57 protein-coding genes (1 of these 57 only partly in view) are annotated in these 57,671 nt (G+C 52.6%); 51 read left to right on the forward strand and 6 right to left on the reverse strand.

Annotated elements, in window-relative coordinates; translation table 11 throughout:
* The first annotated feature begins 44 nt into the window (after positions 1–44).
* Positions 45–1,043 (forward strand): flagellar assembly peptidoglycan hydrolase FlgJ, encoded by a 999-nt coding sequence (gene flgJ, locus ACYP03_RS00580; protein ID WP_459778059.1) that lies wholly within the window; start codon positions 45–47, stop codon positions 1,041–1,043.
* Between the two features lie 48 nt (positions 1,044–1,091).
* Here flgJ and ACYP03_RS00585 read toward each other — a convergent pair whose 3' ends face one another.
* Positions 1,092–1,499, reverse strand: a complete 408-nt coding sequence (locus ACYP03_RS00585; protein WP_459778061.1) for a hypothetical protein — start codon at positions 1,497–1,499, stop codon at positions 1,092–1,094.
* Between the two features lie 214 nt (positions 1,500–1,713).
* Between ACYP03_RS00585 and flgK the strand changes: the two genes are divergently transcribed.
* The 38 genes from flgK (at position 1,714) to ACYP03_RS00775 (ending at position 40,929) form a co-directional block, all read left to right on the forward strand.
* A complete protein-coding gene (gene flgK, locus ACYP03_RS00590) occupies positions 1,714–3,597 on the forward strand; it encodes a flagellar hook-associated protein FlgK (protein ID WP_459778063.1) in 1,884 nt (627 codons plus the stop codon).
* A 14-nt stretch (positions 3,598–3,611) separates the two neighbouring features.
* Positions 3,612–4,802 (forward strand): flagellar hook-associated protein FlgL, encoded by a 1,191-nt coding sequence (gene flgL / locus ACYP03_RS00595; protein ID WP_248143594.1) that lies wholly within the window; start codon positions 3,612–3,614, stop codon positions 4,800–4,802.
* A gap of 318 nt (positions 4,803–5,120) precedes the next feature.
* Positions 5,121–6,269, forward strand: coding sequence for a flagellin (locus ACYP03_RS00600; RefSeq protein WP_248143595.1), 1,149 nt, complete (start codon positions 5,121–5,123; stop codon positions 6,267–6,269).
* A 343-nt stretch (positions 6,270–6,612) separates the two neighbouring features.
* Positions 6,613–7,764, forward strand: coding sequence for a flagellin (locus ACYP03_RS00605; RefSeq protein WP_248143596.1), 1,152 nt, complete (start codon positions 6,613–6,615; stop codon positions 7,762–7,764).
* 63 nt (positions 7,765–7,827) lie between these two features.
* Entirely contained in the window at positions 7,828–8,274 is a 447-nt protein-coding gene (locus tag ACYP03_RS00610) for a flagellar protein FlaG (RefSeq protein ID WP_248143597.1), read from the forward strand.
* A gap of 22 nt (positions 8,275–8,296) precedes the next feature.
* Positions 8,297–9,670: a flagellar filament capping protein FliD gene (fliD, locus tag ACYP03_RS00615; RefSeq protein ID WP_248143599.1), complete on the forward strand. Its 1,374-nt coding sequence runs from the start codon at positions 8,297–8,299 to the stop codon at positions 9,668–9,670.
* A gap of 24 nt (positions 9,671–9,694) precedes the next feature.
* Complete coding sequence (locus ACYP03_RS00620; protein ID WP_248143600.1) at positions 9,695–9,994, forward strand: flagellar rod protein FlaI; 300 nt, start codon at positions 9,695–9,697, stop codon at positions 9,992–9,994.
* 15 nt (positions 9,995–10,009) lie between these two features.
* Entirely contained in the window at positions 10,010–10,414 is a 405-nt protein-coding gene (gene fliS / locus ACYP03_RS00625; RefSeq protein ID WP_248143602.1) for a flagellar export chaperone FliS, read from the forward strand.
* A gap of 229 nt (positions 10,415–10,643) precedes the next feature.
* Positions 10,644–12,107 (forward strand): sigma-54 dependent transcriptional regulator, encoded by a 1,464-nt coding sequence (locus ACYP03_RS00630; RefSeq protein WP_330960773.1) that lies wholly within the window; start codon positions 10,644–10,646, stop codon positions 12,105–12,107.
* A 176-nt stretch (positions 12,108–12,283) separates the two neighbouring features.
* Complete coding sequence (locus ACYP03_RS00635) at positions 12,284–13,345, forward strand: sensor histidine kinase (RefSeq protein ID WP_330960772.1); 1,062 nt, start codon at positions 12,284–12,286, stop codon at positions 13,343–13,345.
* Entirely contained in the window at positions 13,342–14,739 is a 1,398-nt protein-coding gene (locus tag ACYP03_RS00640; protein WP_248143606.1) for a sigma-54-dependent transcriptional regulator, read from the forward strand. The genes ACYP03_RS00635 and ACYP03_RS00640 overlap by 4 nt, the downstream gene beginning before the upstream one ends.
* Positions 14,740–14,857: 118 nt before the next feature.
* Complete coding sequence (fliE, locus tag ACYP03_RS00645; RefSeq protein ID WP_248143607.1) at positions 14,858–15,169, forward strand: flagellar hook-basal body complex protein FliE; 312 nt, start codon at positions 14,858–14,860, stop codon at positions 15,167–15,169.
* Between the two features lie 16 nt (positions 15,170–15,185).
* Positions 15,186–16,922, forward strand: a complete 1,737-nt coding sequence (gene fliF, locus ACYP03_RS00650; RefSeq protein ID WP_330960770.1) for a flagellar basal-body MS-ring/collar protein FliF — start codon at positions 15,186–15,188, stop codon at positions 16,920–16,922.
* Positions 16,912–17,955 (forward strand): flagellar motor switch protein FliG, encoded by a 1,044-nt coding sequence (fliG, locus tag ACYP03_RS00655; protein ID WP_248143609.1) that lies wholly within the window; start codon positions 16,912–16,914, stop codon positions 17,953–17,955. Before fliF ends, fliG begins: the two co-directional genes overlap by 11 nt.
* A gap of 18 nt (positions 17,956–17,973) precedes the next feature.
* Entirely contained in the window at positions 17,974–18,789 is an 816-nt protein-coding gene (fliH, locus tag ACYP03_RS00660; RefSeq protein WP_459778079.1) for a flagellar assembly protein FliH, read from the forward strand.
* Positions 18,786–20,102 carry a flagellar protein export ATPase FliI gene (gene fliI, locus ACYP03_RS00665; protein ID WP_330960767.1) on the forward strand — a complete coding sequence of 439 codons (1,317 nt, stop codon included), beginning with the start codon at positions 18,786–18,788 and terminating at the stop codon, positions 20,100–20,102. The genes fliH and fliI overlap by 4 nt, the downstream gene beginning before the upstream one ends.
* A gap of 39 nt (positions 20,103–20,141) precedes the next feature.
* Positions 20,142–20,582, forward strand: coding sequence for a flagellar export protein FliJ (gene fliJ, locus ACYP03_RS00670; RefSeq protein ID WP_248143613.1), 441 nt, complete (start codon positions 20,142–20,144; stop codon positions 20,580–20,582).
* Positions 20,583–20,670: 88 nt separating this feature from the next.
* On the forward strand, positions 20,671–22,125 hold the full coding sequence (locus ACYP03_RS00675; protein WP_459778083.1) for a flagellar hook-length control protein FliK: 1,455 nt from the start codon (positions 20,671–20,673) through the stop codon (positions 22,123–22,125).
* Between the two features lie 59 nt (positions 22,126–22,184).
* A complete protein-coding gene (fliL, locus tag ACYP03_RS00680) occupies positions 22,185–22,676 on the forward strand; it encodes a flagellar basal body-associated protein FliL (RefSeq protein ID WP_330960764.1) in 492 nt (163 codons plus the stop codon).
* Positions 22,677–22,683: 7 nt separating this feature from the next.
* On the forward strand, positions 22,684–23,730 hold the full coding sequence (gene fliM, locus ACYP03_RS00685) for a flagellar motor switch protein FliM (RefSeq protein ID WP_248143618.1): 1,047 nt from the start codon (positions 22,684–22,686) through the stop codon (positions 23,728–23,730).
* A gap of 12 nt (positions 23,731–23,742) precedes the next feature.
* On the forward strand, positions 23,743–24,135 hold the full coding sequence (gene fliN, locus ACYP03_RS00690; protein WP_248143620.1) for a flagellar motor switch protein FliN: 393 nt from the start codon (positions 23,743–23,745) through the stop codon (positions 24,133–24,135).
* Between the two features lie 6 nt (positions 24,136–24,141).
* Positions 24,142–24,531: a flagellar biosynthetic protein FliO gene (fliO, locus tag ACYP03_RS00695; RefSeq protein ID WP_330960762.1), complete on the forward strand. Its 390-nt coding sequence runs from the start codon at positions 24,142–24,144 to the stop codon at positions 24,529–24,531.
* Positions 24,531–25,382, forward strand: a complete 852-nt coding sequence (gene fliP / locus ACYP03_RS00700) for a flagellar type III secretion system pore protein FliP (protein ID WP_248143839.1) — start codon at positions 24,531–24,533, stop codon at positions 25,380–25,382. Before fliO ends, fliP begins: the two co-directional genes overlap by 1 nt.
* Before the next feature lie 22 nt (positions 25,383–25,404).
* Positions 25,405–25,674 carry a flagellar biosynthesis protein FliQ gene (gene fliQ / locus ACYP03_RS00705; protein WP_248143624.1) on the forward strand — a complete coding sequence of 90 codons (270 nt, stop codon included), beginning with the start codon at positions 25,405–25,407 and terminating at the stop codon, positions 25,672–25,674.
* A gap of 7 nt (positions 25,675–25,681) precedes the next feature.
* Positions 25,682–26,464 carry a flagellar biosynthetic protein FliR gene (gene fliR, locus ACYP03_RS00710; RefSeq protein ID WP_248143626.1) on the forward strand — a complete coding sequence of 261 codons (783 nt, stop codon included), beginning with the start codon at positions 25,682–25,684 and terminating at the stop codon, positions 26,462–26,464.
* Between the two features lie 20 nt (positions 26,465–26,484).
* Entirely contained in the window at positions 26,485–27,615 is a 1,131-nt protein-coding gene (gene flhB / locus ACYP03_RS00715; RefSeq protein WP_248143627.1) for a flagellar biosynthesis protein FlhB, read from the forward strand.
* A gap of 131 nt (positions 27,616–27,746) precedes the next feature.
* On the forward strand, positions 27,747–29,843 hold the full coding sequence (gene flhA / locus ACYP03_RS00720) for a flagellar biosynthesis protein FlhA (protein ID WP_248143629.1): 2,097 nt from the start codon (positions 27,747–27,749) through the stop codon (positions 29,841–29,843).
* Positions 29,844–29,909: 66 nt separating this feature from the next.
* Entirely contained in the window at positions 29,910–31,487 is a 1,578-nt protein-coding gene (gene flhF / locus ACYP03_RS00725; protein ID WP_459778089.1) for a flagellar biosynthesis protein FlhF, read from the forward strand.
* Positions 31,480–32,367 carry a MinD/ParA family protein gene (locus ACYP03_RS00730; RefSeq protein WP_248143633.1) on the forward strand — a complete coding sequence of 296 codons (888 nt, stop codon included), beginning with the start codon at positions 31,480–31,482 and terminating at the stop codon, positions 32,365–32,367. The genes flhF and ACYP03_RS00730 overlap by 8 nt, the downstream gene beginning before the upstream one ends.
* Positions 32,360–33,085, forward strand: a complete 726-nt coding sequence (locus tag ACYP03_RS00735; protein WP_248143635.1) for an RNA polymerase sigma factor FliA — start codon at positions 32,360–32,362, stop codon at positions 33,083–33,085. Before ACYP03_RS00730 ends, ACYP03_RS00735 begins: the two co-directional genes overlap by 8 nt.
* A 57-nt stretch (positions 33,086–33,142) precedes the next feature.
* Positions 33,143–33,514, forward strand: a complete 372-nt coding sequence (cheY, locus tag ACYP03_RS00740; RefSeq protein ID WP_211649870.1) for a chemotaxis response regulator CheY — start codon at positions 33,143–33,145, stop codon at positions 33,512–33,514.
* A 35-nt stretch (positions 33,515–33,549) separates the two neighbouring features.
* Complete coding sequence (locus ACYP03_RS00745) at positions 33,550–34,272, forward strand: protein phosphatase CheZ (protein ID WP_459778093.1); 723 nt, start codon at positions 33,550–33,552, stop codon at positions 34,270–34,272.
* Between the two features lie 9 nt (positions 34,273–34,281).
* Entirely contained in the window at positions 34,282–36,438 is a 2,157-nt protein-coding gene (locus ACYP03_RS00750) for a chemotaxis protein CheA (protein WP_248143639.1), read from the forward strand.
* A gap of 65 nt (positions 36,439–36,503) precedes the next feature.
* Entirely contained in the window at positions 36,504–37,640 is a 1,137-nt protein-coding gene (locus ACYP03_RS00755; RefSeq protein WP_330960757.1) for a protein-glutamate methylesterase/protein-glutamine glutaminase, read from the forward strand.
* A 9-nt stretch (positions 37,641–37,649) separates the two neighbouring features.
* Positions 37,650–38,429, forward strand: coding sequence for a ParA family protein (locus ACYP03_RS00760; RefSeq protein ID WP_248143641.1), 780 nt, complete (start codon positions 37,650–37,652; stop codon positions 38,427–38,429).
* Positions 38,419–39,981 (forward strand): chemotaxis protein CheW, encoded by a 1,563-nt coding sequence (locus tag ACYP03_RS00765; RefSeq protein WP_459778097.1) that lies wholly within the window; start codon positions 38,419–38,421, stop codon positions 39,979–39,981. The genes ACYP03_RS00760 and ACYP03_RS00765 overlap by 11 nt, the downstream gene beginning before the upstream one ends.
* A gap of 22 nt (positions 39,982–40,003) precedes the next feature.
* Positions 40,004–40,498: a chemotaxis protein CheW gene (locus tag ACYP03_RS00770; RefSeq protein WP_248143642.1), complete on the forward strand. Its 495-nt coding sequence runs from the start codon at positions 40,004–40,006 to the stop codon at positions 40,496–40,498.
* On the forward strand, positions 40,498–40,929 hold the full coding sequence (locus ACYP03_RS00775) for a DUF2802 domain-containing protein (RefSeq protein ID WP_248143643.1): 432 nt from the start codon (positions 40,498–40,500) through the stop codon (positions 40,927–40,929). The genes ACYP03_RS00770 and ACYP03_RS00775 overlap by 1 nt, the downstream gene beginning before the upstream one ends.
* Before the next feature lie 33 nt (positions 40,930–40,962).
* Here the strand turns inward: ACYP03_RS00775 and ACYP03_RS00780 are convergent, their stop codons facing one another.
* Complete coding sequence (locus ACYP03_RS00780; RefSeq protein WP_248143644.1) at positions 40,963–41,262, reverse strand: EscU/YscU/HrcU family type III secretion system export apparatus switch protein; 300 nt, start codon at positions 41,260–41,262, stop codon at positions 40,963–40,965.
* A complete protein-coding gene (locus tag ACYP03_RS00785; protein WP_459778100.1) occupies positions 41,259–42,110 on the reverse strand; it encodes a hypothetical protein in 852 nt (283 codons plus the stop codon). The genes ACYP03_RS00780 and ACYP03_RS00785 overlap by 4 nt, the downstream gene beginning before the upstream one ends.
* 108 nt (positions 42,111–42,218) lie before the next feature.
* On the opposite strand from ACYP03_RS00785, the gene ccmA reads away from it, so the two are divergent.
* From ccmA to ACYP03_RS00840, 11 genes are all read left to right on the forward strand, one after another.
* Positions 42,219–42,875: a cytochrome c biogenesis heme-transporting ATPase CcmA gene (gene ccmA, locus ACYP03_RS00790; protein WP_459778101.1), complete on the forward strand. Its 657-nt coding sequence runs from the start codon at positions 42,219–42,221 to the stop codon at positions 42,873–42,875.
* A gap of 1 nt (position 42,876) precedes the next feature.
* Positions 42,877–43,545: a heme exporter protein CcmB gene (ccmB, locus tag ACYP03_RS00795; RefSeq protein WP_459778103.1), complete on the forward strand. Its 669-nt coding sequence runs from the start codon at positions 42,877–42,879 to the stop codon at positions 43,543–43,545.
* A gap of 49 nt (positions 43,546–43,594) precedes the next feature.
* The gene (locus tag ACYP03_RS00800) at positions 43,595–44,326 is read left to right on the forward strand and encodes a heme ABC transporter permease (protein WP_248143649.1); all 732 of its coding nucleotides are present in this window, start codon (positions 43,595–43,597) and stop codon (positions 44,324–44,326) included.
* A 7-nt stretch (positions 44,327–44,333) separates the two neighbouring features.
* Positions 44,334–44,540 carry a heme exporter protein CcmD gene (gene ccmD / locus ACYP03_RS00805; protein WP_248143650.1) on the forward strand — a complete coding sequence of 69 codons (207 nt, stop codon included), beginning with the start codon at positions 44,334–44,336 and terminating at the stop codon, positions 44,538–44,540.
* Complete coding sequence (ccmE, locus tag ACYP03_RS00810) at positions 44,537–45,022, forward strand: cytochrome c maturation protein CcmE (protein ID WP_248143651.1); 486 nt, start codon at positions 44,537–44,539, stop codon at positions 45,020–45,022. The genes ccmD and ccmE overlap by 4 nt, the downstream gene beginning before the upstream one ends.
* Positions 45,019–47,016 carry a heme lyase CcmF/NrfE family subunit gene (locus ACYP03_RS00815; RefSeq protein ID WP_459778107.1) on the forward strand — a complete coding sequence of 666 codons (1,998 nt, stop codon included), beginning with the start codon at positions 45,019–45,021 and terminating at the stop codon, positions 47,014–47,016. Before ccmE ends, ACYP03_RS00815 begins: the two co-directional genes overlap by 4 nt.
* Positions 47,013–47,567, forward strand: coding sequence for a DsbE family thiol:disulfide interchange protein (locus ACYP03_RS00820; protein ID WP_248143653.1), 555 nt, complete (start codon positions 47,013–47,015; stop codon positions 47,565–47,567). The genes ACYP03_RS00815 and ACYP03_RS00820 overlap by 4 nt, the downstream gene beginning before the upstream one ends.
* Complete coding sequence (locus ACYP03_RS00825) at positions 47,564–48,079, forward strand: cytochrome c-type biogenesis protein (RefSeq protein ID WP_459778110.1); 516 nt, start codon at positions 47,564–47,566, stop codon at positions 48,077–48,079. The genes ACYP03_RS00820 and ACYP03_RS00825 overlap by 4 nt, the downstream gene beginning before the upstream one ends.
* Positions 48,076–49,287, forward strand: a complete 1,212-nt coding sequence (gene ccmI / locus ACYP03_RS00830) for a c-type cytochrome biogenesis protein CcmI (protein ID WP_248143656.1) — start codon at positions 48,076–48,078, stop codon at positions 49,285–49,287. The genes ACYP03_RS00825 and ccmI overlap by 4 nt, the downstream gene beginning before the upstream one ends.
* An 85-nt stretch (positions 49,288–49,372) precedes the next feature.
* Positions 49,373–50,224: an MlaA family lipoprotein gene (locus tag ACYP03_RS00835; RefSeq protein WP_459778113.1), complete on the forward strand. Its 852-nt coding sequence runs from the start codon at positions 49,373–49,375 to the stop codon at positions 50,222–50,224.
* A gap of 425 nt (positions 50,225–50,649) precedes the next feature.
* Positions 50,650–53,151, forward strand: coding sequence for a glycosyl hydrolase family 18 protein (locus tag ACYP03_RS00840; protein WP_459778116.1), 2,502 nt, complete (start codon positions 50,650–50,652; stop codon positions 53,149–53,151).
* 104 nt (positions 53,152–53,255) lie between these two features.
* Here ACYP03_RS00840 and ACYP03_RS00845 read toward each other — a convergent pair whose 3' ends face one another.
* From ACYP03_RS00845 to ACYP03_RS00855, 3 genes are all read right to left on the reverse strand, one after another.
* The gene (locus ACYP03_RS00845) at positions 53,256–54,518 is read right to left on the reverse strand and encodes an outer membrane protein transport protein (RefSeq protein WP_248143661.1); all 1,263 of its coding nucleotides are present in this window, start codon (positions 54,516–54,518) and stop codon (positions 53,256–53,258) included.
* Between the two features lie 204 nt (positions 54,519–54,722).
* Complete coding sequence (locus ACYP03_RS00850) at positions 54,723–55,436, reverse strand: DUF3379 domain-containing protein (protein WP_248143663.1); 714 nt, start codon at positions 55,434–55,436, stop codon at positions 54,723–54,725.
* A complete protein-coding gene (locus tag ACYP03_RS00855) occupies positions 55,423–55,998 on the reverse strand; it encodes a sigma-70 family RNA polymerase sigma factor (RefSeq protein WP_248143665.1) in 576 nt (191 codons plus the stop codon). Before ACYP03_RS00855 ends, ACYP03_RS00850 begins: the two co-directional genes overlap by 14 nt.
* Before the next feature lie 461 nt (positions 55,999–56,459).
* Between ACYP03_RS00855 and fadI the strand changes: the two genes are divergently transcribed.
* Positions 56,460–57,671 carry the 5' portion of an acetyl-CoA C-acyltransferase FadI gene (gene fadI, locus ACYP03_RS00860; RefSeq protein ID WP_248143666.1) on the forward strand. Its footprint extends 99 nt past the window's final position, so only the first 1,212 of its 1,311 coding nucleotides appear in the window; it begins with the start codon at positions 56,460–56,462; its stop codon lies beyond the right edge, outside the window.

Consider the following 57,671-nt stretch of genomic DNA (forward strand, 5'->3'; position numbering starts at 1 on the left):
GGGCTGCGCTCAACACAGACTCAAGACGAAACAGATAACTGACGATGAAATCGACGGATCCTGGCTTTATCAATGACCTTGCGAATCTTGACCGCCTGCGGGCCGGAATCAGAGGCAAAGGTGACAAGGAAAATCTGAGAGCGGCTGCGCAGCAGTTCGAAGCCCTGTTTACCCAGATGCTGTTTAAGTCGATGCGTCAGGCGAATGAAGTGTTTGAGTCGGATCTTATGAGCAGCTCCAACACCAAATTTTTCGAAGAGATGCGCGATCAGCAAATGTCCAGTGAGCTCAGTACCCGGGGTTCGCTCGGACTGGCGGATCTGATTGTTGAACAGCTGGCTGCTCTGGATAAGCCACCGGCGACGCCGGAAGAGCAGGCAAAAGCTGAGGAAGAAAAATCCGCCAATTTTGAGGCCATGCAAAAGTCCCGTCAGGTTTCTGCAAATGATGTACTGGCGAAAGTGTTTGCGCAGCAGGAAACGGAGCAGCCTTCGAAAGACAAAGCTTCCCTTGCCGCTTCAGCAACAGCTGAGAACAGTGCGCTGCGTCCGCCTCTGCGCCAGCCCCAGGATAAACCGTTCGCTTCTCCGCAGGATTTTGTCACCCGCATGCGTCCGTTTGCTGAAAAAGCAGCAGGTCTGCTGGGCACGGATCCGGCTGTCCTGATTGCACAGGCGGCACTGGAAACCGGCTGGGGTAAGAAAGTGGTTCGCAATGCGGCAGGTGACAGTAATAACCTGTTCAATATTAAAGCGGATCAGCGCTGGGCTGGGAACAAAGTTGCCACCCAGACTCTGGAGTATCACGACGGTATTCCGGTCCAGGAGCGGGCCGCTTTCCGTTCCTATAACAGTTATGAAGATAGCTTCAACGATTACGTCCGCTTCCTCAATGACAACCCGCGTTATGCCAATGCACTGGCTTCGCCGGAAGATCCGCGCAGCTTTATCCGTAATCTGCATAAGGCTGGTTACGCGACCGATCCAAAGTATGCCGATAAAATCATTAATGTGATGGATACGGTTCGGAAACTCATGAAATAACAGGATTGCCGCTGCATACCGACAGCGGCAATTTTTATCCTGCTTCCTTTACCCAGCTTCAGAGAACCCATTTGTTATTTGCGGTTTTTTCAGCTGTTCAACCGGTACTTCCTCATACTTGTTGGTTGTGATTCTTCGCATGATGCATTCCGGTCCCGGCAGGTTGGTGATACTGAAATCAGGCACTTCATACGGATTGGCAAAAAGCAGTGTCTGTGAACATTCCCTCATGATGGGGTTGCCTGCATCATCCAACGTTTCGAACCTACCCGTATCGATGTAGCGATGACCATCCGGCCCATGCATGATTTTGGTTTCCGGATCCTGATAGAGCAGGAAGGTATCAACAAAGATTGGATTGCCCTCCGGATCATACGCATTGGGCGTATTTTCGGCCTGGGCCAGGCCGGACAGAAATATCAGTGTCGTCATAATGATCCGTTTGTTTTTCTGCATGTGTCATCCCCATAAGTGCGCGCATTGATTCATATTGGTTCAGGCTGTGCCATTCGTCAAACGCGTTGTTTTCCGGATGTTTTTCCGGCAAGAGTTTGCCTTAAGTTCGGCCGGAGGAAACAAAAACTCTTGTAAAACAAAGTGCTAAATGTTGGAACGATTTTTGCAAAATAACCGTTAGTGAAGTAACTCCCTGAGGTTTTCTGGAGGCGCAATGGCGTTCGACTTGCTCAGTTTGGGCTCTCAAGGTGTGTTAACAGCGCAACGGCAGCTGAATACCACCAGCCATAACATCAATAACGTCAACACGGAAGGTTATAGCCGCCAGTCTGTGGTGCAGGAGACGAACGATCCGTTCTGGTCTGCCGGCAATCACTACGGAACGGGCGTGCATGCGGCAGAAGTTCGCCGTGGTTATGATCAGTTTGCCACCAACGAGCTGAACCTCACCACCACGAACCACAGCTATGCGACTGAGCGTGACGGCCAGCTGGAGCGGCTGGACAAGCTGCTGTCCAACAGTGCCAGTCAGGTGCCTCAGGACATGAACCAGTGGTATGACGCTGTGAAAGCCATGGCGGACAGCCCGAGCGATCTCGGTGCCCGGAAAGTGGTGCTGGAAAAGGCGAAGATGGTTGCGACTGGCCTGAACGATACACACCGGGTGCTGGCTGAGCAGAAAGATGTCACCAACGACGTGCTGGCCAAGACACTGAACCGGGTGAATGACATCGGTCGCGAGCTGGTGGAAATTCATGAGGCACTGCTGAAGACTCCGAATAGTGGTGCGAACAACGACCTGATGGACAGACATCAGAGCCTGATCAATGAACTGTCGACCTATACCAAGGTGACGGTCACCCGCAAGAATACGGAAACCTTTAACGTCCTGATCGGCACCGGTCACACGCTGGTCTCCGGGACTCATGCCAGTGAACTGAAGATGATCGACGGTGATCCGGATCCGCAGCAGACCCGTCTGGCGGTCGTGGCAGGTAAGTCGCTGAAAGCCATCAGCTCCGATGATATCGGCGGCAAACTGGCGTCACTATTCGAGTACCGTGACAAGACTTTACCGAAGGTGATGGACGAGCTCGGCAAAATGGCGATCGGCTTTACCGATTCCGTCAATCAGCTGCAGTCACAGGGGCTGGATCTGAACGGTCGGGTTGGTGAAACCATGTTTACCGACGTGAACGCGCCGGAAGTGGCGGCTTCGCGTGCCTTGATCCCGCGTGGCTCCAATGCTCAGGTCAGTGTTTACATTGAGGATCTGAGCAAGCTGAAGGGCGGTGAGTATGAGCTGGGCTTCAATGGCAGTCAGCATACCCTGAAGCTGCCGGATGGCTCGACGCAGACGGTGATTCCCAGCGGTACTCCGCCAAGTTTCAGTGTGGATGGCGTGCGGATAGAAATTGCCGCTCCGATTGCCAGTGGTGACAAGATTCTGCTGCGCCCGACACGGGATGCGGGCAGAGATGTTCAGGCAGTCATGACGGATCCGGCAAAAATTGCCGCCCAGAGTTACAACAGCTCTTCGACCCAAACCCAGGGCAAAGCGGCTTTTGCAATTACTTCTGCAGGTCCGTTGCGTGAATTCCAGGTAGCGGTATCTCCGGATGCTTCACAGTTTGCCGTGCTTGATATGCAGGGCAATGTGCTGCAGCCGCCGCTGCCGTATCCACCTAATGGCCCGGTGGCTGTGGGGGGTACCAGCTTTACCCTGAGTCACGGCGCGGTCGGTGGCGATGTCTTTGCGGTGAACCTCAATGCGGCAACCGGTGACAACGGCAACCTGATCAAAATGCAGGATCTTCAGAATATGAAGGTCATGAATCAGGGCCGTTCCAGTGTGATTGATGTCTACGAAGGGCTGAATACCGAGATGGGTGTCCAGCGCGCTTCGGCGGCACGGCTGAAAGAAGTCGGACGGCAGGAAAAAGAAGCGGCGCAAAGCCGTGTCGCTGAAATTTCCGGCGTAAACCTGGATGAAGAGGCCGCGAACATGATGAAGTTCCAGCAGGCTTATATGGCGTCGTCGCGCATTATGACGGTGGCCAATGAAACCTTTAATACATTGCTGAATGCCGCGCGATAAGGAGTTAAAACAGTATGATTAGCCGAATTGCCAGCTTTCATAACTATCAGTCCGTGGCGAACGATATGACCCGCCAGCAGGTGAAAGTGGCGCACAATCAGGAACAACTGGCGTCCGGGAAGCAGTTGCTGACCGCGGGTGATGATCCGGTTGCCTCGATTTATGTGCAGAATTTTTCTCAGCAGAATACTGAAATTGATCAGTCACTGCGTTCCATTAACCTGGCACGCAATCGCCTGAGCAGCGAAGAAGTGGCGATTTCTGATGCAGAAACGCTGCTGGACGATGCCAAGCGTAAGGCGATGTCTATGGTGAACGGTTCCTTGTCAGATGACGACCGGATCGCACATATGCAGGATCTGCGCGGTCTGTTCGACTCGTTCATGCATCTGGTCAATACCCAGGATGAATCCGGCAATTTCGTGTTTGCCGGTAACCAGTATGACAAGCAGCCTTTCTTCCGGGACGGCAGCGGCACGGTCAGCTACGTCGGCGACAGCTATCAGCGGATGTCCAAGGTGTCTTCCAATGTTGAAGTACCGGTAAACGATCCGGGCGATAAGCTGTTTATGGAAATTGATAACCCCTACGGTGATTATCAGCCGGATTATGCACTGCAGTCCGGATCGCTGTTACTGCTGTCTCATGCCCGGAATGACAACCACAGCGACAATGCCAGCTATACCATTGACTTTACTGATACAGGCACCGGCGCGGTGTACGATCTGTATCAGGATGGTCTGCTGGTCGACAGTCAGCCGTTTGATCCGAAACGCGGGATTGAATGGGGTACGCTGTCGGTTCAGCTGGAAGGCGAAGTGACGGATGGGGATCAGATCACCCTGAAGCCGCAGGAAAAGTTCAACCTGTTTGACTCTTTCAAACGCGGGATTGAAGTGTCTGCATTCGCGCCGTCAGATGCGTCGGCAACCGCTGAGCTGCATCAGGTCGCGGAAGAGTTTTCCCAGGCGTTCAAGCACATCAACCGGGCGCGTTCAGAAGTGGGTACCCGCTTGCAGACACTGGATCGTCAGGAAGACATGCATCAGGACTTTAAACTGGTGATCAATAAAGCCCGCGGCACCATGGAAGATCTGGATTACGGCAAAGCCGTGATCGAGCTGAATGAAAACATGCTGGCACTGCAGGCATCGCAACAGGCCTTTGCCAAGGCAAAAGATCTGACCCTGTTCAACTATATCTGATCCGGAAAGGATCCGGCTCTGCCTCTGGTTGCCATCAAGCCGGGGGCAGGGTGCTGAAAAAGTTTTTGCCGGGCGGCAACCCTTGTTTGCCACGGCTTCAGTAAGAAAGGCATAGCTTTGCCGCTTAGGTCAGAAATCGAAAGAAAGTACGACTAATGTGCTGAAAATAAAGGATTTAAAATCTGGCACATTAATTGCTAAATGATATTGTGATTTTATGATTAACATTTTTACTAACGCTGGTCCCGCTTCACTCTCTGATGGGTTGACGTTGCGGGTAGCTGTTTCGCTAACAGCGAAAAGTCAAAGGAGAGCAAAATGGGTGTAACAGTAAACACCAACGTGTCTGCCATGACTGCGCAGCGCTACCTCAACAAAGCATCTGAGGGCCTGAGTCAATCAATGGAGCGTCTATCTACGGGTAGTCGTATTAACAGCGCGAAAGATGATGCTGCAGGTCTGCAGATCTCGAACCGTCTGATTGCTCAGACCCGTGGTCTGAACGTCGCGATGCGAAATGCCAACGACGGTATCTCGATTGCACAGACCGCAGAAGGCGCGATGCAGGAATCAACCAGTATCCTGCAACGTATGCGTGACCTGTCCCTGCAATCAGCGAACGGCGCGAACTCTGACAGCGACCGTGTGGCGATTCAGGAAGAGATCACTGCATTGCAGGATGAGCTGAACCGTATCGCAGAGACCACGTCGTTCGGTGGCCGTAAACTGCTCAACGGCACCTTTGGCGAAGCAGCCTTCCAGGTGGGTGCGGATGCCGGTGAGGCCATTGTTGTGGGTCTGGACAGTGTGCGTGCCGATGAGCCGCAAATGGGTGGCAGCCTGCTGGTTTCGTCCAACGCAATTAAGCCGGATGCAACGCTGTCTGCTGATACCAGTATCGAGCTGAGCGTAACGGCGAAAGACGGTACGGTTACGCCAGTGACCATTGGTCTGATTGGCGGTGACGATGTGGAAGAGATCGCAACTCGTATCAATGGTCAGAACAGTCTGATCAATGCATCCGTGACTGAGAAAGGCGAACTGCAGCTGGTTTCCAGCGACGGTACAGTCGGTGTGACCAACGGTGCGATCAGCATGCTGAATACCGATGGTTCAATTACTGCTGGTGACATTGCAGGTACTGCGACCGATGTAACCGTGTCTCAGATCAACGTCTCGACTGCAGGTGGTGCACAGCGTGCAGTGCCGCTGATCGACTCCGCACTGCAGTACATTGACAGTATGCGTGCAGATCTGGGTGCGAAGCAGAACCGTCTGTCTCACACCATCAACAACCTGGCCAATACATCTGAAAACGTGTCTGCGTCGAACAGCCGTATCCGTGATACCGACTTCGCGAAAGAAACAACAGATATGACCAAGAACCAGATTCTGCAGCAAGCCAGTACCTCAATTCTGGCTCAGGCGAAGCAGATCCCGCAGTCTGCACTGAACCTGCTTCAGTAAGCAGAAGTTCAACTGCAATTCAAAACGGCAAAGTGGCAACGCTTTGCCGTTTTTTGTTGTCAGATTGATCGCAATTTTTTGTCATTAAAATCATCAAAAATTCAGTAAAGTTTTTCTCCCTGCCGCCGATAACCTTTATAGAACAAGAAAGTGCACTCTATCCCGAACATCAGACGAAATGATCTTGTGTTCAGAATCACACTTTTTTGCCCAGTAAAAAAATTTCAAAAAAAACCTTAAAGCTTTCTTCACCCATGCCGTTAAAGGTGATGTACGAAGAATAACTCGGACTTGCCGGCTGAGCTGGTCAAGCCACCAAGAAACATAAGTAAGGAGAATTACTATGGCAGTTACAGTCAATACTAACGTTTCTGCAATGACCGCTCAGCGTTACCTGAATAAAGCTAGCGACAATACAGCAGCTTCAATGGAGCGTCTGTCTACCGGTTCACGCATCAACAGTGCTAAAGATGACGCAGCAGGTCTGCAAATCTCTAACCGTCTGATGACTCAGAGCCGTGGCCTGGATGTTGCTGTTCGCAACGCCAACGACGGTATCTCAATGTCACAGACCGCTGAAGGTGCGATGCAGGAAACAACCAGCATTCTGCAACGTATGCGTGACCTGTCTCTGCAATCAGCAAACGGCTCGAACTCTGATGGCGACCGTAAAGCGATTCAGGAAGAAGTTACTGCACTGAACGACGAACTGAACCGTATCGCTGAAACCACTTCTTTCGGTGGCCAGAAGCTGCTGAACGGTACTTTCGGTACCCGTGCGTTCCAGGTGGGTGCTGACTCAGGTGAAGCCGTACAGATTACTCTGAAAAACATGCGTTCTGACGGTGCTGACATGGGTGGTAGCCTGCTGGTTTCTACCAACGGTGTTGCAGACAAGAACTCTACACTGGATGCAGACACGACAATTGAACTGAGCGTGACTGATGCAGACGGCAACGCGACTGCAGTAAGCGTTGACCTGATCGGCGGCGATGACATCGAAGAAATCGCAACCCGTATCAACGGTCAGAACGATCAAATCAACGCTTCTGTAACTGAGAAGGGTGAGCTGCAGCTGTTCTCTTCTGAAGGTACTGTAGGTGTTACTACCGGCACTATCGCAATGACTGATACTTCAGGCAACGCGGTTGATGCATCAATTGCAGGTACTGCAGGAAATGTGACTGTTTCTCAGCTGGACGTGAGCACCATTGGTGGCGCACAGCAGGCAGTTTCAATCCTGGACGGTGCAATGCAGTTTGTTGACTCTCACCGTGCAGAGCTGGGTGCGAAACAAAACCGTATGGATCACACCATCAGCAACCTGAACAACATCAACGAAAACGTGACTTCTTCTAACAGCCGTATCCGTGATACTGACTTTGCGCAAGAAACCACGAACCTGACGAAGAACCAAATCCTGCAGCAAGCGTCGACTTCTATCCTGGCGCAAGCGAAGCAGGCGCCTCAGGCGGCACTGAGCCTGCTGGGCTAATCCGTTCTATGAAGCGGCAGGGGCAAGCCCTTGCCGCTTTTTTCGATCAGAAGGTATCAGACCATGGACGTTAAATCTGTATTAAACCCTTCATTTCTCTCCCGCTTTTCTTCATCAGGTCAAAAATCCACTGTTGGCACGGATGTTGCAAAATCCTCTACTGGTCATTCGCAAGATAATTCTTTGACGGTCAAGACCCAGAGCCCAGGCGCAACAAATGCATCTTCACCGAGTGATGTCAGACGTGTAGAGCAAACTGCAAAACTGGAAGAGCATCGTCAGCTACAGCGCCAGCAATTGGAAAAGCTGGTGGAAAGTATTGAAGATTTTATTGGCTCAATGAACAAAGGCCTGGCATTCCGCATTGATGAAGAATCCGGACGCCAGGTTGTCACCGTGTATGAAAAAGAAAGCGGTGAAGTGGTTCGCCAGATCCCTGATGAAGACATGCTGGTTTTATCCCGTCAGATTGCCTCGTATACGACCGGCCTTCTGACGACAAAAGTCTAACGGTTACAGGTTGAGGTTGTAGATGAATATTGGCCCAATGGGTACGGCTTCCGGCTTGGATATCAATGCCATGGTCGACAAGATCGTCGCTGCTGAACGGGCGCCAAAAGAAGAGCGCATCAATCAGCGTCGTGATCAGGCAAATGTCGAGCTGAGTGCTTATGGCCGTTTAAAAGGCGCTCTGGATGGAATGAAAAGCCTGATGGCGGAGTTTCGTCAGGATCAATCTTTATCTGCACGAACAGCATCATCCGATAATCAGGACATGGTGTCGGTTCGCGCCAGCCATGAAGCCCAGCCGGGTCGTTATACGGTTGAAGTGAAACAGCTGGCAACCGCACACAAGATTGCCTCGGCGGCGGTGGATGACAAAGTGGCACTAGGTGCCGGAAAATTGACACTATCGGTGGGCGGTCAGTCTTTTGACGTTTCCATCGACAGTAATGAAAGTAAGCTGCTGGATGTCGTCCGGCAAATTAACCGCCATCCCGATAATCAAGGGGTGCTGGCGTCAGTAATCAAAGACAGCAACGGTGCGCGTCTGGTGCTGACCTCGGACAAAACCGGCGAGCACAATCCGTTGAAAGTCACGGTTGATGCGGCGCCAGGCAGTCCGTTACAACAGTTTGCGTTTGACGGCAATCAGCCTGCCAGTCCGATGCTTGAAATGCAGGCTGCGGCGGATGCAAAAGTATTGATTGATGGTCTGGCTGAAGTCAGCAGCGAGACCAACACGTTGAACGATGCGATTCCCGGCCTGGATATGGATCTGAAACAGCTGTCGGCTGAAAGTGACAAGCCACAGGCCGTGATTGAAGTGGGTTATGACCGGGATAAAGCCGGTGCCCAGATTGAACGTTTCGTGAATGCTTATAATCAGTTTTACGATACGGCGATGGAGCTTGGGAAATTTGACCCGGGCACACAGGATAAAGGACCCCTGGTCGGCGACAGTATGCTGCGTTCATCGGTTCAGCAGCTGCGAAATGCTTTCAGCACACCGCTGGAAGATGGCCCGGCCAGCATCCAGACACTCAGCGAGCTGGGTATCACGACGTCGATGACCGGTCATCTGGAAATCGACTACGATAAGCTGGATAACCAGCTGAACCGGAATTTTGCGGATGTGGGCGAGTTTTTTGGCAGCCGGAAAGGGTTTTCCCGTCGTATCGAGGATCTGTTGCATGCTTATACCGGTGCAACCGGCAGTATCTCGAACCGCGAGAAGAGCATTAACGAACAGGTCATGAAGCTCGGTACAGAAGAGCGTGATCTGGACCGCCGGATGGAAAGCGTCTATCAGCGCACCCACGACCAGTTTTCCGCAATGGATCATGCCATGGGGCAGATGCAGAGCCAGCTGGGTTCAATGATGAGTATGATGCCGCAAATGTAACGGCAGAGAACGGGAGGGAAGGCAATGTCAGTCAAGATGATGCAAACCCTGGCCGACATTGATCAGCAATTGAATCAGTTGATCAATGATGGCTCAGACATTGATGTGGAGAAGCTGCATCAACTGCTGGCGGATCGCCAGACAGTGCTCAACGATCTGAAGGCGATTCCGGAGTTATTGGACAAAGAGAGTTGGCAGGAAGCCATCGACAGAACTTCAGATTTGCTGACAAAGTTACGCGAACGACGTGAATTGTCGGCAAATCAATTGAAACGATTACAGCACGGACAACGTTCGGTGCAGACATATAATCAATTTCGCTAAGGTAACATCATGGTCATGAGAGGAAATCTACAGGCTTATAAGCGAGTCTCCGTAGACAGTCAGTTAACATCAGCTTCACCACACCGTGTGATTCAAATGCTGATGTCTGGTGCCGTTGAGCGCTTGATTCAGGGCAAAGCGGCCATGGAACAGGGTTCAATCTCCATCAAAGGTGAGCGTCTGGGCAAGGCGTTGGATATCGTTATCAGTTTGCGTGGCTGCCTGTCGTTTGAAGACGGTGGCGAAGTCGCAAAGAATCTGGATTCTCTGTATCTGTACATGATTGAAAAAATCACGATGGCGAACCAGACCAACGACAGCTCACATGTTGATGAAGTGATCGATATGCTGAGAGAAATTAAATCTGCGTGGGATCAAATTCCCCCTGAGTATCACAATATTACACAGATGGAGTATTAATACGTTTAATACTTATCTGTAAACGTTCTCATTCCAAAGCGCAATTTAGAGAACCATAGCCAATAAATTGCGTAACACAGTACATTCCGTGGCACTGGGCTCACAGCTTTTCACAGTGCCCGGTTGCCAAGTCCTGTTCTTTTATTACAATGGACAGCAATTAATAGTTGGTTGCTGTTCCGTTCGAATACGCCATAAGAATAGATAAAGACAGGCAAATATCACTTCTATGCAAGGTTTAGCTAAAACCCTCGTCATTGATGACGACCCGCAACACCGCCACGATCTCAGCGTGATCCTCAATTTTGTCGGTGAGCAGCATGAAGCGATATCCACCGATGAAGCAGACAGTGCACTATGGGACCAACCCTGGGGCGCCTGTTTGATCGGTCATATCCATTCTGTGAAGAAACAGAATCAGGTGCTGGAACAACTGCGTCAGCGGTATCAAATCCCTGTACTGACCATGCCCGAGCTTGAAAAAGCGGTTGCAGGTCTGCCCAATTTCGTTGGGATACTGGCTCACCCGCTGCATTACACTCAGCTGATGGACGCGCTGCGACATTGCCAGGAATTTCTGGGTAAAAACAGTTTCCAGGTGCCGCAACTGGCGCGAAAAAACACATTGTTCCGCAGCATGGTCGGCCGCAGTGAAAGTATCAGCCAGGTCCGTCATCTGATTGAGCAGGTGGCCGGTACTGATGCCAATGTTTTGATCCTCGGTGAATCCGGCACCGGCAAAGAAGTGGTTGCCCGGAATATTCACTATCACTCCTCCCGCGGAAAGGGGCCGTTTGTCCCGGTGAACTGTGGCGCGATCCCGCCAGATCTGCTGGAAAGCGAGTTATTTGGTCATGAAAAAGGGGCGTTTACCGGTGCAATTTCTGCCCGGAAAGGACGCTTTGAGTTAGCTGAAGGCGGCACACTGTTTCTGGATGAAATCGGCGATATGCCGATGCCGATGCAAGTTAAGCTGCTGCGGGTGATCCAGGAGCGATGCTTTGAGCGTGTTGGCGGAAATCAGTCGATTAAAGCCAATGTGCGGATCATCGCAGCCACGCACCGCAACCTGGATCAGATGATCGCAGAGAATCAGTTCCGTGAAGATCTGTATTACCGGTTGAATGTGTTCCCGATTGAAACCCCGTCCTTGCGTGAACGTCTGGAAGATATTCCGTTGCTGTTGCAGGAATTGCTGACCCGTATGGAAGCTGAAGGGGCGAAGCCTGTTCACTTCACGCCGCGCGCCATTACTTCCCTGATGGAACACGACTGGCCGGGCAATGTGCGGGAACTGGCGAATCTGGTTGAGCGGCTGATGATTCTCTATCCGGGAGAAATGGTCGACGTGAATCACTTGCCAGTGAAATATCGCTACTGCGAGTTACCGGATTTCCGGCCGGAAGAGCGGGCCATGTCCATTGAAGACGAAGAACGTGCTTTACTGGCAGATGTCTTCTCCAGCGGTTATCAGGATAACGAAGAGAACTTTGGATTCAGCGATCTGCCGCCTGAAGGACTGAACCTGAAAGAAATGCTGGCTGAGCTTGAAGTGGATATGATCCGTCAGGCACTGGAGGCGCAGACAGGTGTGGTTGCCAGAGCCGCAGACATGCTGGGCATGCGACGGACAACACTGGTCGAAAAAATGCGCAAGTACAACATTTCGACCAAAGAAGTGAACAACGCTTAATTGCCGGCAGGGCTGATTTTGTGAATTTTTTGCCCTGTCAGAAGAGCGGTGTCAAATTTATGACATCGCTCTTTTTTTATTTTAAGTTCCTAACACATTGATTTTTTTGTGGTTATTTTTGGCATAAAACATGCTTAACCCTTATGAGTTAGGGAATCGAGTCAAAAGGTGTCAAGGTGGAAGAAGGACAGTCAGTCTCTCCGTTGGGAAACCTCAGCCAGCAGGTCAGCCGTTATAAGCAGGTCCTTGAAGTCATGCCGACAGGCGTGATCTTGCTCGATGGGATGGGAAAAGTATGTGAAGCCAACCCCGAAGCTGTCCGCCTGTTAGGAGAGCCGCTGGCTGGAGAGCGCTGGGTGGCTGTGATCCAGCGTGCATTCGCACCTCAGGACGATGACGGCCACGAAATCTCTCTGCGCAGTGGTCGTAAAGTGAAGCTGGCAATTTCAGCATCGGACAGTGGTCAGCTGATTGTGATTACGGATATGACGGAAACCCGTCTGCTCCAGTCCCGGTTCAGCGAAATGCAGCGTCTGTCGTCACTGGGCCGTATGGTCGCGTCACTGGCGCATCAGGTCAGGACTCCCTTGTCCAGCGCGATGCTGTATGCCGCCAACTTATCTTCGCCCCAACTGACACCACAGACACGGGACAGGTTCCAGACCAAGCTGATGGACAGGCTGCGTGACCTGGAAAAGCAGGTGAACGACATGCTGTTATTTGCCAAAGGCGGCGATAACAAAGTCGTTGCGCCTTTCACACTGGAATGTCTGTTCAATGAGCTGGACGCCATGATTGAAGCTCAGGTGGTGGCGAGTCAGGTTGATTTCTCGATCGAGTGTGATGATGAAAGCCCCTGTATTTTGGGGAACGTCAATGCGCTCGCCAGTGCGATTGGCAATCTGATCACCAATGCGATTCAGATGGCGGGTAAGCAGTGTACCGTCAGCCTGTCGGTCCTTTGTGAGGATGACATCATCCACCTGAGTGTGAAGGATAACGGGCCGGGTATTGAGCCCGAGATGCAGCAGAAAGTCCTGGAACCTTTTTTCACCACACGGCAGCAGGGCACCGGCCTTGGATTGGCGGTGGTACAGATGGTCGCGAAGGCGCACAACGGCGGCCTGTCCCTGTATTCCGTACCGGGAGACGGCGCTACATTCACTCTGAGTCTGCCGATGGCTGCATACACAGAGCCTGGTAACCATGAACTGACAGTAACAGGAGAAGGGCGATGACAAGCCGTGTACTGATCGTTGAGGATGACGAAGGACTGCGCGAGGCCCTGGTCGACACGCTGGCACTTGCCGGCTATCAATGGCTGGAAGCGGAAAGTGCGGAGCAAGCACTGTTACAGCTGAAGTCTGAAAAGGTCGATATTGTTGTGTCCGATGTTCAGATGGCAGGTATGGATGGACTGGGTTTGTTGCGCAATATCAAACAGCACTGGCCCAAATTGCCGGTGCTGCTGATGACAGCGTATGCCAACATCGAAGATGCCGTGGCAGCCATGAAAGATGGCGCGATTGATTACATGGCAAAACCTTTTGCGCCGGAAGTGCTGCTGAACATGGTCAGCCGCTATGCACCGGTGAAAGCGGAAAGCAGTCATGCTGTGGTGGCGGATGAAAAAAGTCTGAAGTTACTGGCACTGGCTGAGCGGGTGGCCCAGACGGATGCCAGTGTCATGGTGCTGGGACCAAGCGGTTCCGGAAAAGAAGTAATGTCCCGCTACATTCATCAGCACTCTACGCGATGTGAAGGGCCGTTTATCGCCATTAACTGTGCGGCGATTCCTGACAATATGCTGGAAGCCACATTGTTTGGTTATGAGAAAGGTGCTTTTACCGGTGCCGTTCAGGCATGTCCGGGTAAGTTCGAGCAGGCGCAGGGCGGTACGATTCTGCTGGATGAAATCAGTGAAATGGACCTGAACCTGCAGGCGAAGTTACTCCGCGTCCTTCAGGAACGTGAAGTGGAAAGGCTGGGCAGCCGCAAAAGTATCAAGCTGGATGTGCGTGTCCTGGCGACCAGTAACCGCGATCTGAAGCAGTATGTGGCGGAAGGAAATTTCCGGGAAGACCTTTACTACCGATTGAATGTATTTCCTCTCGTCTGGCCAGCACTGGCGGAACGGCCGGGAGATATTTTGCCGCTGGCCAGTCATCTGGCTGAGCGACATTGTCAGAAACAGGGATTACCGGCGCCCGTTTTCTCGAAAGCCGCACAAACCCGACTATTGCAGTACGGCTGGCCGGGTAATGTCCGCGAGCTGGACAATGTAGTGCAACGGGCACTGATTCTGGCGGGAGACGCAGAAATCGGCGGTGAACACATCCTGCTGGAAGGACTGGACTGGATGGATGCACAAGGATTACAGCAGGCGGTCACAACCGCGGCGCCTGTCGCTCCGGTTGCCAGTGAGAGCCTTTTTATCCCTGTACCAGCCGGTGTCAGTTCGGAAGGTTTGGGCAGTGAACTGCGTGAACAGGAGTTCGCAATTATTCTCGATGCGATTCAGGCCTGTGAAGGAAAACGGAAAGAAGTCGCTGAGCGTTTAGGCATCAGTCCGCGTACGCTGAGGTACAAACTGGCCAAGATGAGGGACGCCGGAATCGAGATCCCAGTTTGACTATAAAAGATGAAATAACAGATTAATTTCATATTTTTGGCGTTAAGCTTGCACAACTTTATCTTTTAAAGACGCGATGGCAAATCAATCGTCAAAAAAAGTAGCACGGAGATAACAGATGAAAGTCAACGGATTACTGTCAGAAATGCAGGCATTGAAAATGGAGGCCACGAATACCTCCCGTCCGGCGACCGGCGCGCAGGTAAGTGCCGATTTTGGTGCTGCCCTGCAAGACGCCATCCAGAATGTGAACGGTCTGCAAAAGACGTCCAGTGAACTGAGCAGCCGTTTTGATCAGGGCGACCGCAGCATTTCGCTGTCGGATGTGATGATCGCCCGGAACAAATCCAGTGTCGCTTTTGAAGCAACGGTTCAGGTTCGGAATAAGCTGGTTGAGGCTTATAAAGAACTGATGAACATGCCGGTTTAATTCAGGAATTAAGTGAGTGTCGGAACAAACATCCAACGAACTCGCCGTAGCGGGTAATGCACCAGCCCCGATCGTTTCCGATAGCGATCTGGAGCTGCAAAATCCGGATCTTGAAGAAAAGAGTGCCACGCGTGTAGACAGCATGCTGGGCAATCTTGATTTGCTGCGTCAGGTGATCCTGGTACTGTCAGTGGCGATTTGTGTTGCCTTGATTGTCCTGGTCGTGGCGTGGCTGAAAGAGCCGGAAATGCGGCCATTAGGAAATTTTTCCACGGAAGAGTTGATTCCGATTCTGGACCATTTTGACCAGAAGAAGATCGAATATCAGCTTGATGGCAATACCATTCGTGTCCCGGCCGATCAGTACGGGGCGATGAAGTTAGAGCTGACTCGTGCCGGGCTGAACAATCCGACTGCGGAAGGAGACGATATCCTGCTGCAGGATATGGGCTTTGGTGTTTCACAACGTCTGGAGCAGGAGCGTCTGAAGCTCAGCCGTGAGCGTCAGCTTGCCCGTGCGATTGAACAAATCAGCCAGGTGCGTAAAGCACAGGTTCTGCTGGCAATGCCGAAACAAAGTGTTTTTGTTCGTCATAATCAGGAAGCAACGGCCAGTGTCTTCTTAACGCTGAGTACCGGCGGCACGTTGGGGCAGCAGGAAGTCGACTCGATTGTCGATATGGTGTCGACCGCAGTTCCCGGTCTGAAACCGAGCCGTGTGACGGTCACGGATCAACACGGTCGTCTGCTGAGTTCAGGCACGGAAGACCCGGCAGCCACCGCGCGCCGGAAAGAATACGAGCTGGAGCGGAAGCAGGAACAGGCGCTGCGTGAAAAGATTGATGCGATTCTGATCCCTGTCCTTGGTCTGGGTAACTACACCTCACAGGTGGATGTCTCGATGGATTTCAGCGCGCAGGAAGAAACTCAGAAGCGTTTTGATCCGAATACGCCGTCGACCCGAAGTGAATACACGCTGGAAGATTACAACAATGGCCGGGCTGTAGCCGGGATTCCGGGGGCACTGAGCAATCAGCCGCCGCAGGATTCGTCTATCCCGCAGGATGTGATCGATCTGCAAACCGGCAAGGGCGGCGACGGTTCTGTCCACCGTGAAGCGACTCGAAACTTCGAGCTGGATACCACGATTCGTCATAAGCGCTCTCAAACCGGAACAATCAGTCGTCAGACTGTTTCTGTTGCCGTGAACTATAAGCAGCAGGTGAATCCGGAAACCGGTGAATTGACCCGGGTGCCGGTGACGGAAGCGGAACTGGTGAAAATTCGCCGCCTGCTGATGGGTGGTGTTGGTTTCCTTGAAGGTCGCGGCGATATGCTGGAAGTGATTTCCGTACCTTTTGCTACACCAGAGCAAGAGCGTGTGGTCGACATGCCGATCTGGGAACATCCGAATTTCAATACCTGGGTACGCTGGCTGGCAGCTGCGTTGGTGATTGTTGCTGTCCTGCTGATTCTGGTACGTCCTGCGATGCGCAAATTGTTGTATCCGAATCAGGCTGCCGATGGTACGCCACTGGATGAAAACGGTATGCCAATTCTCGGAGACGGTGATGAGCTGATTGGTGCTGATCTGGATGGTGTTGAGGGGATTGACCTGACAAACAGTAATCTGGAACTGCCGAATCTGCACAAAGATGATGACCTGCTGAAAGCGGTGCGTGCACTGGTAGCGAATGAGCCGGATCTGGCGGCGATGGTAGTGAAGAACTGGGTATACGAAGATGGCAAATGAAGTCGCGACTACTGAAGAAAAGCCCTTTGACATTGAAAGTCTGAGCGGCACGGAAAAAGCGGCGATCTTACTGCTCAGTCTGAATGAGCAGGATGCTGCTTCGATTATCCGCCACCTCGAGCCGAAACAGGTTCAGCGGGTGGGTGGTGCCATGGCCAGCATGAAGGAACTGAGCACTGAAAAAGCCTCGGCTGTTCACCGTCAGTTTCTGACCGATATTCAGAAATACACCAGCATTGGTATGGGCAGTGCGGACTTCGTCCGCAATACCCTAATTGCAGCATTGGGTGAAGACAAGGCGAATAACCTGGTTGATCAGATCCTGATGGGCAGCGGCTCCCGTGGTCTGGATTCACTGAAATGGATGGATCCGCGTCAGGTGGCCAGTATCATTCTCAACGAGCACCCGCAGATCCAGACCATTGTTCTGTCTTATCTGGATCCGGAGCAGTCGGCCGAGATCCTGTCGCAGTTCCCGGAGCGGGTCCGCCTGGATCTGATGATGCGGATTGCCAACCTGGAAGAAGTTCAGCCGGCGGCACTGCACGAACTGAACGACATCATGGAGAAACAGTTTGCAGGTCAGGCTGGTGCTCAGGCCGCGAAGATTGGCGGCATGAAGGCTGCAGCCGATATTATGAACTATCTCGACAACAACATCGAGGGTCTGCTGATGGAGCAAATCCGCGAGAACGACGAGGAGATGGCGGTTCAGATCGAAGATCTGATGTTCGTCTTCGAGAACCTCGCCGAGGTCGACGACCGGGGTATCCAGAGCCTGCTGCGCGAAGTGCCGCAGGAACTGTTGCAGAAAGCCCTCAAAGGTGCCGACGATATGCTGCGTGAGAAAATCATGCGTAATATGTCCAAGCGTGCTGCTGAGTTGCTGATGGACGATCTGGAAGCCATGGGACCAATCCGTGTTTCTGACGTGGAAGCAGCGCAGAAAGAAATTCTGTCCATTGCCCGTCGTTTGGCTGAAGCCGGTGAGCTGATGCTGAATGGTGGCGGTGGTCAGGATGAGTATCTCTAATTCAGTTGGGGAAACAGAATGACGATGGAACGCCGTCGCGGCTTTGTGCGTTTGAGTGGTCATCAGGCTGAAGAACTGGAACGCTGGGCATATCCGGATTACACCGAAGCCGATCATGCGCCAGCGGACAATGCCCTGAATTACGATCCCAGCTGGCGGCCTGCGGTAATTGATACCGACGAACCTGAACCCCAGCCTCTGACAGCTGCTGAACTGGAAGACATCCGTCAGTCTGCGTATGAAGAGGGGCTGGATGAAGGCCGGGCTGCCGGACATGCAGAAGGTTTTGAAACCGGCCGTCAGGAAGGTGTTGCCACTGGACATCAGGAAGGTCTGGAAGCTGGCCGGGAAGAAGGGCTGGCAGCCGGTCAGGCGGTAATCGATACACACGTTGCCAGCCTGACAGACATTGTGAATCAGCTGGCTGAGCCTTTACGGCAGGTCGACAATGAAGTCGAGAGCCAGTTAGTCAATATGGTTCTGGCTTTAACCCGGGAACTGATCCGAGTCGAGGTCCAGACCAACCCGCAGGTTATTCTCTCAACGGTCCGGGAAGCGGTGGCTGCGTTACCGCTGGCTTCGCAGCAACTGACGCTTCAGTTACATCCGGAAGATCTGGCCCTAGTCGAGTCGGCATACGGCCAGCAGGAGCTGGAAAATCGTCATTGGCAGTTACTGGCTGAGCCAGGACTGTCTCGTGGGGATGTTCAGGTTGCAGCCGGAGATTCCAGTGTTGATTACCGGATGGAGGATCGAATCCGTCACCTGTTGTCGCAGTTTCTCGGTATGAATAACCGCCCGGCCGATGAAGCGCCGCAGGAGTCCGGGGAATGACCCTGACACAACGTCTGGCGAGTTACCAAACACAATCACTGGCCTGCAGGCCTGTCGCCTCCGGGCGGCTGGTCCGAGTGGTCGGCCTGACTCTGGAAGCCATTGGCTGCCGTGCTCCGGTCGGCAGTGTCTGCCAGGTCGAAGCCATTCAGGGCAACATTGAAGCTGAAGTCGTCGGTTTTAGTGGTGAGACCCTTTTTCTGATGCCGAGTGAACAGCTGACGGGCGTGATGCCTGGGGCCAAGGTGACGCCGCTGATGCATGATGGCGGCTTGCCGGTCGGTCCTGAACTGCTGGGCCGGGTGATTGACGGAATGGGCAATCCGCTGGACGGCAAAGGCCGGCTCTATACCGCATCACGCGCTTCTCTGAATGCTGAGCCAATTAACCCCCTCGCACGTAAACCGATTCATGACCCCCTTGATGTCGGCCTTAAGGCCATCAATGGCCTGCTGACGGTTGGTAAAGGTCAGCGGATTGGTCTGTTTGCCGGTTCCGGCGTCGGTAAGTCCGTGACGCTGGGTATGATGACCCGGGGCACGACAGCACAGGTGGTTGTCGTGGGTCTGATCGGTGAGCGTGGGCGCGAAGTGAAAGAATTTATCGATGAGATCCTGGGCGAAGAAGGCCGTCAGCGAGCTGTCGTTGTTGCAGCACCGGCCGATGCCTCCCCACTGATGCGCTTGAAAGGCTGCCAGACCGCACTGACGGTTGCGGAATATTTCCGCGATCAGGGGCTGGACGTGCTGCTGTTAATGGATTCTCTGACCCGCTTTGCACAGGCACAGCGGGAAATTGCATTGTCGATTGGCGAACCGCCAGCGACCAAAGGTTACCCGCCTTCTGTTTTTGCCAAGTTACCGGCATTGGTGGAGCGTGCGGGAAATGGCGGTGAAGATCAGGGTTCTATCACGGCCTTCTTCACCGTTCTGACGGAAGGAGACGACCTTCAGGATCCGATAGCGGATGCCTCAAGGGCCATTCTCGATGGCCACATTGTCTTGTCGCGTGAGATGGCGGACGCCGGTCACTATCCGGCGATCGATGTGGAACGTTCTGTCAGCCGGGTGATGCCCGCCATTGTCAGTGAAGAGCAGATGCTGATGTCGAAAGCTGTCCGTCAGATTTTGTCTATATGCCGTAAGAATCAGGAACTGGTTGCGATCGGGGCTTATAAACCCGGCACCGATCCGGCCATTGACCAGGCGTTCACGCTGAAACCCAGGTTGGATGCATATCTGCAGCAGGGAATGAAAGAATCGGTTCCTTACGAGATGTGCGTCAATATGCTGCGTTCCACGCTGGGGGCCTGAAGATGATAATCGCGGGTCAGAAAGCCACGGGAGGCTGTCATGTCTGAACGGGCGCTGGTACTTATTCTTGAACAGGCGAAAGAAAAAGAACACAACGCTTTTCTGGCGCTGGAACAGGCGAAACGCGACCTGGACAGTTTTTATCTGCAGCGGGAACAGATTGAAAAATATCGTTTTGACTATTGTCGGCAGCTGACGGAGCGGGGGCAGAACGGTCTGACCGCCAGCCAGTTCAGTCATCTGCATAAGTTTCTGGGGCAGCTGGATGAAACGCTGGCCCAGCAAGCCGCGGCGGGCAGAGAATTTGAACGCCAGGTTGAGCAGTGTGCAGAGATCTGGCAGGAAACCCGGAAAGATAAAAAGTCCGTGGAATGGCTGCTGGAGAAAAAAGAAGCGGAACGTGAACTGCGCCTGGCACGTCAGGAGCAGAAACTGATGGATGAGTTTGCGACCTTGCAGTCTGCCCGACGAGCCCGCTGAGCGGTTTGTATAAGATGGTTCGTTTTTTGCATGTCTCCCTTTAGCGCGACGACTTGGAACGTCAAATAATTGTCAAAGTAAGGTGGGTATGAAACCGTCCAGTAGCATTTCTGTCGATTTTGGTTCGTCCGGAACCGCTCTCCGCCCGGGGAAGACGGCTCGGCCTGACAGCCGTGAAGAGCAGAGCCCGCCGGGTTTTTCATCCAGTTTTGAGTCAGCGGTTCGCTCTGACAGAAAGGCTGAGAGTGGGCGTCAAAAAATTGAATCTTCTTCTGCCCAAACTTCGAATACCCGTAAACAGCCTGTCAGTGAATCTCAGGTTGAGGGCGGCAAGCGGCAGGAAAAAGCAGGTGGGACCACCGGCAAAGAAAAAATGAAGTCCTCAGACGAGACGAAAGGCTCGGATGAGCACGACGAAACCGCCTCTGAAGGCAATGAGAATCAAATTCGAGCGGATGCGGAAGCGCTCCTCGATAGGCTGAATGCATCCAGTCAGCAATTGCAAACGGCAAAGGATGGCAAAGATTTGCCACCGGAGGCGGAATCCCTTGAAGGGGAAGAGGCTGCGGCGGCATTACTGGCTGGCGGAGCTGCCTTACAGTCAGCGCAAACCGGTGCGAAGGCCACTGAAGCCAGCGAGGCCGAATTGGGTCCTGAAGCCGATGTGTTGACGGCTGGCCGCCAGGGGAAACTGGCGCAACTGCTGGCAGCACAGGAAAAGACGCAGACCGATCCGAAAACGAAAACATCTGACAGTGCCGTTTTTGCCGGTGTTCAGACATCAGCTCCGCTGGAGACTGCCAGTGCCGACAGTAAAGCGCAACCAGAGTGGCTGAATGAAGCCATTGCCCGGCTGACGGCTTCGAAAGGCGGTGAAGCGGGGATGTCTGACGGCGGCAGTGCCGGAAATCCCCAGAGCAACGGGAATCCCGGGTTGGCAGCGGGCATGAATGCCGCACTGGCTGATGCCGGACTCCAGCTGGACGCTGCTCAGACAGATTCGCAATCTGCAGCAACTGGCGCAGTCTCCGGACAGCATCAATCGTTACAGACCATGGCTGCCGGCCTGCAGCGCGCAGATACGGCACAGGCTCAGCAACCGCCATTGCCTCTGCAGCGTGACATGGCCGGGGAGCAACTGGCTGAACGTGTTCAGATGCTGATGAGCAAGAATCTCAAGCAGGTGGATATCCGCCTGGACCCGCCTGAACTGGGCCGTTTGCAGATTAAACTGCACATTAACAATGATCAGGCGTCGGTTCAGTTCAATGTCGGGAATGCGCAGACCCGGGAACTGGTCGAGCATGCGATGCCGAGGCTGCGCGAATTGCTGCAGCAACAGGGGCTTCAGCTGGCACAGAGCAGTGTACATCAGGACAGTGGTCAGCAACTGGCAGGCCAGCATACCGGCGGTCAGCAGCAGGGTGAGGCCGGTTCTTCACGCGGCGGGCAAAGTGGTCAGCTTCAGTCCGATGAAGACGTCGGCAATGCGGTTGCCATGACGGTCAGTGAACAACGCGACGGGATTGATTACTATGCCTGAGCCTGAAAAGGTTCAGGTCAGAGCATCACAGAGACAATTTACCTTTAGGTCACGGAATTATGGCTGAAGAAGCGACAACAACTACAAACAGCAAAAAGCGCCTTATTTTATTATTACTGGCTTTGATTCCCGTGCTTCTGGGCGGTGGGGCTGCATGGTATTTTCTGTCGGGCGATTCGTCGTCAGCCGATTCGGCCAGTGCTGATATCGCCAAGGCCGCCGGAAAACCCGAGCCTGCTTATTACGTGATTTTGCCGCACCCCTTCATTTTTAATGTCATGGGGGATACCCAGCAGCGTCTAGTCCAGGTCAAGGTTCAGCTGATGGTGCGGGGAGACGACAATGATACCCTGGCCCGCCAGCACATTCCGTTGGTTGAGAGCACGCTGCTTCAATCTTTTGGAGCCGCCAGTGTTGAGCAGCTGCGTTCGCCAAGCGGTCGTCTTGAGCTGCGTCAGCAGGCGCTGCAATCTGTACAGTCAGCACTGGTGAAAGTGTCTGGCAATCCTGTCGTCGAACAGGTTCTGTTTACCGGCTTCGTAATGCAATAGGTTTCTTGTGACTGATTTACTTACCCAAGACGAAATTGATGCGCTGCTGCACGGCGTCGATGATGTAGACGATGATCAACCCAAACAACAGGATGGTCCTGGGGTTATCTCATTCGACTTTTCATCTCAGGACCGCATTGTCCGCGGCCGGATGCCAACGCTTGAGCTGATCAACGAGCGCTTTGCCCGTCATATGCGGATCAGCCTGTTCAACATGCTGCGCAAGACCGCAGAAGTTTCAATTAATGGCGTACAGATGCTGAAGTTCGGTGAATACCAGAACACGCTGTACGTACCGACCAGCCTGAACATGGTGCGTTTTCGTCCGCTGAAAGGCACCGCATTGATTACCATGGAAGCCCGGCTGGTGTTTATTCTGGTGGAAAACTTCTTCGGTGGTGATGGCCGGTTCCATGCCAAGATTGAAGGCCGTGAGTTTACGCCGACCGAGCGCCGTATCGTTCAGATGCTGCTCAAGCTGGTTTTTGAAGACTATCGTGAGGCCTGGTCACCGGTCATGGGAGTGGAGTTTGAATATCTCGACTCCGAAGTGAACCCGACGATGGCAAACATTGTCAGCCCGACCGAAGTGATTGTGGTCAGTTCCTTCCACATTGAAATCGATGGCGGCGGCGGTGATTTCCACGTTGTGATGCCGTATTCCATGGTGGAGCCTATCCGCGAACTGCTCGATGCCGGTGTCCAGAGTGACAAGATGGATACCGACGTTCGCTGGAGCAAAGCACTGCGCGATGAGGTGATGGACGTCGAGATCAATCTGCGTGCAAAACTGCTGGATATTGACCTGACTCTGCGTGATCTGATGGAGCTGCGCAGCGGCGATGTGATCCCGGTGGAAATGCCTGAATCGGCCACGCTCTTTGTGGAGGATCTGCCGACTTACCGCGGTAAAATGGGCAAATCCGGCGATCATGTCGCAATGAAGATAACAGAAAAACTAAAGCGGCCCGATACGGTGAAGACAGACTTGGCATTCCTGGATGGGGATGAACTGAGCCCGACATTCTCCGTCACAGACCCGATTGACGATTAATACAGGTGATTTATGTCAGAAAAAGATCAACATGTTGCTGACGACTGGGCCTCTGCCCTCGCGGAACAGACCAGCGACGGCACGATTGAAACAGCACCGCTGGAAGAACTGAAAGACGAGAGTACGCCGATTTCAGATGATGAGCGTCGTCGTCTGGATACCATCATGGACATTCCGGTCACCATTTCGATGGAAGTGGGCCGGACGAAGATCAGTATCCGTAACCTGCTGCAGCTTAACCAGGGTTCGGTGGTTGAGCTGGACCGTGTGGCTGGTGAATCACTGGATGTACTGGTGAACGGCACGCTGATCGCGCACGGCGAAGTGGTCGTGGTCAACGACAAGTTCGGTATCCGCCTGACTGATGTGATCAGTCAGACTGAACGTATTAAGAAGCTGCGGTAATCGGGCATGACGGGAAAGAAAATCATGCTGGCCGCAGTGCTGGCTTTCTCCGGGCTGCCTGCTTTTGCCGCGGCACCAGAAATAGATATGGGCGCGACATTTGGGTCGCTGCTGCTGGTTCTGGTGCTGATTGTTTTTCTGGCCTGGCTGCTGCGCCGGATGAAACTGCCCGGGGTGACCGGGGGCGATAATGGCCTGCAGGTGATCCGTCAGGTGGTTGTCGGCCAGCGTGAGCGGATTGTCCTGGTTCAGGTCGGTGAAGAACAACTATTGATTGGCGTCACGCCTCAGAACATTTCTATGCTGACCAAACTGGATCAGCCGTTGCCTGTCGAAACACGCACTGGCAATGGTGAGTTCGCTCAGCAACTCAGTAAGCTGTTGAAAAAACAATGATGCACCGACTGAAATTACTGCCATGGATTGCGGGGCTGCTGTGTCTGCTGATGTCCGGGCTGGCCCTGGCACAAAGTGAAGAGAGCGGCCTCGGTAATGTCGCCGGCAACAGTGTGACTGTCAGTGAAATGAAAAGTGACAAAGGTGCCGCGACTCTGATGACCACCAAGGGTGGTGGCGGGATCCCGGCATTTTCTGTTTCGGTGAACCCCGACGGCACTGAAGACTACTCGGTGACGTTGCAGATTCTGGCGCTGATGACAGCGCTGGGTTTCCTGCCGGCCATTGTCATTCTGATGACCTCATTCACCCGGATTGTGGTGGTGATGTCGATTCTCCGTCAGGCGCTGGGCTTACAGCAGACGCCATCGAATCAGGTGATCATCGGGATTGCCCTGTTCATGACTTTCTTCGTGATGTCGCCGGTGCTGGATGAAATCAACACCAAGGCCGTTCAGCCCTATATCAATGAAGAAATGTCCGCCCGGGAGGCGCTGAATGTCGCACAGGTACCGCTGCGCCAGTTTATGCTCAAGCAAACGCGGGTGAAGGATCTGGAAACCTTCGTCAACATGTCTGGTTCGACGGCAACCGATCCGCAGGAAGTGCCAATGACCGTGCTGATCCCGGCCTTCATTACGTCTGAACTGAAAACCGCTTTCCAGATTGGTTTTATGCTCTTCCTGCCGTTTCTGATTATTGATCTGGTGGTGGCTTCAGTACTGATGGCAATGGGGATGATGATGCTGTCGCCGATGATTGTCTCCCTGCCGTTTAAGCTTATGCTGTTTGTGCTGGTGGATGGCTGGAATCTGATCCTGTCGACGCTGGCCGGCAGTTTTGGCACCTGAAGACTGAAGCAGGAGACGCACAATGACGCCGGAATCCTTTGTTGAAATCTTTCAGGAAGCCCTCTATATGGTCTTGCTGATGGTTGCGCTGATCGTCGTACCTGGCTTGCTGATTGGTCTGATTGTTGCCATTTTTCAGGCGGCAACGTCGATCAACGAACAGACGCTGAGTTTCTTACCGCGTCTGGTCGTGACGCTGGTCGCGCTGATGCTCTTTGGTCATATGATGACCCGGATGCTGATGGATTATTTCTATCGCATCATTGAGCAGATCCCGCAGATTCTTTACTGAGCCGGCCATGCATTATCCTGCAGAGATTATTCTTGAGTGGCTGGCCAACTACTTCTGGCCGCTGACCCGGATCGGCGCCATGATGATGAGCATGACGTTCTTCGGTGCCCGTTTTGTCTCGATGCGGATCCGGCTTTACCTGTCTCTGGCTGTCACCTTTGCGGTGATGCCTGTCCTGCCGGCTGTGCCGGATACCATTCCGTTACTGTCATTTCAGGGATTCCTGACCACGGCTCAACAGGTGGTGATTGGCGTGGCAATGGGGCTGGTGACTCAGTTTGTGACCCAGACCTTTGTGTTGCTGGGCCAGATACTGGGGATGCAGTCGAGTTTGGGTTTTGCCTCTATGGTGGATCCGGCAAACGGCCAAAACACGCCCGTGCTGGGCCAGTTTTATATGATGCTGGCCATCATGCTCTTTCTGGCAACAGACGGTCATCTGGCGATGCTGAATCTGGTGGTGCTCAGTTTTACCACGCTGCCGGTGGGAACCTCCATGCTGCAAGCGGTTGATTACCAGCTGCTGGCGGGCTGGTTTGGTCTGATGTTTAAAGCCGGACTGACCATGTCGCTGGCCGGGATTATTGCGCTGCTGACTGTCAATCTGTCATTCGGCGTCATGACCCGGGCCGCGCCGCAGCTGAATATTTTCTCGCTGGGATTCTCGTTCGCCCTGTTACTGGGCTTATTTATCAGCTGGTATCTGCTGGTCGGGATTCTGGCGCAGTATGAAGATCACTGGCAGCTGGGCACAGAGCAAATCTGCAGCCTGATCCGGCTGGATTGCTGAGATAAAAGGGAGAGGCACTGGTGGCTGATTCAGACGGTCAGGAACGTACAGAACAGGCAACCCCCCGAAGGTTGCAGCAGGCGCGGGAAAAGGGTCAGGTACCGCGCTCAAGAGAACTGGCGTCCGTCGCAGTCCTGGTTTCAGGCGCTGTGGGTCTGATGTGGTTTGGCGAAATGCTGGCGACTGCGATGAGCGAAGTCATGCGTAAGCTGTTTACCCTCAGTCGTGAAGAAGTGTTCGATTTCACCAAGCTGCTTTCGCTGACCGGAGATGTCATTCTGCACATGCTCTGGCCGTTGCTGCTGGTGCTGTTGTTTCTTTTTGTCGCAGCTCTGATTGGTGCTTCAGCCCTGGGCGGAATCACTTTTTCCGCTGAAGCCGCGCGCCCCAAGTTTTCCCGGATGAACCCGCTCAGCGGCTTGAAACGCATGATGGGCAAGCAAAGTGCGGTCGAACTGGTGAAGTCAATACTGAAGGTCAGCCTTGTCGCCGGTGTCGCTTACTTCCTGATGTACAGCAGCCTGGAAGGTTTCTTTCAGCTTAGTATCGAAACTTATCCGGGGAATATCTTCCACGCTCTGACGATTTTGCTGAGATTTGTCCTGCTGATCTGTTGTTCGCTGCTGGTGGTGGTGGCGATCGATGTACCGTTTCAGATCTGGCAGCATAACGAACAGCTGAAGATGACTAAGCAGGAAGTCAAAGACGAGTACAAAGATGTGGAAGGTAAGCCGGAAGTCAAAGGACGCATCCGGATGCTGCAGCGCGAAATGGCACAACGGCGGATGATGGCTGAAGTTCCGAAAGCGGATGTCGTGATTACCAACCCGGAACACTTTTCCGTGGCGTTACGCTACGATCCGAAGCTTGACCGGGCACCTGTGGTGGTTGCGAAGGGCACGGATCATATGGCAATGAAAATTCGTGAAATTGCCAACGAATATCAGATTGATATCGTGCCTGCGCCACCGCTGGCCCGTTCGTTATATCACAGCACAGAGCTGGAGCAGCAAATCCCGGATGGGTTGTTTGCGGCCGTGGCGCAGGTGCTGGCTTATGTCTTCCAGCTGAAACAGTACCGTCGTGGTCATGGAAAGCGTCCGAAACTTTCCCCTGTGGCGATGGATATTCCGTCTGAGTTACGGCACTAAAAAGTTTTGGCTGCAGGTCAAAAAATTGACTTCCCGAAGCGGTATAAAATTTGCTTTATGCGAAGCTTAGCCTGTTCAGTTACACAAAGGTTGTAACTGGCAATTACTTGATTCCAACCCAGTAAGAATGCATGAAGCTGTCGATACCTTTTTCTGATAAATTGCCTTTACACCGATTGCAGTCGTTGCCTGCGATGGGTGCTCCAATCATGGTACTGGCGACGCTGGCAATGGTGGTATTGCCAATGCCGCCGCTGTTGCTGGATATGGCGTTCTCTTTCAATATCGCGCTGGCCCTGGTGGTGTTGCTGGTGACGGTGTACACCCGCCGCCCGCTCGACTTTGCTGCTTTCCCGACCGTCCTGCTGATTGCAACACTGTTGCGTCTGGCGCTGAATGTGGCGTCAACCCGGGTGGTGCTGCTCAATGGTCATGAAGGTTCAGACGCTGCAGGTCAGGTCATCGATGCTTTTGGTTCCGTGGTGATTGGCGGTAACTATGCGGTCGGTCTGGTGGTCTTCCTGATCCTGATGATCATCAACTTTATGGTCGTGACCAAAGGTGCCGGCCGGATTTCTGAAGTCAGTGCCCGATTTACCCTGGATGCATTGCCGGGTAAACAGATGGCGATTGACGCCGACCTCAATGCCGGGCTGATTGATCAGGAACAGGCCCGGACCCGTCGCAGTGAAGTTACCAAAGAGGCTGACTTTTATGGTTCGATGGACGGTGCCTCGAAATTTGTCAAAGGGGATGCCATTGCCGGTATCCTCATTCTGTTTATCAACATCATTGGGGGTCTGGTCATTGGGATGGGCCAGCACGGTTTGGCGTTCGCCGATGCCATTCAGATCTACAGCCTGCTGACCATTGGTGATGGTCTGGTGGCCCAGATCCCGTCACTGCTGCTGTCAATCGGCGCCGCCATGATGGTGACCCGTCAAAATACTGACGAAGATATGGGGCAGCAGATGCTGTTCCAGATGTTCAATAACCCGCAGGCACTGATTATCACGGGCGGCATTCTGTTCGTCATGGGGGTTGTCCCCGGCATGCCGCATATTCCGTTTCTGCTGCTGGCTCTGATTATCGGACTGATTGCATTCTGGCGGATCAAGAAAGAACAGCAGCAAAAAGCACTGGCTGAAGCCGAACCGCCTGCCGAGCTGGACAGCAAACCACCACAGAAAGAATTGTCATGGGATGATGTACAGCCCATGGATACCATCAGCCTGGAAGTGGGTTACCGTTTGATCCCGATGGTTGATAAAGAGCAGGGTGGTGAGTTGCTGGAGCGGGTGAAAGGGGTCCGGAAGAAGCTGTCGCAGGACTTTGGTTTTCTGATCCCGCCGGTTCATATCCGCGATAACCTGGAGCTGCCGCCCAATACTTACCGGATCAGCCTGATGGGCGTGAATAACGGTGAATCGAACATTCACCCGGATATGGAACTGGCAATTAACCCCGGTCAGGTTTTCGGCAGCCTGGAAGGGGAGCGCACTACAGACCCGGCATTTGGCCTGGAAGCGATCTGGATTCTGGAATCGCAGCGTGAGCATGCGCAGGCACTGGGTTATACCGTGGTGGATGCGGCCACTGTGCTGGCAACGCACCTGAGTCAGATCCTCGTCAATAATGCCTCGCAGCTGCTCGGACATGAAGAAGTGCAGAACCTGCTGGAAGTCCTGGGTCAGTCGACACCGAAGCTGGTGGATGGATTTGTACCGGATCAGCTGCCGCTGGGTGCGGTCGTGAAAGTCCTCCAGAACCTGCTGCATGAAGGGGTGCCGATTCGTGATATCCGCACGATTGTTCAAACCTTGTCCGAGTATTCCGGCAAGAGTCAAGATCCTGACATTCTGACCGCCGCGGCACGTATTGGCCTGAAACGTCTAATTGTTCAGGAAATCAATGGTATAGAGGTCGAGCTTCCTGTGATCACCTTGGTTCCAGAGTTGGAACAAATATTGCATAAGACTATGCAATCCAGCGGAGGAGAATCCTCCGGAATTGAGCCTGGTCTGGCTGAACGTCTGCAACGTTCTCTGACAGAAGCCACACACCAGCAGGAATTGAAAGGTGAGCCAGCAGTACTGCTGACCTCAGGGGTACTGCGAGGCACGCTGGCGAAATTTGTGAAAAACACCATCCCGACACTTCGGGTGCTCTCGTACCAGGAAATTCCGGATGAGAAGCAGATCCGAATTGTGAATGCTGTGGGTAATTAGGTGTCACTGGCTGACTGAGTCAGCTGCAACGCGCAGGGTAATCCGTCACCGGATGGGAAGACAAAATTGAAAATTAAACGATTTTTTGCCAAGGACATGCGAACTGCACTGAGCGAAGTGAAGGAACAGCTCGGGGCGAATGCAGTGATCATGTCAAATAAGAAAGTGACCGGTGGCGTGGAGATTGTCGCAGCCGTCGATAATGATACGGCGGAAGCGCCGGTACCATCACCGTCACAGCCTGCACGTGATGCACTGGCAGAGCGCTTTGGTGAGGCCAGACGTAAGCTCGCTGATGATAAAGTTCAGCTGCAGAATGCTGCTGGCGGCCGCTTTGCCAAGGTGCTGCAGAATTACTCTCAGGAACAGGATACGGAAGTCGACTCGCTGTCCGCGTTGTTGCAACGCCAGTCGAAACACCTGGCTCAGGCCGATGAACGTCAGGGATATGACTTTTCGAAACGTGCCAAGGCCGAGACGAACGGTTACGGAAGCGATCGTCGCAAGTCGCAGCATCCTTATGGTGCCGGGGGGCGTCAACCGCAGCGCAGTAACGGTTACGACAGTTATCGTCAGAACAATGACGCTGAATCTGCCAGCCATGCGGGCGGACGATATGCGTCGCAGCCAGAGAGCACTGCCAACGGCTATGCCCAGAACCGTCTGGACCCAACCCGTTATGAAGCGCGCTCATCCCGCCGGGATGACGAGCTGGACGCGATGCGCTCAGAGATGGCTTCGATTCGCCGCTTGCTGGAGCACCAGCTGTCGGGTCTGATGTGGCAGGAAGTTGAGCGCCGTGAGCCGATGCGGGCGATGATGATTAAGCGCCTGGAAAAAATGGGGCTGTCTGCAGAACTTGCGGATCAGCTGGCCTGTTACATCCCTGAGGATGTGGCGCCGCATAAGGCATGGAGCTCCCTGCTTCAATTATTGTCCGATCAAATTATTACGACAGATGACTGCATCCTCGAAACCGGTGGTGTGGTCGCTCTGCTGGGTCCGACCGGGGTGGGGAAAACCACCACCATCGCGAAACTGGCCGCCCGGGCTGCCATGGACTTCGGACCGGATGAAATCGCCCTGGTTACAACGGATACTTACCGGATTGGTGCCCACGAGCAACTGGCCACTTACGGACGAATTCTCGGCTGTCCGGTAAGAGTTGCTAAAGATGCCGAGGAACTGGCCGATATACTTCACCAGTTACGGCATCGTCGTCTTGTCCTGCTGGATACAGCCGGGATGGGACAAAGGGATCTGCGCCTGCAGGAGCAGCTGGATACCCTGATGCACAATAGTGGCTCTCATATCCGTAGTTTTCTGGTATTGCCGGCGACCTCCCAGCGCCGCGTATTGCACGAAACCATTGAGCACTTCCGTCGTATCCCGTTATCGGGCTGCGTGTTGACCAAACTGGATGAAACACTCAGTTTGGGAGAAGTGATCAGCGTAACACTGGACAGTGCTTTGCCAATTGCTTATCTGGCTGACGGACAGCGTGTACCTGAAGACATTAAAGTCGCGACAGGCCGCTTCCTGGTGAACCGTGCCAATGAATTGCTGGAAAACGATATGGGCCAGCAACCCCACTTCTGGAACAGCGATAGTGCAGAGAGCCAGGGGGCGGACATTTATGATTGAGAAAATGATGCACGATCAAGCAAGCGGTTTGCGCCGTATGACAAAATTGGCCACAACCAAAGTGATCACCGTCAGCGGTGGTAAGGGCGGGGTCGGCAAAACGAACATCACGCTGAATATGGCGCTCGCAATGGGCCGTCAGGGGAAGCGGGTGATGGTTCTGGATGCCGATCTCGGGCTGGCCAATGTGGATGTGATGCTGGGTCTGCGTGCGGGTCGAAACCTGTCTCACGTGCTGTCCGGTGTATGCGATTTACAGGACATCATCATTGAAGGCCCGTACGGCGTCAAAATCGTACCGGCCTCTTCCGGAACGCAGAATATGGCGGAACTGACCAGTGCGCAGCATATCGGGCTGATCCGTGCGTTTGCGACACTGGAAGATGAAATTGACGTTCTGCTGGTGGATACTGCTGCCGGGATCTCAGATATGGTACTGAGTTTTGCTGGCGCAGCGCAGGATGTACTAGTTGTAGTCTGTGATGAACCGACTTCCATTACAGATGCTTATGCGCTGATTAAAATTCTGAACCGTGAATATCATGTCCAGCGGTTCAAAATTGTCGCCAACATGGTGCGCAGTTATCGCGAAGGTCGTGAGCTGTTTGCCAAGCTTACCCGGGTGACGGAACGTTTCCTTCAGGCAAACCTGGAGCTGGTTGCCTGCATTCCGCTCGACGACCGGGTTCGTCAGTCAATCAAGCGTCAAAAAGTTGTCGTGGAAGCCTTTCCGCGCAGTCCGGCTGCTCTGGCACTGACCACGCTTGCCAATAAAGCGCTGACCTGGCCTGTGCCAAATAATCCGGGCGGACATCTGGAATTTTTTGTCGAAAAGTTATTAGTTAAACCAACACCTGAAGAGGTACCTCTGGGTGAGTAAAGCACTGACATACGGCCGATATCAGGAAACACCCCATGCATTTGTTGAGCGGTATTCGTCACTGGTGAAGCGTATCGCGCATCACCTGATGGCAAGATTACCGCCCAACGTGCAGCTGGAAGACCTGATCCAGGCTGGCATGATTGGTTTGCTGGAAGCACAACAGAATTATGACCCCAGCAAAGGGGCCAGTTTTGAAACCTTTGCCGGTATACGTATTCGAGGAGCCATGCTGGATGATATCCGGCGTGGTGACTGGGTTCCCCGTTCGGTCTACAAGAACAGCCGACGGATATCAGAAGCCATTGCACAGTTAGAGCACAGCTTCGGCCGTGACCCTAATGATCAGGAAATTGCTGAATATCTCGAAATGACACTGGAACAGTACCATCAGGCATTAAATGATGTTAATTGTGGTCGCCTAGTGGGTATGGACGACCTCGGTGTCTCTGAAGATACGGTAGCAACCGAAGATTCAATGGCAGAAAACCTGCCTTTTCAGGATGTCGCGGATGGCAGTTTTCGCCAGGCACTTGCCGGCGCTATCCGGACATTACCTGAAAGGGAAGCACTGGTGTTGTCGTTGTATTACGACGAGGAACTTAACCTCAAAGAAATTGGTGCCGTTTTAGGTGTCAGTGAATCCCGTATTTGCCAGATTCACAGTCAGGCAATGCAACGTTTGCGGGCCAAGCTCTCCGCTTGGACTGCTTCATAAACACACGATTTAGAAGAAAACACTGTGACCTCAGTGGAGGCAACTTTGAACAAAAATATGAAAATCCTCATTGTTGACGACTTTTCAACAATGCGCCGTATTGTCAAAAACCTGCTGCGTGATCTGGGCTTTAACAACACCCAGGAAGCGGATGACGGATTGACAGCGTTACCAATGTTGAAGAAGGGCGACTTCGATTTCGTGGTCACCGACTGGAACATGCCAGGAATGCAGGGCATTGATCTTCTCAAGCAAATTCGTGCGGATGCAAACCTGAAACACTTACCAGTGCTGATGATTACTGCAGAAGCAAAGCGTGAGCAGATCATCGAAGCGGCACAGGCCGGTGTGAATGGCTACATCGTGAAGCCGTTTACCGCTGCCACGTTGAAAGAAAAACTGGATAAGATTTTCGAACGTATGCAGTGATGCCGTCAGTCTGACGCGAACAAGGGTAGACACATATGATTTCACTTGAACAGGCGAGAGAGCTGGTAAACCTGCTGGAGACGAACCAGCGGGCGGAAGCCAATGAGCTGTTCCGGAGCATGGTGACGGATTGCAGAGATCCCATGTATATGGAAGTGGGTAAGCTGACCCGTCAATTACATGATTCACTGCGAAACTTTCGCCTGGACCCCCGGATTGCCGATTTGGCAACCACGGACATTCCTGATGCACGTGGTCGTCTGACTTATGTGATCGATAAAACAGAAGAAGCTGCTAACAAAACAATGGATGCAGTTGAAGGCACTCTGCCAATTGCTGATTTATTGCAGGAGCGCCTGTTGCAAGTGAAACCCCAATGGCAGCGATTAATGCATGGCGACATCACGCTGAGTGAATTTAAATCGCTTTGTCATGCAATTGATGCGCTTCTGATTCAGGTGGAAGGGGACAGCCAGCAGCTGCACCAGCACCTGACTGAGATTTTGATGGCGCAGGACTTCCAGGATTTGACTGGCCAGGTGATACGCCGGGTTATTGAACTTGTTCATGAAGTGGAGCATCAACTGGTCGAAATTCTGAGAGCAGCCGGGATTGACCAAAATGAAGGCATCGCTGACACCAATCAAAAACAACAGCCACTCTCTCCGGAAGGGCCGATTATCAACACTGCCGGACGTACCGACGTGATGTCTACTCAAGATGATGTTGATGATCTGCTATCAAGCCTTGGATTTTAGGGGAAGCTTATGAGCTTTGATTTAGATGAAGATATCCTGCAGGACTTTTTAATCGAAGCAGGGGAAATTCTGGAGTTACTTTCTGAGCAGCTGGTTGACCTGGAACGTCGTCCGGAAGATTCCGACCTGCTGAACGCGATTTTTCGCGGTTTCCACACGGTAAAAGGTGGTGCCGGATTTTTGGCGGTGACACCTTTGGTTGATGCCTGTCACGGCGCCGAGAATATTTTTGACCTGTTGCGTACGGGTAAGCGAACGGTCACGTCTGAGCTGATGGATGTCATCCTTCAGGCGTTAGATACAATTAATGTGATGTTTTCTCAGCTGCAGGATCGTGAACCGATCGATTCTGCAGAGCAAAGCCTGCTGGATGCGCTGCATTACTACAGTCAGCCACCAGGCCCGGAAGAACTGGCAGCTGAGACGGTTTCAGAGCCTGTTGCCGCCGCAGCCCCAGTCCAGGAAGTAGCACCGAAGGCCGATCCGAATCAATCTGCGATTGCCGGAAATTCTGTCGACGAAATTACCCAGGACGAGTTTGAACGTTTACTGGATGAGCTGCATGGCTCCGGGGCTGGCCCGAGCGCGGCAGCGACAGAAGTGAAAGCACCGACACAACCGGTGTCGACGGATATCGACAACGGTGATATTACAGACGACGAGTTCGAGCGTTTGTTAGACGAGCTCCACGGTGTCGGAAAAGGGCCGGGCGACGAAGTCGCCGCCGCAGCGCCGCAGGCGGTTGTGCCTGAAACGAAAGTCAGTGCGTCAGGCGACAGCGATCTGATGACGGACGATGAATTTGAACGTTTACTGGATGAACTGCATGGCTCCGGTAAAGGGCCTTCTGACGAAGAGCTGGCCATTGCGACCAAACCTGCATCTGCTCTGGCCCCGAAAGCAGAGCCGAAGCCGGTTACACCTCCAGTGGCAGAAAAACCGCAGCCTTTGGCTGAGCGGAAAACTACTGCGCTGAAAGAAAAGAGCAAACCACAGGCAGAGGCAACGGTTCGCGTCGATACGTCGACTCTGGATACCATCATGAATATGGTGGGTGAACTGGTGCTGGTTCGTAACCGTCTCATCAGTCTGGGGCAGAACAGCAACGACGAAGAAATGTCGAAAGCGGTTGCCAATCTGGATGTGGTGACGGCTGATCTGCAGGGTGCGGTGATGAAAACCCGCATGCAGCCGATCAAGAAAGTGTTCGGTCGCTTCCCGCGCGTAGTTCGCGATCTGGCCCGTAGCCTGAAAAAAGAAATTGTGCTTGAAATGCGCGGTGAAGAGACAGATTTGGATAAAAACCTGGTGGAAGCACTGGCAGATCCGCTGATTCACCTGGTGCGTAACTCAGTTGACCACGGGATTGAAATGCCCGATGTCCGCGAGAAAGCCGGTAAGTCACGAATCGGTACTGTCCTGCTGTCGGCAGCACAGGAAGGGGATCATATCCTGCTGACCATCGAAGATGATGGTGGCGGTATGGACCCGGATCGTCTGCGCCAGATCGCTGTTGAACGCGGTGTGATGGACGTTGATGCGGCAGCCCGGTTGTCTGACAGCGAATGTTACAACCTGATCTTTGCGCCAGGGTTCTCGACCAAGAAAGAGATTTCAGATATCTCCGGCCGGGGCGTGGGTATGGACGTAGTGAAAACTGGTATCAGCCAGTTGAATGGCTCCATCCATATTGATTCGAACCTGGGTAAAGGCACGCGCATTGATATTAAAGTGCCGTTGACGCTGGCGATTTTGCCAACCCTGATGGTCGGTGTTGCTGACCAGCCGTTTGCGCTGCCGCTGGCAAGTGTGAATGAAATTTTCCATCTGGATCTCGGCAAGACCAACGTGGTGGACGGGCAATTGACCATTATCGTACGCGATAAGGCCATTCCGCTTTTCTATCTGCAGGACTGGCTGATTGGCCATCGTGTAGAGAAGCGCGACCGTCAGCTGGGTCATGTGGTGATTGTACAGATTGGTCATCAGCGCATGGGCTTCGTGGTCGATACTCTGATTGGTCAGGAAGAGGTGGTGATCAAGCCGCTGGATGAGCTATTGCAAGGTACGCCGGGTATGGCAGGCGCAACCATCACCAGTGATGGTCATATTGCCCTGATTCTTGATGTGCCAAACCTTCTGAAACATTACGCAGGCCGCAGATAATAACAATCAACAGGGGCGCACAGCCCCTGATCATTCGTGCCTGATTGCATACGGAATGAAATAAAATGGCTGTAAAAGTTTTGGTGGTGGACGACTCCAGTTTTTTCCGCCGCCGGGTGAGTGAAATTATCAATGCGGATCCGCGTCTGGAAGTGATTGGCGATGCTGTCAACGGTAAGGAAGCCGTTGAAAAAGCGCGGACTTTAAAGCCGGATGTCATCACGATGGATATCGAAATGCCTGTGATGGATGGTATCACCGCAGTGCGCGAAATCATGAAAACCAACCCGACGCCGATTTTGATGTTCTCTTCTCTGACTCACGAAGGGGCAAAGGCGACACTGGATGCGCTGGATGCCGGGGCACTGGATTTTCTGCCGAAAAAATTTGAAGACATTGCCCGAAATAAAGATGAGGCGGTGTCACTGCTGCAAAAGCGTGTGGGTGAACTGGCCCGTAAGCGTTTGTTTATGAGAGTACCGGCTCGTCCGGCAGTCAGCACGACCACAGCGGCGACAAGTCGTCCGCTGACCACCGCGCGTACGACGCTCAGTACTGCGTCTGCGACAACGCAGACCCGTTCAGCACCAGCTCGTCCTGCCGCTCGTTTCAAGGCGACAGGCAAGTCTTATCAGCTGATGGCTATCGGAACATCAACGGGTGGTCCGGTTGCGCTGCAAAAAATTCTGACTCAGTTACCAGCTAATTTTCCTTACCCGATTGTACTGGTCCAGCACATGCCAGCGACCTTTACCGCGGCCTTTGCTGCTCGCTTGAACAATCTGTGTAAGATCAGCGTGAAAGAAGCTGAAGATGGCGATGTGCTGCGTGCCGGAACTGCGTATCTGGCTCCTGGCGGGAAGCAGATGATGCTGGAAGGCCGTCCGGGCAATGGCCGCCTGCGAATTATTGATGGCGGCGATCGCATGAACTACAAGCCATGTGTGGATGTGACTTTTGGTTCAGCAGCCAAGGTTTATCACGACAAAGTACTGTCGATGATCCTGACCGGGATGGGTGCAGATGGCCGGGACGGCTCTCGCATGCTGAAATCTGCGGGTGCAACGGTATGGGCGCAGGATGAAGAAAGCTGCGTGGTATACGGGATGCCGCAGGCAGTGGCGAAAGCAGGAATCTCTTCCGAGGATTTACCGTTAGATCGAATTGCTGAGCGTATTCTGATTGAGGTCGGCTTAGCTTAAGGAGCGGGTGTGGTAGTCTGGAGTATTGCCAATCAGAAAGGCGGTGTGGGTAAAACCACGACAACTGTCAGTCTGGCGGGCTTGTTAAGTGAGCGGAACAAACGGGTGCTACTGGTGGATACCGATCCGCACTCGTCTCTGACCACTTACTTTAATTTTGATGCTGATCGTCTTGATGCCAGCCTGTTTGACCTATTCCAGCTGTCGACCATCAACCGTGATACAGTCAAACCGATGGTACTGGAGACCCGGTATAAGCACATTCATCTGCTGCCGGCCCATATGTCACTGGCAACACTGGATCGGGTGATGGGGACCCGAAGCGGGATGGGACTGATCCTGAAAAAGGCGCTGCAATGCCTGAATGAAGAGTATGACTACGTGCTGATTGACTGTCCGCCCATTCTTGGGGTGATGATGGTCAATGCGCTGGCGGCCAGCGATCGCATCCTTATCCCGGTACAGACGGAGTTTCTGGCCATGAAAGGTCTGGAACGTATGATGCGAACGCTGCAGATCATGCAAAAGTCCCGTCCGAGTGATTTCAAAGTCACCATTGTGCCGACCATGTATGACAAGCGGACCCGGGCGTCGCTTGAGACCCTGCAGGAACTGAAAGTGCGCTACGCGAATCAGGTCTGGGCCTCGGCGGTACCGATTGATACCAAGTTCCGTGATGCCAGTATCAAGCACATGCCACCGTCTTTGTATGCACGCGGTTCACGTGGCGTCTATGCCTACAAAACACTTTTGAATTACCTGGAGCGGCTTCGTCAAGATGAACGATAACTTCAAGCTGTCCAGTGAACAGGCACTCGATGATTATTTTTTCGGGCTGCTGGATGATTCCCAGCAGCCTGATGACGTATTGACAGACCCGGATTCTGCGGAGCTGGCTGCCCCGGCGCATCAGGAGAGTGAAGATGTCACGCCTGATGATGCACCTCAAATGGTTTCTGAGCTGGCAACAGAGTCGGTTCACGAAGAGCCGCAGGAAGAGCTTCAAGCAGAGCTTCAGGAAGAGGAGCCGGTTGAAGTACTGGCGGATATGGCTGCACAAACCGCAGTTCATCAGCCATTTGATTTCAACTTGCTGGATGAATCTGCCGATTCAGAGGGTTCGCTGACCGCTGTCGGGGCTGAACCGCCGTCTTTGCGGGCGATGGCGACACCTATTCCATCACCCGTACCGGCGTCATCTCTATCCGGTATTGCGGATGAGGAACCGGAGCTCCGTGTTCCTGAGGTCAGGTTTACACCGCCTCGCAGTAAGGCTGACTTAGACCAGTTACAGCGTTTGCTGGATCAGATGTCAGCCATGCAGGCACAGGTGATCTCCGAGAGTGAAGCCTGGGTGGCAGAGCAGCATCAGTTGGCGGCACTGGAACAGCAGGACGGTGCAGAGCCGGTTGAAACCGGACTGAATGCGCCCGGTTGGTTTGAAGACAGTGAAATGCTGCAGGAATCGGCTCAGAAAGCGTTCCAAACGTCAATTACGGAAACGGTTGAAGATATTTTTCCGGAGCCCTTACCGGAACCAGCTTCGCTCATATTCCAGGAGCCGGAGCCTGCGATTGCGCCTTATGCAGAGCCGGAAGATGATTTTTGGCTGATGCAGACCCTGCCGAAAGTGGCAGAGGCCCCATCCGTGACCGAACCGGAAGTTTCGCGCCCGGTTATGGAAACCAGCTCTCAGCCTGAAGAGGAAATAGTTGTCACTTCTGCTGAGACGGACATCCTTAATGATGTGGCCGTCGAAGAACTATCTGTTCCGGAAGAAACTCAGGTGACAGCGCCGGATTTTGAGCCGGTCCCGGAAACGACGGCAGAGCCTGAACCTGAATTGACCTCAGAACCACCGCCGCCGTCCTGGGAATTGCCGGCATCCAGTGGTCAGTCTGAGTTTCAGGCATTGTTTTTCTCCGTGAATGGCGTGACGTTCGCGGTGTCACTGACAGAACTGGGCGGAATTCATCAATTAGGTGAATTGAGTCACCTGATTGGTCGCCCGAGCTGGTATATGGGGTTGCAGTCTGAGCAGCACCGTAAGTTGGATGTGGTCGACACAGCACGCTGGGTCATGCCTGAATCCATACACAACGATGACCACCGGGAAAACTACCGGTATGTGGTGATGTTGGGTGAAAGTAAATGGGGGCTGGCCTGTGATCAACTTCACGGAACAGAAACCCTGACAAAACATAGTGTTCGCTGGCGTGAAAAGGCAGGCAAACGGCCCTGGCTGGCGGGTATGGTGAAAGAGAAAATGTGTGCTTTAATTCATGTCAACGAACTCATTTCTATGCTGAAAGCGGGTTTAGACGTGAACAGTATTGTGTGACAAAGGCCGGAGAGGAAACAGCATGTCGCAGGTAAATGTTGCCGAAATTCAAAAAGAAGACAGTCACGACCAGGTATTACAGTGGGTCACTTTCCAGCTGGAAGAAGAAACCTACGGTATTAATGTAATGCAGGTCCGTGAAGTTCTGCGTTACACCGAAATTGCACCGGTTCCGGGCGCTCCGGATTATGTGTTGGGTATTATCAACCTGCGCGGCAATGTCGTGACAGTGATTGATACCCGTGCCCGTTTCGGCCTGACACCAGGAGATATTTCGGATAATACCCGGATCGTGATCATTGAAGCTGAAAAACAGGTCATTGGTATTCTGGTCGACAGTGTTGCGGAAGTGGTTTACCTGCGCAGCTCTGAAATTGACAGCACACCAAGCGTGGGCACTGATGAAAGCGCCAAGTTTATTCAGGGCGTCAGCAACCGAGATGACCAATTACTGATTCTGGTTGATTTGAATAAGCTCCTGTCTGATGAAGAATGGGATGAGATGGCGTACCTGTGATGCCAGAACTGTTGCTTAAATGGCTGCCGCTGGCTGTTTCTTTGCTGGCGGTTGTAATTGCTGTTGTGCTGGTCAAGCGTGAACGAAAAGCACGTCAGGAACTTGAATCGAAGTTTTCTGCGGCTGAATTGTTACTGAAAACAGCCAGACAGCAGCAAGAAAGCTTAACCAAACAGTTCCATGAACTGCGTGCCGGCGCAATCGCCATGAGCAATAAAATGGCTGATCTGGCACGTCAGCAGGATGAATTGTCTGAACGTCAGGGAGAAATGGCCATGCAGGATCCTGAGGGCCGTTTGTACAGTCGCGCCAGTAAAATGGTTGAGCTGGGGGCTGACGTGAATGAGCTCATGGAAGAATGTGATCTGCCAAAGGCTGAAGCTGAGTTGTTACTTCGCTTACAGCAACGCATGAGTAAGCGCCGTCGTTAAACAGGCATCCCGGATGCCTGTCACTTCCGAGCTTCATGCTGTTTCATTCACAGGTTGATACCCTTCCCATCCGGGAGGGGTTTTTCCGTTCAGGACCCAGGAAAACGCAATCAGTTCTGCAATTACCACAAAGAGGGCCGGTGGAATATCATCGCCCACCTCCAGTCGGTTCAGATACTCGGCCAGTACCGGATCCTGATGAATTAAGCCGCCTTGAGCTTTCACCTGCTCAATAATTTCTTTTGCCCAGTCATCATAGCCTTTGGCAGCAACGTAAGGCGTTTCATAGCCGTCGTAACTTAACGCGATGGCGCTGTTTTGTTTTTTATTCATACGCTTATCCTGATGCCGCATTGCGGGGCCATGATCGGGTCGTTGTCCTCAGCAACCGGAGTGAGTCGGAAAGAGACCGCTTCGCATTTGATTTCCAGATCTTTGAGGCGACGGGTCAGCTGAGGTGATAAAGATTCCGCGTGTTGCAAAACTGCAGGTTGGGCACTGTCAAAGCTCAGGCTGAGTTTTTCATCCTGCCAGATAGCCGTTGCCTGCAGGCTGTCCTGCTCGCCAACGGGCAAGCCCAGCGTGACGACCCAACTGCGGCCCGGGCGCTTTTTGGTAGTTTTTGACTGCGTGTCTCTGGATTGCACACTGAGCCGGATCTCACGCCCGTTCGCCTGAGGCAGATGGAGAATAAAGGGGGTGTTTTCATCGCGTCCGACCGGATTGCCGGCAATTCTCTGCTCGGCAGCCAGGCGGATCAGTGCTTTGAGCTCACTCTGGACGTTGTCTGGTAAGCTGGCCAGCAGTTTCGCCAGCGGGCTGTCCGGCTGAGACAACTGAGTCACCAGCGCCTTCAGGCTGTCTTTGCCGGCCCCCTGCTGCAGCCACCGGACAATCTCCGCCGGAGACTGAGGCAGCACTAACTGCGTCAGCCATTGTGCAACCGGGGACCCCTGTGTGCTGAGGTTCGGGGGGAGATTGCCGAATAATCGTTGCAACACTTGAAGTTGTGTTAACAAGTGTGAAAGTTGGCTGATCTGATTCCCGGATTGGAATAAAGTCGCACCGGTCTGCTGGGGCGAGGCCGTCTGGGTTACGGTCCCGGTTGCCTGAGATTCTGCTGTCCGCGACGTATTGTTGATGGCTGTCTGATAAGCCGAAGTTTGAGATATAGAGGTCACATTTACTTACCTTGCTACCGGATTGATAACAGCCTGAAACTAACAAAGATATTCGTCGCTGTGATATTATCCGGGGATGATTTAACACACTCAGGATGACGCATCACTATGTTGTCAGTGAACGGATTGAGCTGTACCCGCGATGAACGTGTGCTGTTCGATGATCTTCATTTTTCTGTCACTCCCGGCGAACTGGTTCAGATTGAAGGTCGCAACGGTGCAGGTAAAACCACGTTGTTACGCATTATCGCCGGGCTGGGACAGCCGGATGCCGGTGACGTTTACTGGCACGATAACAAGATAGTCCATGTCCGTGAAGAGTATCATAGCCAGATGTTGTTTTTGGGACATCAAACTGGGGTGAAGCGCGAATTAACGGCTTACGAAAACCTGACTTTTTTTCAGGCAATGCATGAGCTCCGTCACAACGAGGCACTGACGGGGCAGGCTAAAGTGCAGGGTGAGGATGCGATCTGGCAAGCGCTGGCGCATGTCGGTCTGGCGGGCCGTGAAGATGTGCCTGCGGGTCAGCTTTCTGCAGGTCAGCAACGACGTGTGGCGCTGGCAAGGCTCTGGCTGAGTAATCATCCGTTGTGGATTCTGGATGAGCCCCTGACCGCGATTGATAAACATGGAGTAAAAGTGCTGGAACAGCTGTTTGTGTCCCATACTGAACGTGGGGGTACTGTAATGCTGACCACGCATCAGGATATGTTTTCCTCGCAGGATCGTCTGCGCAAAATTACCTTGGGGCAGGCGCTGTAGAATGTTGTCTTCGATGTATCAGGTCATCCGGCGAGAATTGCTGATCGCTTTTCGTCGTCAGGCAGATGTGTTTAACCCGCTGTGGTTTTTTATTATTGTCATCACGCTGTTTCCGCTGGGGATCGGGCCTGAGCCGAACCTGTTAGCACGAATTGCGCCCGGCATTATTTGGGTGGCTGCTTTGCTGGCTGCACTGCTGTCGCTGGAGCGCTTATTCCGTGATGATTTTGTTGATGGATCCCTGGAGCAAATGATGCTCATGCCAACGCCTTTACCTGTCCTGGCGCTGGCAAAAGTGATTGCTCACTGGGTGCTGACCGGCTTGCCATTGTTATTAATCAGTCCGTTGCTGGCAATTTTATTGTCGCTGGACTGGTCTACTTGGCAGGCTGTGGTCCTGACGCTGCTGATCGGCACGCCGACCCTGAGTTTTCTGGGGGCGATAGGGGTTGCACTCACGGTTGGATTACGCAAAGGTGGGGTATTATTGAGCTTGCTCATCCTGCCGTTATTCATTCCCGTGCTAATCTTTGCGACCTCTGCAATAGAAGCCGCGTCTTTGGGAATGGGCTATCAGGGGCAGCTGGCCCTGATGGGCGCGATGCTGGCAGGTGCGGCGACACTGGCGCCATTTGCCATCGCAGTTTCGCTGCGGGTTAGTGTGAACTGACCAAAAAAGCTTGGAAGCAATAATTATTATCATCATAGAGTATTGAAAGATGTGGAAGTGGTTACATCCCTACGCTAAAGCTGAAAAATGCTACCAACTGTGCGGCACTCTGCTGCCCTGGTTTGCAGTCTTGTCTTTACTCAGCCTGACGATCGGTTCGATCTGGGGGCTGGCTTTTGCACCTGCTGATTACCAGCAGGGCGACAGTTTCCGGATTATTTACCTGCACGTCCCGGCAGCTATCTGGTCGATGGGCGCTTATCTCTGGATGGCTGTTGCTGCCTTTATCGGGCTGGTCTGGCAGGTTCGTCTGTCTGATATGGCTGCTGCAGCGATGGCACCGATTGGCGCTGTTTTCACATTTATTGCACTGGTGACCGGCGCCATCTGGGGTAAACCGATGTGGGGCGCCTGGTGGGTCTGGGATGCCAGACTGACCTCTGAACTGATTCTGCTGTTTTTGTTCCTGGGCGTCATTGCGCTTTATAACGCCTTTGATGATCAGAAAACGGCGGCGAAAGCGGCGGGGATTCTGGCCATCGTCGGGGTGATTAATCTGCCGATTATTCATTTCTCAGTGGAGTGGTGGAATACCCTGCATCAGGGCGCGACCATTACAAAGTTTGCCAAGCCCTCCATTGACAGTCGTATGCTATGGCCTCTGCTGCTGAATATTGTCGGTTTTGCCTGTTTCTTTGGCGCAGTGACACTGATTCGCCTGCGAAATGAAATTTTGCTCAGGGAAAGCCACCGTCCCTGGGTACGCCAGTTGATGCAGTGAGGTGAGTATGCATTTTGAATCCATCCGTGAATTTTTTGCTATGGGCGGGTATGCCGGATATGTCTGGACTGCTTATGGTATTTCTGCTTTATCTCTGCTGATTCTGCTCTGGCGCAGTGTCAGCCAAAGTCGTCATCTGGCAGCTGAAATCAAAAATAAAATAGCCCGTGAGCACCGCATTAAAGCTGCTGAGAAGCTGGAGAATACGCTATGAACCCAAGACGTAAAAAACGCCTGACTGTTGTCATTGCCCTGCTCGCTGGACTGGGTGTGACGGTTGGCCTGGTTCTGTATGCCATGAACCAGAATATGGATTTGTTTTACACGCCAACTGAACTGGTGCAGGGTAAGTCGGATGGGACAAAGCCTGAAGTGGGTCAGCGTCTGCGCATTGGTGGCATGGTGGTCAAAGGTTCGGTTTCGCGTGACCCGAGCTCACTGCAGGTCAGCTTTCGGGTAGCTGATGTCGGTCCTGAAGTGACTGTCCGTTATGACGGTATTCTGCCTGATCTGTTCCGTGAAGGGCAGGGCATTGTTGCTCAGGGTGTTCTGGTGGATGCAACGACGGTAGAGGCCCATGAAGTGCTGGCGAAGCATGATGAGGAATACATGCCGCCGGAAGTTGCGGAAGCCATGCAGAAAAACCACAAGCCGCTGGAATACACCGACCAACAAAAACAAGGTAGTGTGCAATGATTGCAGAGTTAGGGCAGTTCAGCCTGATCCTGGCGCTGGGGTTATCGCTCCTGGTCAGCTTTTATCCTTTATACGGTGCTCATCAGGGAAATCCGGTACTGATGCGTCTGGCAAGGCCTCTGACTTACGGCGTCTTTGTGATGTTGCTGTTGTCATTTGTTTTACTGGCCTGGGCCTTTTACAGCAACGACTTTACGCTGACATATGTGGCCAGCAACTCCAACAGTAATCTGCCCTGGTACTATCGGATTACGGCAGTATGGGGAGCGCATGAAGGCTCTCTTCTGCTGTGGGTGCTGATTCAGGCGACCTGGGCGGCCGCAGTTGCAACATTCAGCCGCGGGATGCCGCAGGAATCTGTGGCCCGGGTGCTTGCCGTCATGGGGATGATTTCCGTCGGTTTCCTGCTGTTTATTATTCTGACCTCCAATCCTTTCCTCCGTACCCTGCCTTATTTCCCGGTAGATGGCCGTGATCTGAATCCGCTGCTTCAGGACCCGGGGCTGATTATTCACCCGCCGATGCTGTATATGGGTTATGTGGGTTTCTCGGTCGCTTTTGCATTTGCAATTGCTTCACTGATGACCGGACGACTGGATACGGCCTGGGCTCGCTGGTCGCGTCCCTGGACAATTGCCGCCTGGTCGTTTCTGACTTTGGGAATCGCGCTGGGTTCCTGGTGGGCTTATTATGAGCTCGGCTGGGGCGGCTGGTGGTTCTGGGATCCGGTTGAAAACGCATCTTTCATGCCATGGCTGGCCGGGACAGCGTTGATGCACTCACTGGCAGTCACGGAGAAACGGGGAACCTTTAAAGCCTGGACGGTCCTGCTGGCGATTTCGGCCTTTTCACTGAGTCTGCTCGGTACTTTCCTGGTTCGCTCCGGTGTTCTGGTTTCCGTACATGCGTTTGCTTCTGACCCGGCACGCGGAATGTTTATACTGGGCTTCCTGGTTGTCGTGATTGGCGGATCCCTGTTGCTGTACGCGTTGCGAGGTGCGCAGATCCGTTCCCACGGCAGCTTCAGCTTGTTCTCACGCGAGAATTTCCTGCTGGCAAACAACCTGTTGCTGGTCACGGGGTTACTGGTGGTCCTGATTGGGACATTGCTGCCGCTGGTGCACAAGCAAATCGGGTTGGGTTCTGTCTCGATTGGTGTACCGTTCTTCAACACACTGTTTACCTGGCTGATGATTCCTTTTGCGTTTTTCCTTGGAATCGGGCCGCTGGTCCGCTGGAAGCGAGAGAATTTTGCCAATATCCGTCGTCCGCTGATCATTTCTGCGCTGATCACACTGCCGTTGTCCCTGCTGGTGCTCTGGCTGCGTCCGGACCCGATCCAGCCGCTGGCTGTTCTGGGGCTGGTGATGGCATTCTGGATCATCATTTTGCAGGGCTATGAGCTGTATGAGCGCGCCACACACCGGCATCCACTGATGGTCGGTCTGGGTAAACTGGGCCGCAGTCACTGGGCGATGGTGCTGGGTCATCTCGGACTGGCGATCACCCTGATCGGGATTACACTGGTGTCGAATTATGATCTGGAACGTGATGTGCGCTTGTCTCCGGGTCAGTCTGTGAATGTGGAAGGGTTTGATTTCCGTCTGGCCGGTCTGCGCAATGTGGAAGGGCCGAACTACGATGGTTTCATCGGCGACTTTGTGGTGACAGCCAACGGTAAATTTATCACTGAACTGCATGCCGAGAAGCGATTCTATACTGTGGCTGGCTCGATGATGACAGAAGCGGCCATCGACAGTGGTGTGACCCGCGATCTTTATGTGGCATTGGGCGAGGAGCTGAATGATGGCGCCTGGGCGGTCCGGATATATTACAAGCCATTTGTGAACTGGCTGTGGGCCGGTGCCATTTTGATGGCGCTGGGTGGCGCAATGGCAATCAGCGATAAGCGCTACCGATTCCGTCAGCGTTTCAAAAAAACAGAGCAAGCTGAGGAACATGTTGCTGTATCTCAGGCGGAGGTGAATGGATGAACAAGAAACTGCTCTTTATCCCGTTTGTGATTTTTATCGCGCTGGTGGCTGTGTTTATGGAGCAGCTGACCCGCAATGCGGACGGCGATGATCCGACCCGCCTGGAATCCGTCCTGGTCGGGAAGCCTGTTCCGGCTTTTCGTCTGGAAGATTTAGCGAACGCTGACACGTTGTACCAGCAGGACATTTTCCATGGGGAGCCGCTGCTGCTGAATGTGTGGGCAACCTGGTGTCCGACCTGCTATGCAGAGCATCAGTATCTCAATCAGCTGGCCAGTCAGGGCGTTAAAATTATTGGCCTGAATTATAAGGATGAGCGACAAAAAGCCATCCGCTGGCTGGATGACTTGGGCAATCCTTATATGCACAGCCTGTTCGACGGCAATGGGATGCTGGGAATGGACCTGGGGGTTTACGGCGCCCCGGAGACATTCCTGATTGATGCCAAAGGGATCATCCGCTATCGCCATGTGGGGGATGTGAATCCGCAAAACTGGGAAAGTACCCTGAAGCCTATCTACGAGCGACTGCAGGAGGAAGCGAAAGGATGAAACACTGGATTGCAGCGGTTGCACTGAGCATTGCTGGCTGGCTTTCAGTCTGCCTGCCTGCACAGGCCGCTATTGATGTGTATGAGTTCAAGTCGCATGAGCAGGAAGTGGCCTTTCAGGATCTGACAGCAACGCTTCGTTGTCCGAAGTGTCAGAACAACAATATTGCAGATTCGAACGCCGAGCTGGCGAAAGATATGCGTCAGAAAGTGTTCGAATTGCTGGAACAGGGGAAATCAAAGCAGGAAATCATTGATTATATGATTGCCCGCTACGGTAACTTCGTAACATATAATCCACCTGTCATGCCTTCCACGTTGATTCTCTGGCTGGGACCGCTGTGTTTTTTGCTGATCGGGGCCAGTGTGCTGGTTTACCGTTCCCGACGCGGCGTCGCAGGTACGAAAACCATGGATGCAGCAGAGTCGGCACGTCTGAATGCACTGCTTGAGGAAATGGAGCAACAGGCAGACAACAGCAGTCAGGCTGGTGATAACAAGGTGAAAAAATGACGTTATTTTGGATTTCCACCCTGATTCTGGTGCTGATTGCACTGGCGTTTTTGATTGTGCCTGCTTTCGTTGGCAGCAACCAGGATCAGGTCGCCAGCCGGGATGAGCTGAACAAAGCCTTCTTTCGTGACCGGTTGGGTGAGCTCAAAGAAGAGAGCAGCGAAGGCTTGATTGCCAATCCGGATGAAATGGAAGTTGAGCTGCAGCAGTCCCTGCTGGATGATGTGCCGGCAGGGCAGGTTCAGCAGTATTCATTGTTTAAGCCCTGGTTATTGTTGCCGGGTGTCCTGGTCATTATTGGTGTGTCTTACGGTTTGTACCATATTGTAGGTAATCAGCAGAAAGTTGCAGTCTGGCAGGAAACGGTTTCCAGACTGCCTCAATTGACTCAAAAGCTGATGGTTCAGAATGCTGAGCCGCTGACGGATGAGGAAATGAATGATCTGACGCTTGGTCTGCGGACGCGCTTACATGAGCGCCCGAATGATGCGACCGGCTGGCTGCTGCTTGGCCGGATCGGTATTGCGAACCGGGATATTGAAACGGCACAGGGTGCGATGAAACGTGCCTTGGATCTTGAACCCAGTGATCCAACGCTACAGCTTGAATATGCCCGGACGCTGATGATGGGGGGCGAACCGGGCCAGCTTCAGTTTGCGCGGACGATGCTGAAACATCTGCTGGAACGACATCCGGGAAATTTTGAAGCAATGGCGTTACTGGCATTTGATGCGTTCAGTCAGGGCAATTACCCGGTAGCAATCCAGTTCTGGGAGCAGATGAAAAGCTTGCCGGGGATTGGCGAAGATCGCCTCAGAATGATTGATGGCGGGATTGCTCAGGCCAAAAAAGAAATCGAGCGTGCTGCAAACCCGAGTCCTGGGGTAACCGTGACGGTGAATCTGGCCCCCTCCGTTACCCTGCCGGCGCAAGGAATGGTGATTGTGTCTGTTCACACTGCAGACGGTGCACCGATGCCGTTGGCGGCAAGACGGTTGCCGTTGTCCCGCTTCCCGTTAACGCTGACACTGACAGACAGCGACAGCATGGTGCCTGACCGGTTGATGTCCAAGCAGTCGAACCTCATCGTGCGGGCGCGAATTGACCATGATGGGAACGTCGCGACGAAAGACGGTGACTGGTTTGGTGAAAGTGGTGTTGTCCCGCTGGGAGGGGAAACAACCATTACAATTGATACACAGTTTTAGCAATATCCTGAAACATACTGGCAGTTCTAAAACAGACTGGATATCATTATCCAGTCTGTTTTCGTTGAAATAAGTGGTTAACACATTGAGTCGAAATCTTTTTTTATCCATTCTTCTGAGCATGTCCCTGATGGGCTGTGCCAGTTCTCCGCCTGATCCAGCCCCTGAAAAACTGGCTGGGGATGAATATGGCCTTGATGCTGAAGAGATGGCTGAGGCCGGGCTGACGGCGGAAGAGCTCCAGTCGCTTGAAACGCCGGAAAGTGCGGTTTATGACCCTTTTGAAGGTTTCAACCGTGCGATGTGGACGGTGAATTATGATTATCTGGATCCTTACTTTCTCCGCCCGGTTTCTTTGGCGTATGTAGACTATGTGCCTTCTCCGGTACGTACAGGGCTGAGAAACTTCCTGTCGAACCTTGAAGAACCAGCCAATATGCTCAACAGCTTTTTGATGCAGAACCCGGAGAAAGCGGTTGACCATTTTACCCGGTTCTGGATTAACTCTATTTTTGGCCTGGGTGGTCTGATCGATATCGCCTCAGCAGCAGATATTTCGCCGCCGGGGGGGCAATCATTTCCGGATACGCTTGGATATTATGGTGTCGGGAATGGCCCGTACTTCATGATCCCGGCATACGGGCCGGTCACGTTGCGTGAAGGTGCGGGAGACTGGGTTGATAAATTGTATTTCCCGCTGAATTTACTGACGTTCTGGCAAAGTGCGGGTAAATGGGCACTGGAAGGGATGGAAAACCGGGCAAAACTGGTGTCACAGGAACCGATGCTGAACAATTCTCCTGACCCTTATGTATTTACGCGGGATGCCTATATTCAGTATAAGAATTTCAGGGCCGGCGGGCAGGCTGCGGCACCAGAAGAGTCAGGAAATGAAGAGTACCTTGACGATTATCTGGATGAAATCGACAGCGAATAGGTCATTATCCTGCTTTCCTCATAGAATCCAGAGCTACTGATGGCTCTGGATTTTTTTCAAAGTGAAGGGCTGAAGTGATTTTATGTTAATTTCTTGTAAATAAAAACATGAGTTGCGATTTGTCGGGTTTGTTTGTATTTTGCTCACATTTCTGACTTAAAACTGTTAAGAACTGCTTACAATTTTCATTTTTTTCTTTCATTTTAGTAACCTACGTCGCAATCATCGATTGTTTGCTTGATTTATCACTTTCCTGTCTCATCTTGCTTCAGCTTGCATTCCTTCTGGCAGAAGATCACAAAGATTAACATTTGCATCATTTTTTTTACTTTCTTTCTTTGAGACATAAAGAAACTCGACTATTCCTTATACTGCATAGCTTGCTGGCTATGCTTTTATTTATTTTTTAACTCAAGGAACAAGTCATGTCTTTCAATAAGTTGACTCCTGTCGCAGCTGGTATCGCCGCTGTGACATTGTCGTGGGGAGCAATGGCGGCTCCGGGCACGCCTCAGATTGCCTGGATGGAAACTGATTACGCGATCATTGAAGTGGATCAGGCCGCAAGTGCCTATACAAGCCTGGTGACTGTTAAACCTGCTGCTGAAGTCCCGGTTGCCTGGCAGCGTTACTCCGGTGATCCGGCGGATCATTGGAAAGTGAAATTAAACGGTAATGTTGTTTTTGAAACAGCAATTGCTCCGGCATCAAGTGGCGCGGGCTCCACAACCCTTTCTGTGGCTCAGGGTGGCCAGTATGCCATGACGGTTGAACTGTGCAGTGGCGCAGGGGCAGCAGAGGCGTGTACCAGCAGCGCGGCGACGAATATCGTTGTCGCAGATACGGACGGCAGCCATTTGGATCCTCTGCCGATGAATGTCGATCCGAATAATGGAAATTACACGACACCCCCAAACACTGTTGTGGGTGCTTACTTTGTTGAGTGGGGTGTCTACGGCCGTAAATTCCCGGTGGATAAAGTACCGGCACAAAACCTGACTCACATTCTGTATGGCTTTATCCCAATCTGTGGCCCGAATGACTCTCTGGGTGAAATTGAGAACGGCAACAGTCTGGCTGCACTGAAGCGAGCCTGTCAGGGAACGCCTGATTATGAAGTCGTGATTCATGATCCATGGGCGGCTGTCCAGATGCCACAGGCTGGTCACAGCTACAGTACGCCTTATAAAGGGACATACGGTCAGCTGATGGCGCTGAAACAACGTTATCCTGATCTGAAAGTGATCCCTTCTGTGGGGGGCTGGACACTGTCTGACCCGTTCTATTCATTCACCGATAAGGCGAAGCGCGACATTTTTGTTGCCAGTGTGAAGAAGTTCCTGAAAACATGGAAATTCTTTGATGGTGTGGATATCGACTGGGAATTCCCGGGCGGAAAAGGTGCGAATCCAAACCTAGGCGATCCGGTGAAAGACGGTCCTGCGTATGTCGCCCTGATGCGTGAACTGCGTGCAATGCTGGATGATCTGGAAGCAGAAACGGGTCGTCAGTATGAACTGACATCAGCCATTGGTGTGGGCTACGACAAGATTGATGTCGTGAACTACGCAGATGCGATCCAGTACATGGATTACATTTTCGCCATGACCTATGACTTCTTCGGCGGCTGGAATAATGTACCGGGTCATCAGACTGCATTGTTCTGCGGCACGCATATGTCTGCCGATGAGTGCAATGGTACGGGTGTGGATGAAAACGGTGAGCCACGCAAAGGTCCGGCTTACACTGCATCACATGGGATTGAGCGTTTACTGGGACAAGGTGTGCCCGCCAACAAACTGGTTCTGGGTGCAGCCATGTATGCACGTGGCTGGACTGGTGTGACTGAGGCGAGCATGACGGATCCATCAAACCCAATGACCGGAAAAGGCACGGGTGCGGTACCGGGTTCCTGGGAAGCGGGCGTCATTGACTATAAAGATGTTGTGAAGAATTACATCAACAACGCCGCGGTTGTGAAAGGGTATGATACTCAGGCTGAAGGCCCTTGGGCTTATGATCCAAGCAACGGAAACCTGATTACATATGACAACCCGCGTTCTGTTATGGCGAAAGGCCAGTACGTTCGTAATCTGGGGCTGGCAGGTCTGTTTGCATGGGAAATCGATGCGGATAACGGCGATATTCTGAATGCAATGCAGGAATCTCTGGCCGGCGGTGGTGGTAACTATGCGCCAGTCGCTAATGCCGGTGCTGACCAACAGGTGAATGGTGCTGCAACTGTAACACTGGATGGTTCAGCCTCAAGTGATCGCGATGGCCAGATTGTCAGCTATCAGTGGGTTCAGACTAGTGGTCCGGCTCTGACACTGACTGGTGCGGGGACTGTCAAAGCCACAGTTGCTGTGCCGGCTGTAACAGCAGACACGCAGTATGTGTTTACCCTGACTGTGACAGATGACAAAGGTGATACAGCGACTGACACCGTGACTGTCAGTGCGAAAGCACCTGGTTCAAATACTGCGCCTGTCGTGGCTGTCTCTGGCCCGATTTCAGCGAATGCCGGGGTTCTGGTGACACTGGATGCGTCTCAGTCGACTGATGCTGATGGCGATACACTGACTTTTGATTGGACAGTGCCAGCAGGCGTGAATGCAACGGTGAATGGTGCGACAGTCAGTTTCACGGCAGGGAGTTATACCGCAGATACACCACTGAACTTTACGGTTGCAGTATCTGACGGCACAGACACTGTGACTCAGTCGGTGACTGTGACTGTCCTGAAAGACGGCGGTTCTACCGGTTGTACCGATGCCTGGAGCAGCGCTGGCGTGTATAACGCTGGGGATATCGTGACGCATGCCGGGAAGTCCTGGAAAGCGAAATGGTGGACCACAGGTGAAGAACCAGGAACCACTGGTGAGTGGGGTGTCTGGGAAGATCTGGGTGCAGCAAACTGCCAGTAAGTGTGGGTTTCCGTAACGAAAACTGAAAATTTGTAAGATGTAAAATGATAAAGCCGCTCAAGGGAGCGGCTTTTTTTAATCTTTCTGCAGTCGTCTTTCTGTTTTTAGAAAGATCTGCTGTACTGTACACCGTACAGCAGGGCATCAGCACGGGTAGTTGCTGAAACTTGAGAAAGCGAGGTGTTTTCAGTCGCCTGGACGTTTTTACCCATCAGATAAGTCAGACCGAAGTCCAGCGTTGACTTGCGGTCCAGGTTGTAGCTGAAGCCGCCTGAGAACCACTGACGGTCTGAATCAGGGACAGAAATTGAGGTTTTCTTGTCTTGTGCACTGGTGTCGTACATGTAACCTGCACGCAGGGTCCAGTCTGAATTCAGGGTGTAGGTACCGCCAACCGCGTAGTGCCAGCCATCTTTCCACTGGTATTCATTCAGGACGACGCCTTTGTTGGTTTTCAGTACATCAAAGGTGCTCCACTCAATCCACTGAACACTATAGTGAACTGCAAACTGGCTGTTCAGCTGGTGGAAACCAGAGAACTCAGCCATATCCGGCAGTGGCATCAGCAGTTTCTGGCCACTCAGTTTACCGCCAGCTTGCTGGGCATAGATATCGCCTTCAGCTTCCAGCTCCGGGCTGTAGTGATAGGACAGACCGAAACGGTTGGCATCGTTCAGCTCATAAACAGTACCCAGGTTGAAACCAACCGCCGTACCGTCGACATCTACGTCAACCAGCGGGCCTTTGGTACCCTTGGTTTTCTCAAGAACTGCCTCGATAGTCTGGTTTGAACGCTGCAGTTCGCCCTGACCGTAGATGATGTCCAGACCACCACCAATGCTCCACTGAGGGTTCAGGCGGTATGCCGCATTTAGGGTCAGGTTCAGGCTCTTCACATCGGTCAGACCGCCGAATTCGTTTGCTGCATAGCTGCTGCTGAACTCAGTTTTGGTGCCGAAGTTGGAGTAGATGCCCACACCCAGTGCCAGTTTGTCATTCACCGGATGAACATAATACAGGTTCGGGACATAGGAGGTGCCACCGATTTGCTCATCATCGAGACGAGCACTGGTCACTGAGCTCGTGAGTGGATTTGTCAGTGCGTAGTTTGCGTTTTTTACCTTAATGTCGGTATCAATAACATTCAGGCCGAGAGAGATTGCTGGCGCATTGAACAGGGTCATTGCCGCAGCGTTACGGGACATCACCGATGCATTATCGGCAATGACGGCATCACCGGCAAAAGCACGGCCAAGTCCGGTTGCAGATTGTGAGTTCAGTTGAAAGCCAGCAGCAAATGACTGCTGAGAAGCCAAAGCGATGGCGGTTGCCATCATGGTTTTTGTAAACAGACGCTTCTTGTACATTTATTTTTATCCTGATCTTTTTATCGGCTGAGACATGGTTGTCTCAGCAAGCAGCCGATTCTAGGAGCAGGTAAAAAAACATCAAATCAGACCAGTATTTAAGTCATTGTTTTATCAATGTTGAATCTGACTGTTTGATGAAAAGATAGGCATTTTTTGCTGCGGCTGCAAAAAACAGCCGCAGCAGATTCAGAGATGGTGGGATCAGATATTGGTCCAGTGCAGGGCACCTTTGAGTTTCTCTGCAATGGGCATCACGTTTTCACCTTTATTCCCAACCACAATTAAACTGGCTTCCTGCGAAGGAATCACGACACCCCGCATGTTTTTGTCTTCAAAGTTTTCCATGGCCCGGCTGGGTTTCGGTACGACAAAAACGGTGACTTTACCACTTTGACCTTCCATCACCATGTGCAGTGCATCACCACCATCAAAGCCACAGTGATTCAGGTAATAGACATGAGAAGGCAATGTGCTGAATTTCGGACCGAAAGGCTTCAGTTTGGCATTGACCTGTTTCAGAGAAACGCCTTCATCAATCTGATCGACAAAGGGGGCTTCATTGTAAATATGCTTCAGGGCAATCTGTCCGATATCAGGCGATGAGGCCGGCATGATACGGTCACTGAACTGGCCAATAAACAGACCACACAGGAAAGCAACTGAAGCGGCAATCGCCAGATGCCGGCGAACTTTTTTCTCGGCCTGATAACCTTGACCAGACTGACGAAACAGAATGCGATCAGCCAGATCTTCCGGCACATCAACTTTCATCGCTGCGGCGAGCTTTGAATCGAGCTGCTGTAACTCGTCATGGAGCTTGCGGTTGGCAATCGACGAATTTTTCGCCGCGCACATTTCCGGGCTGTTGTCACTGGGGTCAGCCAGAATTCTGCGACGAAATTCAAGATCGTCCATTATGTTGTCCCCTCCGCTCTGTTTGTTTCTCTAAAGAATCTTTCAACTGATTTCTTGCTCTGAACAGCCGGGTCATCACGGTATTTCTGTTCAGGCCAAGGATACTAGCAATTTCATCGCCGTTGAATCCAGCCATCACCTGTAAAACCAAAGGCTCGCGATATTCTGGCGACAGTTGTTGAATTAGATGCTGCAGCTGGCTCATCTCGGAGTCGCCATAACTGCTCGTGTCGGTGTCCTGAGCCGGTATCGCATGATCGTCAATGTCGACCAGATCAAGCTGTTTACGTTCGAACCGCCGGGCATTTTCCCGTCGGAGAATCGTAATCAGCCATGCCTTGGCCGCACTGTCGTCATTCAGACTATCCAGTGATCGCCATGCGCGCAGACAAGTTTCCTGGACCAGATCTTCGGCAATATGAGGGTCGTGGCATAACCAGTAGGCATACCTGTAAAGGTCTTTGTGCCAGGCCCTGACCAGGGCTTCGTAACGTTTTTGTTTATTCATGTCTACAGAGACCGAGGCATCTGCATTTTTCTTACGAAAAAATTGCTTCATCATGATGTTGCCTATCCGTAACCCTTAAGCCATGCGGACTCTTTGTCGCTGAAAGTGGGGAGGATTCAAGTCACTCTTTGTTGTGTTATTGATTTTCCTCAATATCTGACAGCCTGCTTCAGTTATAGTGATTCCGTTATCGGATGGTTTATCGGTAACGTCCTTTACGGACTGAGTATACCCTTCAACTACTTGCGAACGGGGTTAGCTGGTGTATCAATTGGGAATACTGGCATTTACTCTTCGCACTTTTATTGAGTCTTGCACAAACGGCTGACATTGTGAGTTTAATAACCATACCATAGCGGTGTGGTTTTTTTTTATGTCTCCCTGAATCTCCTTTATTTTTGATTGTTTTTGACGCCTCTCAACTTTTCAAACATTAATTTGAATTAAATAACAATACCGTTACAATCGGTGTGGTCTGACCTCTGGTTTGTCTTACATAATGATAAGGAGTCGCGATGACACGTCGCCAGAATCTCACTACCCAACAGGGTGAGCGCATTGCTGTCGTTACAGGATTGCGTACCCCTTTTGCCCGCCAGGCGACTGCCTTTAATGGTGTACCCGCGCTGGATATGGGCAAAATGGTGGTCAATGAAATGCTGCAAAAAATTGACTTTGACCCGGCATTGATTGAGCAGGTGGTCTTTGGCCAGGTCGTTCAAATGCCGGAAGCACCGAATATTGCCCGTGAAATTGTGCTGGGTACCGGGATGAACATTCACACAGATGCCTACAGTGTGACCCGTGCCTGTGCAACCAGCTTCCAGGCGGCCGCCAACGTGGCTGAAAGTATTCTGTCGGGCACCATTGATATCGGCATTGCGGGTGGTGCAGATTCTTCTTCGGTCCTGCCAATCGGCGTGTCTAAAAAGCTGGCCGCGACTTTGCTGGCGCTGAGCAAAGCAAAGACCATGGGTAAAAAAATGGGACTGCTGAGTAAGCTCAGTCTCAAAGATCTGATGCCGGTGCCGCCTGCAGTTGCCGAATATTCGACGGGTCTGAGCATGGGCCAGACGGCAGAGCAGATGGCGAAAACCCACGGTATCAGCCGTGAGGCGCAGGATGCGCTGGCGCACCGTTCACATACACTGGCAGCTCAGGCATGGCGTGATGGCCTGATTCAGGATGAAGTCATTACAGCTTTCCCTGAACCCTATCGTCAGTGGATTAATCAGGACAACAACATCCGGGAAGACTCGACGGTGGAAGGCTATGCCAAACTCCGTCCGGCTTTCGACCGTAAGTTCGGTTCCGTAACCGCAGCCAACAGTACGCCGCTGACTGACGGCGCAGCAGCCATTCTGCTGATGCGTGAAGGCCGGGCGAAAGAGCTGGGTCTGAAACCGCTGGGTTATATCCGCTCTTATGCGTTTTCGGCAATTGGCGTAGAGCAGGACATGCTGATGGGGCCGTCCTATGCAACGCCACTGGCTCTGGACCGCGCCGGACTGACGCTCTCAGATCTGACGCTGATCGACATGCATGAAGCGTTTGCGGCACAAACCCTGGCCAATGTGAAGATGTTTGCCTCGAAGAAGTTTGCCCAGGAGAAACTGGGTCGTAGCGAAGCGATTGGTGAAATCGACATGGACAGATTCAATGTCCTGGGCGGTTCAATTGCCTATGGTCACCCGTTTGCGGCCACTGGTGCCCGGATGATCACCCAA

The sequence above is a fragment of the Photobacterium sp. R1 genome, assembly GCF_054600795.1.

Coding starts and splice junctions, on each gene's coding strand:
- fliL (WP_330960764.1), top strand. CDS start 22,185: ATGGCTGAAGAAGCGACAACAACTACAAACAGCAAAAAGCGCCTTATT.
- ACYP03_RS00845 (WP_248143661.1), bottom strand. CDS start 54,518: ATGTACAAGAAGCGTCTGTTTACAAAAACCATGATGGCAACCGCCATC.
- ACYP03_RS00855 (WP_248143665.1), bottom strand. CDS start 55,998: ATGATGAAGCAATTTTTTCGTAAGAAAAATGCAGATGCCTCGGTCTCT.
- ACYP03_RS00610 (WP_248143597.1), top strand. CDS start 7,828: ATGGACGTTAAATCTGTATTAAACCCTTCATTTCTCTCCCGCTTTTCT.
- fliG (WP_248143609.1), top strand. CDS start 16,912: ATGGCAAATGAAGTCGCGACTACTGAAGAAAAGCCCTTTGACATTGAA.
- ACYP03_RS00775 (WP_248143643.1), top strand. CDS start 40,498: ATGCCAGAACTGTTGCTTAAATGGCTGCCGCTGGCTGTTTCTTTGCTG.
- ACYP03_RS00815 (WP_459778107.1), top strand. CDS start 45,019: ATGATTGCAGAGTTAGGGCAGTTCAGCCTGATCCTGGCGCTGGGGTTA.
- ACYP03_RS00605 (WP_248143596.1), top strand. CDS start 6,613: ATGGCAGTTACAGTCAATACTAACGTTTCTGCAATGACCGCTCAGCGT.
- ACYP03_RS00755 (WP_330960757.1), top strand. CDS start 36,504: ATGGCTGTAAAAGTTTTGGTGGTGGACGACTCCAGTTTTTTCCGCCGC.
- fliJ (WP_248143613.1), top strand. CDS start 20,142: ATGTCTGAACGGGCGCTGGTACTTATTCTTGAACAGGCGAAAGAAAAA.
- ACYP03_RS00675 (WP_459778083.1), top strand. CDS start 20,671: ATGAAACCGTCCAGTAGCATTTCTGTCGATTTTGGTTCGTCCGGAACC.
- ccmB (WP_459778103.1), top strand. CDS start 42,877: ATGTTGTCTTCGATGTATCAGGTCATCCGGCGAGAATTGCTGATCGCT.
- ACYP03_RS00750 (WP_248143639.1), top strand. CDS start 34,282: ATGAGCTTTGATTTAGATGAAGATATCCTGCAGGACTTTTTAATCGAA.
- ACYP03_RS00730 (WP_248143633.1), top strand. CDS start 31,480: ATGATTGAGAAAATGATGCACGATCAAGCAAGCGGTTTGCGCCGTATG.
- fliR (WP_248143626.1), top strand. CDS start 25,682: ATGCATTATCCTGCAGAGATTATTCTTGAGTGGCTGGCCAACTACTTC.
- fliN (WP_248143620.1), top strand. CDS start 23,743: ATGTCAGAAAAAGATCAACATGTTGCTGACGACTGGGCCTCTGCCCTC.
- ccmD (WP_248143650.1), top strand. CDS start 44,334: ATGCATTTTGAATCCATCCGTGAATTTTTTGCTATGGGCGGGTATGCC.
- fliH (WP_459778079.1), top strand. CDS start 17,974: ATGACGATGGAACGCCGTCGCGGCTTTGTGCGTTTGAGTGGTCATCAG.
- ccmA (WP_459778101.1), top strand. CDS start 42,219: ATGTTGTCAGTGAACGGATTGAGCTGTACCCGCGATGAACGTGTGCTG.
- ACYP03_RS00840 (WP_459778116.1), top strand. CDS start 50,650: ATGTCTTTCAATAAGTTGACTCCTGTCGCAGCTGGTATCGCCGCTGTG.
- ACYP03_RS00630 (WP_330960773.1), top strand. CDS start 10,644: ATGCAAGGTTTAGCTAAAACCCTCGTCATTGATGACGACCCGCAACAC.
- fliO (WP_330960762.1), top strand. CDS start 24,142: ATGACGGGAAAGAAAATCATGCTGGCCGCAGTGCTGGCTTTCTCCGGG.
- fliQ (WP_248143624.1), top strand. CDS start 25,405: ATGACGCCGGAATCCTTTGTTGAAATCTTTCAGGAAGCCCTCTATATG.
- ACYP03_RS00640 (WP_248143606.1), top strand. CDS start 13,342: ATGACAAGCCGTGTACTGATCGTTGAGGATGACGAAGGACTGCGCGAG.
- flgK (WP_459778063.1), top strand. CDS start 1,714: ATGGCGTTCGACTTGCTCAGTTTGGGCTCTCAAGGTGTGTTAACAGCG.
- flgJ (WP_459778059.1), top strand. CDS start 45: ATGAAATCGACGGATCCTGGCTTTATCAATGACCTTGCGAATCTTGAC.
- flgL (WP_248143594.1), top strand. CDS start 3,612: ATGATTAGCCGAATTGCCAGCTTTCATAACTATCAGTCCGTGGCGAAC.
- ACYP03_RS00770 (WP_248143642.1), top strand. CDS start 40,004: ATGTCGCAGGTAAATGTTGCCGAAATTCAAAAAGAAGACAGTCACGAC.
- fliI (WP_330960767.1), top strand. CDS start 18,786: ATGACCCTGACACAACGTCTGGCGAGTTACCAAACACAATCACTGGCC.
- ACYP03_RS00620 (WP_248143600.1), top strand. CDS start 9,695: ATGTCAGTCAAGATGATGCAAACCCTGGCCGACATTGATCAGCAATTG.
- ACYP03_RS00745 (WP_459778093.1), top strand. CDS start 33,550: ATGATTTCACTTGAACAGGCGAGAGAGCTGGTAAACCTGCTGGAGACG.
- ccmE (WP_248143651.1), top strand. CDS start 44,537: ATGAACCCAAGACGTAAAAAACGCCTGACTGTTGTCATTGCCCTGCTC.
- ACYP03_RS00850 (WP_248143663.1), bottom strand. CDS start 55,436: ATGGACGATCTTGAATTTCGTCGCAGAATTCTGGCTGACCCCAGTGAC.
- ACYP03_RS00825 (WP_459778110.1), top strand. CDS start 47,564: ATGAAACACTGGATTGCAGCGGTTGCACTGAGCATTGCTGGCTGGCTT.
- ACYP03_RS00820 (WP_248143653.1), top strand. CDS start 47,013: ATGAACAAGAAACTGCTCTTTATCCCGTTTGTGATTTTTATCGCGCTG.
- fliS (WP_248143602.1), top strand. CDS start 10,010: ATGAGAGGAAATCTACAGGCTTATAAGCGAGTCTCCGTAGACAGTCAG.
- ACYP03_RS00780 (WP_248143644.1), bottom strand. CDS start 41,262: ATGAATAAAAAACAAAACAGCGCCATCGCGTTAAGTTACGACGGCTAT.
- flhA (WP_248143629.1), top strand. CDS start 27,747: ATGAAGCTGTCGATACCTTTTTCTGATAAATTGCCTTTACACCGATTG.
- fliP (WP_248143839.1), top strand. CDS start 24,531: ATGCACCGACTGAAATTACTGCCATGGATTGCGGGGCTGCTGTGTCTG.
- fliE (WP_248143607.1), top strand. CDS start 14,858: ATGAAAGTCAACGGATTACTGTCAGAAATGCAGGCATTGAAAATGGAG.
- ACYP03_RS00600 (WP_248143595.1), top strand. CDS start 5,121: ATGGGTGTAACAGTAAACACCAACGTGTCTGCCATGACTGCGCAGCGC.
- ACYP03_RS00800 (WP_248143649.1), top strand. CDS start 43,595: ATGTGGAAGTGGTTACATCCCTACGCTAAAGCTGAAAAATGCTACCAA.
- ACYP03_RS00765 (WP_459778097.1), top strand. CDS start 38,419: ATGAACGATAACTTCAAGCTGTCCAGTGAACAGGCACTCGATGATTAT.
- cheY (WP_211649870.1), top strand. CDS start 33,143: ATGAAAATCCTCATTGTTGACGACTTTTCAACAATGCGCCGTATTGTC.
- fliD (WP_248143599.1), top strand. CDS start 8,297: ATGAATATTGGCCCAATGGGTACGGCTTCCGGCTTGGATATCAATGCC.
- ACYP03_RS00585 (WP_459778061.1), bottom strand. CDS start 1,499: ATGCAGAAAAACAAACGGATCATTATGACGACACTGATATTTCTGTCC.
- ccmI (WP_248143656.1), top strand. CDS start 48,076: ATGACGTTATTTTGGATTTCCACCCTGATTCTGGTGCTGATTGCACTG.